Here is a 56,657-nt window from a genome sequence, read left to right as displayed (position 1 = left end):
TTCACCCTCTTGATGAAATCGTAGCGGATATGCTTAGAAAGAAAGGGAAAAAAACTATTCTTGTGCTTAATAAAGTGGATAATCCTGATCTTGAAATGGCTGTTACCGATTTTTACAAGCTCGGATTTGATAAAATATTTTGTATAAGTGCTACTCATGGACGCAATATTGATGAATTGCTTGATGAGATAACTTCTCTGATACCTGATGTTGAAGAGGGGATAGTTGACAATGATAGGATAAGGCTTGCAATAGTTGGAAAACCAAATGTAGGAAAATCAAGTCTTTTAAATGCTTGGCTTAAAGAGGAAAGGGTTATTGTGACAGAAGTGCCGGGGACAACGAGGGATTCTGTAAATGTAAATTTTGAGTTTAATGATGTTAAATATACACTGATAGATACTGCAGGTATCAGGAAAAAATCGGTTATGTTTAAAGATAAGATTGAAAAATACGGATACTTCAGAGGGATGGATACCATTGTAGAGTCTGATATATGTATTGCGGTTATAGACGCAACTCAAGGTATTTTAGACCGGGATATAAAGGTTATTGCCGAGGCTAACAGAGCTAACAGGCCTGTTGTCCTTGTTTTCAACAAATGGGACTTAGTGGAAAATCCAGGAGAATATTCAAGACAATTACGAAGGGATGTCCAAGACAAACTTAAATTTTTATATAACCCTCAAATAGTCTTTGTTTCTGCCCAGACAGGGAAAAACGTTTACAGGATATTTAAAAGTGTTGAAATTGTTTATGAAGAATACTCAAAAAGAGTTCAAACATCTAAGCTAAATGAAGTCCTTCAACTTGCACAGCAGCTTCATCAACCCCCTGTGGTAAAAAATAAGCGCCTTAAATTTTTCTATATGACGCAAGTGGGGATAAGACCACCCGAATTTGTTGTGTTTGTAAATTATCCCGAAGCAGTACACTTTTCTTATGAGAGATTTATACTTAATTTAATTAGGCAAAAGTTTGGCTTTGACGGGGTGCCGCTGCAAATTCACTTCAGGCAAAAAGGGGATAGAGGGGAGTAATCTCCCATTATTATTTTCTTTTTCTCATAGGTTATGTTAATCAGTTTATGTTTTCTTGAATCTATCTCCCGTTATCTGGTATAATAAGATACAAATTAACGGGAGGGCTTTATGGTAAAAGTCGAAATATTTTATAATAGCGGGGTTGATACAAAAACACCCGATGTGGCTGAAGATATTAAATATAAGTTTGGCAGCAAAGTGGATGTCAGATTAATAGATCTTTCCAGCGAAAAGGCACCCGAGGAATATGGGATAATTAATCCACCTGAGGCAGTTGTTGATGGCAAAAAGAAGGTTAAACTTGATGGTGAAGATAGTTTAAAAGAGATAATATCAAAAGTAATTTTTTAAGGGAGACATTATGCCTTATGTTAATATAAAAATTACCAAAGACGGAGTTAGCAAAGAGAAGAAAGCGGAGCTTATCAAAGGTGTTACAGAGCTTTTAAGAGATCTTCTTGGTAAAAATCCTGCGACAACTGTGGTTGTAATTGACGAAGTGGAAACTGATAATTGGGGAATCGGGGGAGAGCAGGTAACAGAAATTAGAAAAAAGAGCTAAAGTATTTAATTATATTGCCGATAATACTAAGGCAGGGACGCATAAAATACTACAGGGATGTACCTTAGGGGTACGTCATGGTATCGGTATACAATGCGTCTAATAATTATCTTATTAATAATCTCAACAGATTTTCCAAGGCGGTCAACAGCTCAATAGAAAAGATTTCAACTGGTCAACGTATCAACAGTGCCAAAGATTCTCCTTCCGAAATAAGTCTTGTCAGCAGGTTTGCAGCCAGAATAAATTCGGAAAAACAGCTTGCTTTCAATTTGCAGGATATGATGAGTCTTTATCAAACCGCTGATTACGCTATCACCGGCTCAGGGGGGATTTCCGATATATTAAACACCATCAGAGAAAGAATTGTATATGCTGGTAACTCAATTCTAACAAGTCAGGACGTACAAAATATCCAGTCTGAAATAGAAGATTTGATAGATGAGATTTCAAATATTACAAATTCAACGGAATTTAATACAAAAAAGCTTTTTAATGGTGATATGTTAGGGACCGTTACTACATCAAATAGTGATATTGCAGGTTATGTTACGTCCCCTATTTCCAATGGTACATTTACTTTGGAAAACATAAAAGGTGCTACTTACCATGAAATAAAGTCTTCTACCGCTGCAAATCCTACTGCTGCGGCACCTACTGATTATACAGACTCATTAGGCACCTTAGGGGCAGTTTCTGCTACAGGTACAGCCACAGCAACAAATAGTTATGAAGTTATATTTACAGATTCTAATACTTTTAATGTTTATGACAATGCTTCCGGCACTCTTGCCGTTACAAGTGACACTGATACACCGTTTACTTTGGATGGGTTAAATATCACCGTGTCTTCCGGGGGGACTTATGCACAAGGATTTAAATTTTACTTTGACACGACTAATGGTTCAGGGACAATAACAGCTGCAGAAGGCAATAGAGGGAGCAGTGAATCTGTTACCAACACTTATTTTAGTAGCGATGCAATGCTTAATTCATACTTTTATATCAAAACAGATTTTGATAGCGGGACATTAAAATACAACGTTTTTGACAAAGATAACAACCAAATGGGGGATTGGACAAATATTGGAAGCGAATTTACATCTTTTGCAGACTCAAAACTTTCCGGTAGCAGTTTTACATTCAATGTCACAAATCCCGGGAAAGGGGATGTATGGAAGGTTGATTTTGGTACATTCGGGTCGCTGTCAACATCAGGTGGGACATTTACGATAGAAGGGGTTAGTGATTCGATATCAATTTCCTGGCAAGGGGATAATACGCTAAAAGATGTTGCAGACAGTATTAATAAGGTTGGAGAGGGCTTAGTTACTGCAAGTGCTGACTCTGGTGTGCTAACCTTAACATCTGCTAATTTAGGCTCTAGTGGCAAACTGAGAGTTTATGACAATGAGGGCAACTTTGTTTCCACCCTTAACCTTTCTGAAACTTCAGGGACGGGCAGTGATGCAAGTCTTGATTACAACGGGAAAACATACACTTCCACAGACAATTACTTCGATAGTGTTTTGGATAATATAAAGATAGAAGTAGCAGAAGGGGCAGATATACCTTCTGCGACAGTTTCGATTACAAAAAAAAGTCAAACTGTCCCTTTAAATATTGATGGTGGGACGTTGTTTGACTTGTATATCAAAAATCTTACTCCTGAGGTATTAGGTCTGAAAAATATAAACGGCGATTATAAGTTAGATGTAACGTCATCTACAGGGAGGTCTTTTGGTATCAGCCTGATAGATAAGGCTATTGAACAGGTGACAAGTGAGGCTTCACGGGTAGGTGCAAATATTAATACATTAGATTATCATTTATCCTCTTTGCAAAACAGCAGTATTGCAAAGAGTGAACTGCTATCAAATCATTTGAGCACTGATTTAGCCGAAGAGACTTCAAAGCTTGCTTCTGAGCAGTTAAAGGTGCAGCTTAGCACATCTATGCTTGCTCAATCAAATCTTACAACGCAGAGAGTACTGGAGCTTTTAGGGCTTGTAAAAAGTAATAATTAGGAGGTAATTATGGCAATTAGCAGATTAGACAGCAGTTATAATGATTATACGAGGCAGTTAAGGATAGAAGAAGCAAGAAAGTCGGATGAACGCAAACAGGCAATAATAGAAGAGCAAAAAAGAATGGAAGAGAAAAGGCTTGAAAGGGTGAGACAGGAGTCCAGACAAAGGGGAAACAGTGTAGATACCTATGCTTAATAAAACAGGGTCGCTGCTTTGGTAAATATTTTAGTGATTAGCAGCGGTTTTATTTGTTATAAAAAAGCTGAAAGGTTAATTGTGAACAGTGATTCGTGTACAAGAAATAAAATGTGTAAAATTAATATGAGTTATTAAAGGTTATAAAGGTGTTAGATACTGAGTATTAGAACTTAGCGCTTAGTACTAACGCTGAACATTCAAACACTTAATACCTGACACTTTAGCACTAACCTCTGTGCTTTTAAAAAAGCACCAAAGTCAAATTGTGGTTTAGATGTACAAAAAAACTGGGCAAAAACAGAAAAATATCTCTTTGAAAATATATTTATTATGCATATAATACCACTTTAATGTGGAGGTTACTTATGTATAGTGTTAAGGAGATATTGAGGATGGAAGTTGCTCCGGCTTTAGGATGTACAGAGCCGGTTGCCATAGCTCTTTGCTCTGCAGCCGCAGCAAGTCTGCTGTCGGATACAGAAAATATAAAGTCTATAGAGGTTGGTTTAGATCCAAATTTATATAAAAATGCCCTTGCAGTAGCGATACCTGGGACAAATGGAAAAAGCGGACTTAATCTTGCGGTAGCACTTGGTATAATTATCAAAAATCCTGAATTAAAGCTTGAGATTTTGTCTCTTGCAGATGACAAGGTATTAAAGGCAGCAGAGGAATTGGTTAAAAAGGGGATTATAAAAGTAAATCTCTTGAATGATAAAAAAGGTATATACATCGACACAAAAATTATAACTGATGTGGAGAGCAGCCGGGCTATAATTGAAAATTATCATAATAATATAACCGCTTTGTACAAAAATGGGGAAAAGATTGTCAACGACTCTTTGCTTAGTGAAGTAAAAGAGAACAAAAAATCTATAGCTGAAATGGAAAAATGGCTTTCCTCTCTGGACCTCGATGATCTGATTGATTTGTTGGATGATTTGGATGAGGAGGACTATACATTTATTAAAGAGGGTGTAGATACTAATATGGCTTTGGCTGAATACGGTCTTAAGCATGGGCCGGGGCTTGGTGTTGGTCTTGCGATTGAAAGGATGGTAAGACAAAAACTCATTTCAAAAGATATGGAAACTGATGCAAGAATATATACTTCTTCTGCTGCTGATGCAAGAATGTCGGGGGTGAGTCTTCCTGCAATGAGTTCAGCAGGTAGTGGAAATCATGGTTTGACTGCCATACTGCCTATTTGGATTGTAAAAAAATATGTGCAGGTAAATGAAAAGGAAGTTTATAAAGCGATTGCTTTAAGTCATATAGTAACTGCCTATATAAAATCGTTTACAGGGAGACTTTCTGCTGTATGTGGTTGCTCTATTGCGGCTGGCGCCGGGGCATCAGCCGGGATTGCATATCTTTTGGGTGGTAGTCAAAAACATATTGGCGGTGCCATAAAAAATGTTGTTCAAGATTTAGCGGGTGTGATATGTGATGGTGCAAAAGCCGGGTGCTCACTAAAACTTGCTACTGCCGGTGGCTCTGCAGTAAGGTCTGCGCTTTTGTCATTGCAAGGGATTATAGCTCAATCATCTGATGGTATTATTGGCGGCACGGCAGAAGATACTATGAAAAATATGGGGAAGATAAGCACTGAAGGTATGATAGATACTGACAGGACTATTTTAAATATAATGATAGAAAAGCAGTTTAATGTTTAACATATTTGTACTAATAAAAATATACAAAGTGTATTATACCTCGTATAATCATTCCGATTATTGAGGCAATTAATACTGGCTTGAGGACTTTTTGAAATTTGAGTCCTACGGATAGAAATACCATTATCCCTACGGGGTCAATTGGGTTTATCATAAATCCTGCAAGCATATTCAAGTCTTTCTGTGTCATTAATCCTTTTTCAATCATATCGATTACTACAGCCATCATTGCGGTGCCACCTGCCAAAAATTTTGTAATAATTGGTATAACAGAAATTGATGAAATCCCCGCAATATTAAATAAAGGGGCTGCAATCTGCTCTATCAGAGTAAGTACGTGAAGTTTTTTTAAGATATTTACAAAAAATATAGCAATTGTCAGTGCCGGAAGAGATTTGTAAACAACTAATACCCCTTTTTCGCCCCCTTCAAATAAAAGCGGCAAAATTCTTTTAGCAGAGGGGAAAAAATTATCAGTATGAATCTTGTGGGCGGTCTTTTTAACAAATAGCCCTACAATGAGAGAAGCAGCAATCCCTCCTATTAGGGATGAGATTATTGTGACGGGTAAATTTAGCCCAACTGCAATAAGGGGCATTGTGGCATTTGCCTGAGACATTACAATTGTTGCCGCAAATGTGGCAGCTATTTCTCTATCTGTATAGCTGTTATTATCCTGCATTATCTTGAATGTCGCAATTGGAGCCGCAAAACTAATAAGAAGAATTTGAAGGATTGCAAAAGCTCCTATACCGGGTATACCGAAGATTGATAAAAATGGGGAAAAGATATGAGCAATCTTTCTTAAAAAACCTTTTTCTTCAAGGGTATGCATAATTGCCATCATTATAACCATGATTGGCAAAAGGATATAAAGAGCAAGGTTTACGGCGGATTTGCCAGAATCCAGAATTAAAGATATAAATGTTTCCAACTAATCCTCAGAGGTTATTGATTTCGTCTAAAATCTTTTTTTGTTCACTCTCGGTGAATCCTTTTTCTGTTAGTACATCTTTGAGTTTGTCCCATATAGGTTCACCGCACCTGATACACCTAATCCCTTTTTCCATAAAGTATTTTACGGCATCCTTTTTTTCTAATACAATATCCTCAATTGTATTATCTAGAGTAAACTTTTTCATATAGTTATTATATTGTATATTTTTGATAATTTCAAAGATTACTTTACAGGATTACCTAAAGAGTTTGGTATGGAATAAATTTTTGTTGTAGAAAAAAAATTGTCTTTATACTAAATTAGAATCTGTAATAAAAAATCTAATAAGGGTATAAGTATGGCTGGAATAATTTTCAGAGGGATTAAGTTACAAGATTTGGCTGAGATATATAGCCTTGGGGAAAAGGTGTTTACTTTACAAAAATACCCGAATCTTTATAGAATTTGGGATGAGAGTGAGGTTACTGAGTTTTTTGTAAACAACAGAGAAAGTTGTTTTGTGGCCGAATGTGAAGGTAAGATTGTTGGCTTTATATTGTCTTATGTGGTTAACAAAGCCCGTATAAGATATGGCTATCTTGTCTGGCTTTGCGTTGACAGTGACTATGAGGCCAAAGGGGTTGCTTCGCAGCTTTTTGACGAATTTAAGACATATATGAAAGATAAAGGTATTAAAAACTTATTTGTAGACGTGGAAAAGAGTAATCAAAGGGCTCTTAATTTTTTCAGACGCAAGGGCTTTTGTGAGCCGAAAGAGCAAATTTATCTTACACTATATTTAGACAAAGAGGGGAAAGATGAAAATAAATGAAAAAAGATTAAAAGAGCTTTTAGTGGAAATGATTAATATTTACAGCCCTTCCGGCAAAGAGGAAGATGTAATACTTTTTTTAAAGGATTTTTTGAAAAAAAATAAGATTGGTTTTGAATATCAAGAGGTTGAGGAAGGTAGAGGGAATATCTTAATTTTGCCTGAAAATGGGGAAGCGGATATTGTCTTTGTAGGCCATATCGATACAGTCCCTGCATTTGATTATGAAAACTACGAAGCTAATATTGTAGATGATAAAATTTTGGGACTTGGAGCTGCAGACATGAAAAGTGGCTGTGCTGCAATGATAGAAGCTTTTTTGAGCTATAAAGAGAATGAAAAAAAAGATTTTCCATGTGCTCTTGCACTTGTTGTAGGTGAAGAGGAGTCCGGGGATGGAGCCTTTGAATTAGCCAGGGAGTATTCATTTGATTGGGCATTAATAGGGGAGCCTACAAACCTTAAGCCGTGTTTTGGACACTACGGATATGTAGAAATTTCTCTGGTAGCTTATGGACAGAAATTACATGCCTCTTTATCAAAACCTGAAAAAAATGCCGTTAAGTTAATGATGGATTGTATCAATCTTGTTATCGATCACGTTGATAAAAAAGAGGATATCTTTTACAACATTAGAGATTTTAATAGTTCTCAGGCAGGGTTTGCAAGCCCCGGAAGGTGTGAGTCTTTTTTAGACCTGCATCTGCCTTCAAAATATTCAATTGGAGCATTAACATTTGAAATAGAAGAATTGATTTACAGCGTATTTAACGAGAATGAGATAAAATTTTCACTAAAAACAATCCATCACGGTTATGAATTGTCTGATAAGGCTTATTTGCCTAAGGTATTGAAAAATATATACGCTGAACAAAATCACGAATTTGTATTGAGTTTTTTTAAAAGTGATTCAGATGCACCAATTTTATGGCAGTCAGGAATAAAGCCTATAATATTGGGGCCTGGAGATTTGTCAGTAGCTCATACATGTGATGAATTTGTGGACTTTAATGAGGTGGTTAAGGCGACTGAAATATATTATGCAGTTATGAAAAATATTAAATAGTTTATGTAAAAAGTAGAAAAGGCGGGTTAATTAATGAGTACATACAAAGAGATGGCAGCTATTTATGATGAGATTTTTCCATTTAGTCAGGATACATTTAATCTATTAAAACTAATGGCTAATGACAACGATAAAATTTTGGATGTAGGATCAGCGACAGGTAGTTATGTTAAGGCATTTATAGAGCAGGGTTATGATGCTATGGGGGTAGAATATACGGCGGAGTTTTCTAAGTATAATTATCCCTTACTAATTGGTGATATGAATAATCTCCCTTTTAAGGAAAACTCATTCGATTTTATTTTTAGCATTGGCAATACTGTGTGTCATTTACCTTCCAGGAGGGATTTTTTGGAGTTTCTAAAAAAAGTGCATGCACTTTTGAGGCCAAAGGGGCGGTTTTTGATGCAGATTATCAATTATGACCGGATATTTGCCCATTCATTAAAGGAGCTCCCTGAGATTAAAACCGAGAATTACTCTTTTACAAGGGGATATGCATATGAAAATCCATCATCTTTGGACTTTATAGGTGAAATAAAAAATAAAAACGGGGAGACTGTCCATAAATTTAATCAAAAACTTACACCGTTCATGTATCAAGATATTATTTGGGCGGTTAATTCCAGCGGATTCGCATTTGTTCAATTTTTTGGAAGCTTCCAGATGGAAAAATTTATAAAGAATGAGAGCTTTGTAAATATCGCTTGTTTTACAAAATTTTAAACACTGCTCCGAAAAAGCCATCCATATTTGATAATAATGGGTTAGTCTTGTAGTAAGTTTTGGCTTGTAGTGACTTTTTCATATGGTTGTCAAAGAGGGTGCTTACCTCTACCAATTTTATATTATAATTGTTTAAGAAGTATTCTACTTGCTTTTCATTCTCCTCTTTGAAAAAACTGCAGGTGACATAAATAACAAATCCACCCTTTTCGGTCAAATGGTAAGCCTTATCAAAGAGTTCACGTTGGTTGGCTATGAAATTATTCAGCTTTTCTTCATTAAGTCTTAAGAGCACATCTACATCTCGCCTGATTGAACCTGACCCAGAACAAGGTGCATCTATAAGGACTTTATTATATCGGCCGGAAAGCTTTTTAAGAAGCTTTATGTTAAATTTATTAAGCCTGACCCTTTTTTCCAATACTTTTAATCTGTTAAAGCTAATATCGTATGCATAGATATCGGGACTTAGACCTGTTGACAAAAGGGATAGTGTTTTGCCGCCAGTGCCGGCGCACATATCCAGAATCTTTTCTGAATGCTTAGGATTAACAAGAAAATATATCAATTGACTTGCTTCATCCTGTATTTCAAAAAAGCCTTTTTTAAATTCGTCAAGCTGCCTTAGATTGGTGTGTTTGGTAGTATATAAGCCGAAAGGGGATATCCCGGTATTTTCAAAAAAAGGATACTTTACTTTTAAATATTCTCTTGTAGTCTTCAATGAGTTGACCCTGATAGTCAAAGGTGCCCTTTGCAAAAAAGATAGAAATGTATCTTTGTCAAGATTTTCAAATATTTTTTTTGATACAAAATTGTTTACACCAATTATTTTTGATGGGAAGTTTTCATTATATTTTGTCTTGGCAATAAGTTCCGTAATGGTTTCATCATTTTCTATATCATGACCAGATGAAAATAATCCGTAAAACCTAAGAGCCTTGAAAAAGTAATCTGTTAGAGCATTTCTAATGGTTGAGTTAAAACGTTTTTCTCTTATATAATCATCAAGCACATTCTTGGCTATAAGATTTTCAGTGACAGTTTTACAAATAAGAGTATTAACTTGAGTGTAAATATTATCAGGTAGTTTCATAAAGGTTATTGTAGTAAAATTTTTTAAAAATGGAATTCAAAAATAACTTATGAAAATAAAAAAGCGGGGATTGTCCCCGCTTGTTGTTAGAAGTTACTGTGCTAAAAAAGGTCCTCTTACATTTCCAAAAGGGTTTACATGAAATGTAAACAGATTGCCGCCTGCATCTTTAACTTCAACCTGATACATTGTGCCTCTTGGCATATTAAATTTTTCAGTTTTTACAATTTCGTACCCTTTGTAGTTTTGAGATATAACATCTTGTACAGCTTTAACGGCTTCTTCCTCAGTAAGCTGTTTTACCTGAACATTTTGGTTATACCCGCCGTAGCAACCACCAGGTCCAAATCCTTTCCCTCTCATTCCGTAACCGGGTCCCATACCTTGTCCACCCCAGCCACCTTGGGCAAATGCAAGGGCTGTTGTTATTGCGAGTGTTCCTAAAACTAAAGCTAACTTTTTCATAGCTACCTCCATATATTGTGATGATAATCTAAAAGCAGTAAGCGTGCCAAAGTTTTGCTAAGCGGTAAATATATGTTATGCTTGAATAATTTTTATGAGTCTTAACCCTTAACTGTGTAATAATGAAACTATTTGTTACTTTTTTACACAATATGGTTTTTATTTTTTAAAAAAATGGATTGCAAAGTTTAGTTGAATTTTAACTTCTTAAGTGATATACCAAAACAATGCTTAAGCTGAATGTATTGTCGTCCGGAAGCTGTGGTAATTGCTACATAATGGAATCTGCAGATAAATATATCGTCGTTGATGTGGGGTTGCCACTTTATCGCGTAAAAGAGTTTATCCAATTTAATGAAGATAAGGGGATAGATTTATATCTCACTCATGAGCATACAGACCATATAGCCGGGATAAAACCTTTCTTGAATAAGTTTAAACCTAATGTTTATACAAGTGAAGGGACCGCGGTTGAGCTTCATTCTAAAGGGATTAGTTGTGAACATTTTTATATATTAGACCCAAGTAAAATTTATTCAATGAAAGAGTATGAGGTATACCCCTTCAAGATTGCACACGACGGCAGACAGCCATTTGGATACAGGTTTAATTTTAATAAGATTTCAGTGGGGTTTGCCACAGATTTGGGTTTTGTATCAAAAGATGTGTTAGGCGGTATAACAGGTTGTGATTGTGTTATCTTGGAATCAAATTATGAAGATGAGCTTCTTATAAATGGTTCATACCCTTATCATCTGAAAAAGAGGGTGATGTCTTCAAAGGGGCATCTTTCCAATAAAGAAGCGCTTAATGTGGTAAGTCAGATATTTTCGAAAGGTCTAAAAAAACTGTTTTTTGGACATATCAGTGAGGAAAATAATAGCTACGACCTTATTGAAAAATATGTAGATTTTTGTAAAAACAACTTTGCAATTGAGGCAGGTTATTTTAAACAAATGACTCCTGTCAAGGGATTAGAGTTAGATGCTTAGTGTGTTATTTTTTTTGTTACTTATTTTACAGCTTTTATTAGTTGTTTTAAATCTTGTTGGTCTTCCGGGCAACATTGTATCTCTTATATTTCCATTGATATATTTTTTTTCGTCTAAGATTAACTTTTGGCAGCTACTATTTTTAATTTGCCTTATTGCAGCAGGTGAAGTGATAGAATTCTTACTTGGCTATTATACAGGGAAAAAGGTTGGCGCTGTAAAGGGGAGCTTTTTTGTATCAGTAATATTTTCAATAGTACTTGGAATAGTAATGGCACCGCTATTTTTTGGGGTAGGAGCAATTATTGGGACATTTTTAGGTGCATTTATTGGAACATTTCTTTATGAATATCTTGTCACAAGGGATAAAAATCTTGCCTTTGAAAGAGGGGTCGCATCTTTTAAAGGGAGATTTATGGGGACTTTTCTAAAAGTCTCAATCGGTATTTCAACTGTTATTCTGTCTGGATTTTATATATTCTAATCTTCTTATTTGCCACTATTAAGATAAATCAAAATATGAGTTATAGGCATCCGGGATAAAAGCTATTTCATTACTATCAGTTAAAATGTTATCTATTTCATTAGGAGCGTTCAACTTTTTAAATCCCATCCTATCAAGGTCATCTTTACTAAAGTCCGAGTAAATATATACTTCATATTTCTCCAAAATAGATTTTAAATTAAAAGCTGTCTGCCTGTTGATTTGATAATCTCTTAGCAATATATCAAACATCTCTTCTGATGACTTAATATCAAAAAACTCTTCAAAGTATTTATTGCCGTAGCCATCTTGGCATTTAGCAAAAAATATAATTTTCCCGCCATCCTTTACAATTTTACAACCTCTATCAAGAGATTTTTGGGCTTGTACAAGGTTAATATCTTTGGGGAATCCACCACAAGAGATGATCGCTGCATCATATTTCTTTGATATTTTAATGGATGTGAGCTCTTTAAGTTTTTCAGTAGCAGTTATGTGTGACATAAAGAGGTCGCCTCCGGAAACATAGACGACTTCAGATGCTTCATTAAGTATAGTATTGATAAGAAAAAAAGTTTTGCCTCGTCTGGCAACCATAAGACAGTAAACTAGGTCATCATGGATAGGGTTTTGCTTAAGATTACCGGTGATAGCATACTTATGCTTAGTTTTATTTGCAGGGTCTAAAACGAGGCTATGGTTTGCCATAATCGTCTTTTTAGCAGCGATACCCGGCACTATCATCTTCCTCCCACCACCAAAACCAGCAAAATAATGGTAGCTTACTGAAGCAATAGGTATTATCGTATCATGCTCCAAATAAGCCCTGTTTATAAGGATAGGCGTATTGTTTTTTGTCTTTCCATAATATTCAAAAAGTTCCATATCTTCGCAGTCATGTTTGAGAATTTTGTGTCTGTACTTATTATACAGCTCTTCAGTAAGAATAGATTTTTGCTCATCCTCTGTTAATTGCCTGTGAGTGCCAATGGCAAAGATAATGCTAAAATCCTTTTTGTTTTCTTCAATTTTTTTTATGATTTCATCTAAAAATATTTCAGCTCCTGACTTTCTTGTAACATCCGGAAGGATGATCAGTATGCGTTTTGCCTGAGCGATAACGCTATCTAAGCCTTCACTATAAATGGGGTTTATATTTAAAATATCAATAATCTCATCTTTTGAAAGTGTGGGGAGTGAAGAATTATTATACAATTCTTCAACATTTTTGCTTAATTGTATATCAAGGATGTCTTTAGAATATTTTATTTTCAACATTATCCTCCGATTTTTGACATTGTTCTTTTGAATTGGGTATCACAACCCTCATTTGTTATATTGTGATCCAGCTCTTTCAGTTTGAGAGATTCGCGAATTTTTTCTTTAAATTTATCAAAATCCCTATTTTTGATTTCATCAAAAAGATTTATCTCCTTATCGGAAAGTAGACATGGTCTTAATTTACCGTCGGCGGTAAGTCTCAGTTTGTCACATTCTGAGCAAAAGTGATTTGAAATAGGGGTTATTATTCCTATTTTTGCACCGTTAGACAACATATAGTTTACTGCAGGTCCTTCAAATTTAGCTTTTTTAACAGGCTCATATGAGTATTTTTTTGAGATAATTTTAAGTATTTCTTCCCCTGTAATAATATGCTCTTTTCGCCACTCAATTTTATTCCCAATTGGCATAAATTCTATAAAGCGCACATTCAGTTTGTTTTTAGCTGCAAAGTCACAAAAATCTAAAATCTCATCATCGTTGAAAGTTTTAATCGCAACAACATTGATTTTGATAGGACTTAACCCTACATTTATCGCCTGATTTATACCTTCGATAATGTCATCTAACTTAAACCCACCTGTAATATATTCATACCTGTCCTGTTTAAGGGAATCGAGGCTTATATTTATTCTTCTGATACCTGCATCAAAAATATCTGTGGCAAACTTGCCAAGTAGTGAGCCGTTTGTAGTGAGAGTTGTTTCCTTAATCCCCTTGATTTTACCTATTTCACTGATTAGAAAAGATATATTTTTTCTTACCAAAGGCTCACCGCCGGTAAGCCTAATCTTTTCAATCCCAAGTTTTGAGAATGAATCCACGGCAAATATAATATCTTCATACTTGAGTATTTTTGAATGAGGAATAAACTCAAAATCGTGAGTGGGGATACAATACTTGCATCTAAAATTACATCTGTCAGTTACCGATACCCTCAAATATTTATATGTTCTGCTATACTTATCTTTTAATTTATCACTCATAAATATCTTCGTCTTTTAATTTTTTTTTGCCGAATATTTTTGCTACATAAATACTTATTTCATATAATATCAAAAGTGGGACAGCCATCATACACTGTGTAAATACATCTGGTGGAGTAAAAATAGCAGCCACTATAAAAATACCAACAATGGCATATTTTCTATGCTTTTTCATCATATCAGCGGTAACAATCCCCATTTTTGAAAGAAATAGAGTGAAAACAGGTAGCTCAAAGATAATGCCGAATCCTAATATTAACCTTGTTACAAATGATAGATACCATTGCAGCGACAGGCTGGCGATTACGTCCCCCTGGGCATAATTTAAAAAGAATCTGAAACCAAATGGGAATACAATGTAATAGGCAAATGCTGCACCTGAAAAAAATAGTATTGAAGATACAAGTACAAATGATACTACGTATTTTTTCTCATGAGCATAAAGACCCGGTGCTACAAACTTCCATAACTGATACAAGATAAAAGGCATAGAGAAAAAAACCGCTGCCATAAGGGAAAGTTTTAATTCGGTAAAAAATCCTTCGGTAAGTTTTAACATAGCCAAAGAAGATTTCGCCGGTAGCAATGGCACTAATGGTGCAGTTACAAAGTCCATAAAAAATTTACTGTTGTAATAACAAACTCCAAAGACAACGATTAAGACTATAAAAATTTTTATGAGCCTTTGTCTAAGCTCTTCAAGATGTTTGGTTAAAGGGAGTTTTTCATCCATCTCTTTTTTCATGCGTCTTCCCTTTTATCTTCCTTTGTAATAGATTCATCTTTTTTATCAAATTTTTCGGTATGTATCTCTTTTAAATCATCACGCGTTTTGGATGAATAGGTGTTTTTGGGTGGTGTGTCATCTTCAATATTAACGGCATCTTTAAAATCGTTTAAAACTTTTTTGAATTCCGCATACCCTTTCCCGAGTGCCTTTGCAACTTCCGGCAGCTTATTGGGACCAATTACAATCAAAGCAAGTGCAAGTATCAAAATTATTTCAGACATCCCTAAGCCAAACATATCATACCTCAAAAGTTTGTTTTCTTGGATAATAATTATTTAAGTTATAAAAATCAAGGAATTAAAGTTTTAGTTTGTAAAACTTCCATTGTTGCTTATTAAAACTTGAGTAGTAAGCAGATTGTAATTTTAAAAAATTAATGGTACTGATTAGGCATGGTTGAGTTATTGGGTTTTTTCTCTTTAGGTTTTTTTGGAGGGTTTGGGCATTGTATATTTATGTGTAACCCTTTTGTAATATATGTAGCGAGTAAGTTTGCGCCAAATTCTCCCGGGTATGTAAGATTTTTTCTTCCCCAAATAAAGTACAATCTTGGAAGAATTATAACTTATGGTAGTTTAGGTTTAGTTTTTGGAAGTGCAAGCAGTGCGGGGGAGCTTTTTGGGAATATTGTATATTTTCAAAAAATACTCGCCATTTTTGCAGGGGTATTTCTCATAGCGTATGCTACTTTTGATATTTTGGGGCTAAAAATCATTTCTAAGTTGGAAAATAATATTATCACAAAAAAAATAAGCAAAATTATTTCATTGTTTAGGTTTAATTCACCTTTCCTTGCCGGACTAGTTTTAGGTTTTCTCCCTTGCGGTTTGTTATATGGAGCATTAATAGGGGTTACATCATTGAATAATCCATTAAAATCTATGATTTCTATGGTACTTTTCGGGGTAGGGACATCTGCCTCACTACTTTTGGTTTCGGTATTTGGAAGTATAGTTTTAAAACATAGAATGCTATTTAGAATTATAAGTTTTTTAATAATGATAATACTTGGAATATTTTTTATTATCAGCGGGATAAGGTTTTGATTCGAAGTGAGTTAAAAACAACAATAAGTGAACTAATGCTCATTAAGACTGCTGAGAAAACCGGATGAATTTTTCCGGATATTGCCAGAGGGATAGTTACAAAATTATATGAAAAAGCCCAAAATAGATTTTCAATAATAATACCTCTTGTTTTTTTTGAAAGATTAAGAAAATCTTTGAGTAGCAGAAGATTGCTGTTAACAAAGACAGCATCGGAGCTTTCAAGGGCAATCTCTGTCCCTTTGCCCATACCTATCCCTATAAATGCTTGTTTGAGTGAAGGTGCATCGTTTATCCCATCCCCAACCATTATGGGGAATTTATGCAAGTTATTTTTTATTACCTCAACCTTTTCTATGGGGCTTAAAGAGCTAAATATGTTAATATCAGTATAATCTTTCAGAACTTTTTCAGCTGTTTCTTTGGTATCCCCTGTTAATACATTAATCTCAATATGTTTTTTGGTTAGAAAATTGTAAATTTCCCCAAAAGACTCTCTAACATTGTCAAACAATGAAATGACGCCGATAATTTTTTTATTGTAAGCAACCATTATATTTGTGTACCCTTGTGAAGCAAGAGACTCCAAGTCGTTTTTGACGATTGTATCAATGTCTATCCCTAATCTGTTAAATAAAAGCATATTTCCTGCAGCAATTTGAATGTTGTTATTTGTATTTCCTACCATCCCTTGCCCCGGTATCTCCTTTATATCAGTCACCTCTTCAAACCCTTCAGTATATTGTGAGACTATACTTATGGCGAGGATATGCTTTGAAAATCTTTCTAAGGATGCGGCAATTTTTAGTGTATTAAAATTATTATCATAAGACTTTATACCTACAATCTTTGGCACCCCTTCTGTAATAGTGCCTGTTTTATCGAAAAAGACAGCTTTTACCTTTGATGCATTTTCCAATATAAAGCCTTCTTTGATAAGAATACCTTTTTTAAATGCCGTTGATGTAGCAACTAAAATTGCAAGTGGTGTGGCAAGCCCCATTGCGCAAGGGCAGGCAATAACCAATACGGACACTGCATTCATAAAAGATGTGACAAAACTGTTACTGTGGTTAAACCAGTATAAAAACGTAGCAAAGGCAATTGCTATTATCGTAGGAACAAAGTAAATGGTTATTTTATCGGCAAGTTTTTGAAAGTAAAACTTACTTTCCTGAGCAGATTTTATAGCTTCAGCTATTTTATTTAATGAAGATTCTTTACTACTTTTTGTCGCTTCAATTACAAGTGTCCCGTTTAAATTGTTTGTACCGCTAATTACAGTACAACCCTGTTTCTTTAAAACAGGAACACTTTCTCCGGTAAACATTGATTCATTTACTTCACTTTTACCATAGATAACTTTGCCGTCAACGGGGATATTCTCCCCTGGCAATACTTCCAAAATATCCCCTTTTCTTATTGATGCCACTTTTACAATCAGAGGCTTTAATTTCCCTTGTATATAATCATTTTTGGTGAAAGACTTTAACAGCTTAGCTTGTTTGGGCTGAAGATTAAACAGTAAAGTAATCTCTTTGGATGCCTTTATCTTTGCTTCAGTTTCGATATATCTGCCGAGCAAGATTAGTGTTATTATCATTGAGGATGTATCAAAGTATATTTCTCCCCCGGTAAAGACTCCAAAAACACTGTAAAAGTAAGCGGAATAAGATCCCAAAAATACGAGCGTATCCATATTTAGAGTTTTTGTTTTCAGAGATTTTATGGAATTAATTGCAAAGGGGAGACCTGAGTAAAAAACTACAGGGGTGGCAAGAATCATAGCAATCAACTTAAACATCTCTTTTAAATTTTCATCTATACCTTGAAAATATCCTGCATAAAGAGCGACAGAATAAATCATAATTTGCATCGTAAAAAATGCACCTATACTGAATTTATAGAAGTAAGATTTTTTCAACTTTTGAAAATAATCGGATGATGACATTGCGGATAAAGGCACAGGTGTGTAACCAAGATTTGCAATACCGTTTAATATTTCATTAAGGGGTATTGTTGAGTTATCCCACTGAATTTTTACTTTATGGGTGGCGTAATTAGCCCTCACATATTTAATCCCATTTAGTTTGGAAAGGTAGTTCTCTATAAGCCAGATACATGCAGCGCATCTGATATTTGTAGCAATAAATTCTATTTCGGAGTAATTTTCGTGCTCAATTATATCATCTACAAATAGCTCATCACTTATAAAAGCAAGCTCAGGCGGGCCTGGCTTGTAATCACGCCTTTTTTTATAAAAGCTATCAAACCCTCCGTCTTTGATAATATGGTAAACACTTTGGCATCCGGGGCAACAGAAATGAAGCTCTTTGTCCCCTTCTTTTTCAACAATTGCAGTATTTTTATTAAACTTTAATAAGCAGTGGCTGCATTGAGTGGTATTATTCGTCGTCGTCATCTAGCATTCTGTATTTTGGTCCCTCAACATCATCAAATTGCTTACCTTTAACTGCCCAGAAAAATAGTAGCAGAGCAATAATTCCTAAAATAAGGCTTATTGGCACTAAAAAGAATAACGAACTCATTTTATATACATTGCAAGTAAAAGTGGGATAAGGAGCATCGCTATAAGCGATAAAATCATAATTATTGTACCTTTTTTCATAAAAACCTCCTACTTTATATAAAGTGTCTTTTCCAGCTCGACGACTTGCTGCATTTTCAAAAGTACCTTTAAGATATAATATCCTTTATTCAGAGGGACATTTACAGTGCAGGCTCTGTTTTTAATATTAACTTCAGGTCTGATTATTTCGCCGCCAGCGGGTCTGAATATTTCAACCCTTTCAATGGGAAAAGGTCTTTTTATTTCACCGTTTATTGTAAAACAGATTTTGTATTTATCTTCAACCTTTTCTATATTTAAAATTTCCAAACTTAATGAGCAATCATTTACAATTTTTTTCTTTTGGTCGTATAGAGATGCCTCAACATACGGTTTATCCACAACTTTTCCATCAAAATATCTGTTTCCAAAATAAAATGAAGACCCAAGCAGTAGAAATCCGGCAATTAGTAAAGCTATCATCATTTTCATTTTTTGCTTCTCCTTGATGTGATGGGTCTCCTAAAACTTATATTTTTTATCTCCGATGTTTTATCTTCTTTGTTAACTATTTTTAATTTTAGATTAAGAATAGGGGTGTTTTCAAGTAAATCCCTCTTTAATTTGACGAAAAAGGTAAAGTCCTCTTTCGACTTTGGCTTGACTTTAAAGATGCTATTCGGCGTTATTTCGTATCCGCTTAAATCTTCTATTTCAATAGCAATAGTTTTATCTTTGTTGTCCCCGTTTTCAATCACAAGGACATATCCGTTAGCAGCAAAATCATGAATATATCTAGGTAAAAACTTTTGATAGGGTATAACTTCTACCTGCACTTTCTTTGTGGAAACTGCGATTAAAATGAATATTATAAAAGAGATTACCGTGAGAAAAAGTGAAACGGTTGATGAGAATCTTGTAAATCTTTTTTTGTTTTCTTCGCCAAATCTGTAGGCAAAGAGAGATTTTTTCCCTAATTTCCCCATTACGTTGGCACAAGCATCTATACATTTTGCACAGTTTATACATGCAGAATTTTGCCCCTGCCTGATATCTATTTTTGTGGAGCATACCTTGACACAGCTGAGGCAGTTAATACACTCATCCCTTCTTTCAGGGATCATCCAGACTGCCAAAGTATGTTTATCAAACAATATTGATTGGAGCATTGAATACGGACAAACCGTTGCGCAAAATTTATATCTTACAAGCCAGAAGTTTAAAAAAAGAAGTGTGCCCAGCGTTATAAGTGCAGTAAAAATCCCTTTACTAAACTCATTGCCGAATAAACGGTCAAAAAATATTTCATACGGGATAAAGTAGAGTAAGATATTTGCTGCTATCATTACAGATAAAGCGTATAAGAGTATAATTTTGAAAGTTTTTACCGGTAAGTTACCTTTGTTAAAACTTTGTATAAACGAGGTCAGCTCCATAGAAACGGACTGAGGGCAAAGCCAACCGCACCATATTCTTCCAAAAGTTACGGTAATGTATAAAAATAGAAAGGTAAAAAATAGAAATAGTGCCAGAAGGGGTAAAAACTGATTTATCTGCAGTGAAAGCCCAAATAAATGAAACTCAAATGTGTAGATATTGAAAATCAGAAGGTGATTACCGTTTATTTTAATAAAAGGTAATGTTACCCCCAAAATTACCAATATCGCTCTAACTATCCGTCTGTAAAATTGAAAATTATTCGTCATCATCTTCAAGCATCTTATATTTTGCTTCTTCTATTTTGTCGTGTCTTTTTTTTGAATAGTAGTAAATTACTATACAAATAAATAGGACTACAAGTCCTATTCCAAAGATTAGATATGCTAACAGGTCACCCGGCATGTTTTACTCCTTTAAGCAATATGAGGGGATTAAATTTCCCCTCATATTAGAGATTTACTTATTTAAAGTTTCCTCAATAGCCTTGTTTTGTGTCCACCCGGTAAATGCAGGCGTGTACATATATGTGTAAAAGATACCAAACACTATAAGCCCTATATAAAGTATAAGCCACCCTAAAGGTAATTTATGCTTTGTATCTTCCCTTTCAAATTTTTCAAGATCATCAAATTCTTCTTTGTACATTTAAGCCCCCTATTTTTTTAAACTTTTAATGTACTCTACCAATGACCAAATCTCTTCTTTGTCATATATTGCAGCAAATCCCGGCATTGCACCTTCAAAGCCGTTTGCAATTATCAAGTAAGTGTCTCTGTCAGGACTTTCAGCAGATGCGTAATCTACAAGCGAGCCACCAATATTTCCTTCAGCATTTTGTCCATGGCATCCGGCACATTCAGCTTTGTAGAGTTTTTCCCCCTTTAAAATAGCGTCTTTATTGCCGGCTAATGGGCTTGTCTCTTCTACCATTGTCTCATCGATAGTGAGGACAGCTTTTCTTTCTACAGCTGTTCCAAGTACTTGTAAGTAAGCAACTATTGCGTCCATTTCAGTACTGTTTTTAAGTGTATTGACATCATCTTCAGTATAGGGAAAACCTAATGCTTTCATATGAGCAATTGTTTTTTCAACAGCAACCTTTCTGTCGTTTAAAAAGGCATATTTTGGCATATTTGATTTTTCATAAAACGCTTGTGGGTTTGTCATATGCTGATAATGCCAATCATCCGGATATTTGCCACCGATTCTTGCCAAATCTGGACCTGTTCTTTTGGAGCCCCACAAGAATGGTTGATCATAAGCAAATTCACCCGCTTTTGAATAATCTCCATACATCAAAACATCAGATTTTAAAGGTCTCACAGTCTGAGTATGGCAGTTTACACACCCTTCACGCTGATAGATGTCCCTTCCAGCAAGTTGGATGGCAGTATACGGTTTTAAATTTTCAAGTTTAGGGTGCATCCCTTTTGTAAACATAGGGATAAACACTGTAGCAATAGTACCGATCAAAACGGTTATTGCCGCTGCAAGAGAAAATATAAGAGCATTTGAATAGAGTTTTTTATTTTCTGACATATTCCCCCCCTTTAAGCTGTGGCAGAAGCAGCTTGTAATTTTGCTTCAAGCTCTGCTTTCCCTTTTTTGATTGTCATCATTACATTATAAATAAAGAGCAACATTCCGATTACAAATACTATTCCCGCAAGGGTTCTAAGCTGCCAGTAAGGGTAATTTCTGAGTAGTCCTTCCATAAAAGTATATTTTAGTGTTCCGTCAGGGTTTGTCATTTTCCACATTGCACCCTGTTGAACACCTGTAACCCACATTGTGATTGAAAATGCAAGTTGACCTATTAACACAAGCCAGAAGTGTGCATTTGCAATTTTTACACTGTAAATTTCAGTTTTATATATGTGTGGGATTATATAATACACTGCGGCACAAATTGTCATTGTTACCCAACCCATTGTACCCATATGGACATGCCCTGGTACCCAGTCAGTATAGTGAATAAGAGAGCTTATTACTCTTATACCTTGAGATGGACCCTGTATGGTCTGAAGTCCGTAAAATGTTATCCCAGCAATGAAAAATTTGGTTAAATAATTATTTTTCATCACTGACCAATCAGACTCAACAGTAAAATATCCGTTTACAACGCTACCCCAGGATGGTGCTATTAAAAAGAGTGTGAAAGCTATGCCAAGAGTTTGAATCCAATCAGGAAGAGGTGTGTAAACAAGGTGATGAGCACCAGTCCAAAGATAGGCAAAGATTAAAGACCAAAATGATATGATAGATAATCTGTGACTGTAAATAGGAAGCCCTGTTGACTTTGGTAAAAAATAATAAAACATAGCAAGAATAGGTGTCGTGAAAAGAAAACCTACAGCGTTGTGACCATACCACCACTGAACATTTGCACTATTGACCCCGGCAAATATGTGGTATGATTTGTCAAATCCAGCAGGAATAGATAGGTTATTAACGATATATAAAATTGCAACTGTAATAATAGTAGCAATTATATACCATAATGAGATATACATCTGCTCTTCTTTTCTTTTGATAATAGTGCCTAAAATATTGACAGCAAATATCACCCATAAAATAACAATTGCGATGTCTATAGGCCACTCAAATTCTGCATATTCCAGTGACTGATTCCAGCCTAAAAGAAGCGTAATCCCGGCTATGGCAACACCGACATTAAAAAGCCATAAATGGAATCTAGCAAGCTTTGGAAAGAGCAGCGGACGCTTTGCAAGCCTTATTACTAAGTAATAAAATACACCAAATTCAGCTCCAATCCCAAGCCCGTATGTTAATACATTTGTGTGGAATGTCCTAAGCCTACCAAAACTAAAATACGGTGGAATATTAAGACTTGCATCCCACATCTGAGCCGAAATCCATAGTCCAACCACAAGGCCAACTACACCCCAAAAAATTGCAGATAAAATAAAACCTTTTACCGTTTCATAGTCATAACGGTAGTCATTCATAACTATACCTCCTACAAGATATTTAATCTATCTTCAGTAAAAACAAAATCTTTTAGCTTGGCAGAGTGTAATTTTTTCTCCACATCGTCCTGAAGTTGCTTAAAAAAAACAGTAATATTGCATATAGGGTTAAGTAAGCACTTTTCAGGTTGGTCTACACAAATATTAATCGAATTGACAAATTCCATACACTTTAAAATATCCAATAAACTTAAATCAACCGCATCAGGGGATAAGGCTACCCCACCATGTCTACCCGTCTCAGAAACTATTATACCACACTTTGAGAGTTTATGTATTATTTTTATAACAATAGGTTTATTCAAAAAAAGTTTTTCACAAATATAGTCAATTTTGACCAGTCCTTTTTGACCGGCTAAAAAAGCTGCAATCCTTATGGCATAGTCAGCTTCACGTTTTATGAGTGACATTGTTTACCTCTCTGGTAAACAATAATATGTGTTTTTTTTCTTGTCAATATTTTTTATATCGATAGCTAATTTTTCAAATCTTACGACAGTGTTAAAAAGATGACCTTATTTTTCCATATCAAAGAGTAAAATTTTATTGCAGATATATTCTTTGTCCTGAATGGTAAATTTTATAAACCACCTTTTATCCCCCCAAATACATTTTGGCAGCATAAAATCAAGTGTGTAAGCATCTTTTTTAAAAAATAAATTATATTGAAAATTTCCCATATCCATCTTCATATTTATCTTAGCTTGTATATTTAAGTATTCTACAGGTATATTATCTTTTTTTGCGTTAACACTTAAAGTAAGTTTTTTGAAAGGGGTAATAGGTCTTGTAATATCAACGTAATAATTGATATTTCCACATTCAAATGTGACGTATTTTTTTGTTAAGTCGATATTAGGTCGATATGGCACGGGAAACCTTTCCCCTGCATGTGTGTCGATATTAAGTGCAATGGCAAAAATAAAAAAAAAGATTAATCTGTTAACCATACGCCGTTGCCTATATAGTATTTCAACACATAGAAAGATACGATGAGTATGTAAATTAGACACATTGCATAAGATATATTTATCCAAACTCTTTTTGTTTTCTCACTTGTGATATTTGATAGGACTAAGAGGTTTGAGCCGTAAAATGTGCCAAAAAACAGCAAAAAATATAGAACATAACCAATATGGTTGTAATCTCTTTGTAGGATACAAAATGGACATCTATGTGTAGGCAATTCATATATATATGTGCTGAAAAAATCTATTAATGAGTAAATTGCCGTTAAAAGAAAGAAAAAAACAGTGAAACCATATAAGCGATATTTTTTAAACATAAATGCAAGTGTCATAACAACAAAGACAACTATAATTGCAAGCACGGATAAAGAATTTTCTATGTTTATTAAGAAAGTAGAAAATTGTCTTAGCTCTCCGCCAAAGACTGAGCCGCAGCAGCTAACAATCTTTTCCGGAGAAATATTGTTGAAAAGATTTATTTCCAGCAAAAACTCCAAAATAATCAGTAAAGTTATAAATATTAGGAGCCTATATTTTAATTTGGTATATTTAAACCCATATGTTTGCAAATCAAATTTATTTATATAAAACCAATAGCCGAGGACGAATAATATTGTGACTTTTAAGATTATAAGGTAAGCCCCGTAAGGTGTCGAGTTTAATACCCCCACAGCACACATTGCTCCGGGGATTGAAGATGACAGTGAATCAAGTAGATACAGAAAGAAAAAAATTAATGGTAATTTTAGTAATATCAAAAATGACACGATTGCGGATATAAGTGTGTTTTTCTTTTCCAGTGTGTATTGAAAAGTAGTCGAACTGTTAAAGTCAAACCTTCTTATCATTGTGATGGAAGTTTTTAAGAAAATTACGGAAAAAAATATAAATATTAAATCGATAAAGTATATGATTATCTGCTCTGGAGCCACAATATTCATTTTAGTACCGACAGTATGCCGTTATCAAGTTTTGCGACTTTTGCATTTGGGATACTTAAGAAAATATCATCATGGGTTGCAATAATTATAGTTTTCCCCTCCTTGTTTTCCTGAAGAAAGATCTTAATCGCATTCATCTTAAGATTATAGTCCAAATTTGCCGTAGGCTCATCCGCCAGTAATATGTCAGGTTTATTTACAAGGGCTCTTGCAAGTGCGACCCTTTGTTGCTCACCGCCTGATAGCTTTGATACTTTCGTATTTATAAATTCCAGTAGCTCTAATTTCTTAAGCACATCTTCTATTTTTTTTCTATCAATTTTCTCTTTTCTCACTACAAGAGGTGGTAAAATATTTTCATAAACAGTCAGATTCTCAAGCAGATTAAACTTTTGAAAAATAAACCCTATCTTTTCATTTCTGTATCTTCCAAGCTCAATTTCGGGAAGCTTTGAAATATTCATATCATTGTAATAAACGGCTCCGGAAGTAGGCCTTGCAAGGCCTGATATAAGTGATAACAACGTGCTTTTGCCACTGCCGCTTGGCCCCTTTATTATTAATATATCCCCTTTTGAAATATCGATATTTATGTTACTCAAAATAGGTTTGCCATCAAATACTTTGCATAACCCTTTTATCTTAATCATCTGAATACCTCATAGGTATCCGTAGTGGCAATTTTGTAACTCGGTATTATTACTGATGCTACATAAAATGGGACGACGCTGATAAATACAAAAAAAAGAACTTTAAAATTTGTAGCAAAAATAAGTGAATAGTTTATTTTCAAGCTTGCATACCCGCTGAAAATATCCAGCATCAAAGGGGCTTTTAAAATAAAAACATACACTAAGGCCAGGAAGATGCCGACTACATATGCTTGAAAGGAAACAAATCCTGCTTCGTAAAATTTAAGTTTTAATACATCGCTTGTCGTCCAACCGGTGGCTTTCAAGACCCCAATTTCAGTTTTTTCAAGCTGGGATAATCCGCTTAGCTTATCCACTACTATTAAAATCATAGTGAAAATTAGCATTCCAAATAATGTGATGAAAAATCCTGATTTATAGCTGAATACATTTTGGTAAGAATTTAATACATCTTTTTTTGAAACAGTCCTTACATCCTTTAGTCTATCCCGTATTTTAGATGCAACAGTGACAGCTTCATTTTTATTATAAACGGTTATTGCTACATCTGTGTACATATCCTCTTGCATTCCTAAAATCTTTTGTGCAGTGCTTTTAGAAACCATAACGATATCATTGGTAAAAATAGCACTGTCTTTATCCAGCGTTTTTATAGGCTCAAGTTTTAAGTATTCACCATCCGGCAACCTAAAGTATGCTTCCTTGGAATATGAGATTTCTTCAAAAAGTTTCCCAATACCATAGCCCATTATAAGCCAATCATCTTTTTGCAACAAATATTTTATGTCAAGTCCATTGAGAGCATTCTCCAATGATTTTTTGTAAATAGGCTCAAGGGGGTCAATCCCTACCAGTGCAAAGTTTACCGATGCATAGTCAAAATAATAATACCCCCAAATTCGTGGGTAAATAGATTGAATGCCCGGGATATCTACAATTTTTTCAATATAATCCGAGCTAATGTACTGCTGCCTGCCCCCTACAATTTTTTGAATCACTATGTCAGGCAACTCATCATGGGTAAGAATAAGCTCTTTTTTTATGGATTCAGTTACAAAGCTTGCCGAGGCAATAATGAAAATTAAAGTAGTAAGGATTAAAAATATGAAATATGAAGTTTTTCTCTTGAGTAGAAGACTTAAGCTAAAGAGAAAAATTTTAAATTCTTTGTTCATTTTTGAAGTGCCTTTTCGCTGTTATATGATGTGGATGGCATATATAAAAAAGACATTGGGAAGACCTCTCTGACTTCAGGGGAAAAGTCAAAAATCGAATAGATGTCAGACAGGCTTCTGTGCCTTATAAATCTTGCTTCTGTAACCAACGCACTGTCAGGCAAAGTTGTAAGCCTTACTCCTGTCTTAAGCCTATCTATCGCATCAGAGTTATTTTTTAATAAAAGTGCACAAAAAACAACTATAACACCAATATTGAAGCAAACAGCAAAGTATAAGAATACAGTTACTTTTTTATTCATCTAAACTTTTTACAATATCAGCAGTTATTTCATCAAAACGTAAAATTTTACTTCCTCCATAATCTTCCATGAAAGCTTTTGCATCATTGTGGGTAGCAAAAGGGATTAGCTCTTTACCCATTGGTCCGTAGATACGGCTGCCAAGTACATAAAAAGCATTTTTCCCATTTATACTTTTCAATGTGTAATAGTCTGTTACGGCAATTTTTATAAAATCACTTTGCTTGAGACCTTCTTTATATTTTTGTGGAGTAAAATAAAACTTCATCATATCTTTTACGCCATCAAACACAAAATGTCCATTTTCAACTTCAATTTCAGCAGCCCAATTAGGGTATTTGTAGACAAACATCCCGCATACAGGGCACTTTTCATCGTTTTTTATTACTATTTGAGCTTCCTTGTTATTTTCAAATCTTTTTACTTCCCAAAGATATAGCGCAACAGCCTGAGCTTTTTTTTCATCTATATCTCCGCATAGCTTTTCAAATTTAATAGCTGCCTTAAGTTTGTTTATCCTTTTGTATTTTGTAAAATCTATCGGTTTACATACAGAATTATATACTTTTTCTCCAACGGGATACATCATCGTCTCTTTTTTCTTTATAAAAAAGACTATGTCATTGTTTAATGATTCACGAGAAAGCTTAAATGTATCGTTGAAGCTCTTTATTTCACCGCCATATGTTTTAACAAATTCTTCCGCATCCTCTTTTTTTTCAAACCCAAGTTTGCTGACAGTTGACATTGTGCCCGGAATTTTGCTCCCCACAACATAATAAGCTTTATAGGCATCTATAAATTTGTCAGATTTTATGTCTACTACCTTTATACTTTCGATGTTGTCTTTAATAGTTTCATAGTCGAAGGCAAGACACCTGATAGAGCAATACTGCTTATAATTACCATCTTTTAACTTTACTGCATGGTTAGTTTTATAAAAACCCTTCAAACTCATTCCGCATATTGGACACCAGTGCTTTTCTTCCCCTTGCTGTAAAAGGGTAGGGTTATTGGTAGGAGATTTTGAAAATTCCGCAAATGAAACAGTAAAAAAGGATAAAACAAGACAAATGATTAAACCAATTATTTTCATGCTTTTGCTCCAACATTAAAATAAAAAGAGCCTTTTTAAAATGCTCTATAATGCTAAATCTGTTGGTGTTACAAAAGTCCTTTGACCAAGCTCTTTATCAATCATAAAGATTCCGTTGCCGTTTTCACCGATTAGCTCAAGCTGGTCTAATATTTCACCTACCGAAGCTTCTTCTTCAACCTGCTCAGATATAAACCACTGTAAAAATGCATTTGTGGCATGATCTTTTTCGCTTAATGCTACATCGACTAGTTCGTTTATGGATTTAGTAATAAACTGTTCATGCTGCAAAGTTTCCCTCATTGCTTCAAGTGGTGAAGAAAATTCGCTTTTTGGCTTTGCTACTGCCGGTAACTCCACCTTTTCCCCTTGATCAAGCAGATAATGGTAAAATTTGAAGAAGTGGTACATCTCTTCCTTTGCCTGTACATAAAACCAATTTGAAAACCCTTTCAAGCCCTTCCCTGCGGCCCAAGCTGACATTGAAAGGTAAAGGTATGAAGATTCCAATTCGTTTTTTAGCTGATTTCTAAGTGCATCTGCAACTTTTTTTGTAATCATTTGCTCCTCCTATTTTATATTAATTCTAATTTACACCAAATTAAAGATCCAGTCAACTTAATTGAATTATAACACAGAATTCAAATTTTTTTAAAAAAAGTTTCGCCGTTATATTTAAAAATTTCAAGAGAAGTATTTTGACTCAAATTTTTTAGAAAAGCTTCGCCGAAGAGTTCTACTATGTCATTTTCGCTTAATGGCCTCATATTTAACATTTTATTAAATATATCATTCATGATATTTTTCGGAATATTTTTGGAAATAAAATTTTTGACGGGCTCTACCTTTACCCCTTTTTCGTTGAAAAAAAGCGCTATATCCAAAAGCTGGATATCATCTAATCTTTTGACATTTTTATATGCAGTAGGCCTAAAAGCTGTATTTAGCTGCACAATATCATATTTCATATTTTTTATAATTTCGACTAATTGATCTAAATGTTCTTGATGCTCATTGACCCCTTCAAGCAGCAGTATTTCCAGAATAAGCTTCCCTCGATACTCATTTGAGAAGGTAATTAAGCCTTCAATCATCCTGCTGAAATTGATTTCTTTTGACGGTTTGTTTATCTTTTTAAAAATTTTCTCGTTGGCGGCATCAAGGCTTGGGACAATAATGTCAAAAATTTTTACCTTTTGCCTAACTTCCTCATCATAAAAAAGGGTTGAGTTGGTTAAAAGGGCAATAGGATGTGTGACAAATGTTTTGAGTTTTTTGACAATTACATCAATTGATTTGTTGAGTGTCGGCTCTCCGGAGCCTGTGATTGTTACTACATCAAGACTATCCTTTAACGGCAAATATTTTTCTTTAACCTCGTTTATAATTTCATTGATATCGTAATAATCTTCCTGCTCTATGGTAAGATTATCTGTTTTGCAGACCTCGCAATAGATGCAGTCAAGTGTGCAGTATTTTCTGGGGACAATGTCAATGCCAAGTGATACCCCCAATCTTCTTGATGGTACAGGGCCAAAAACAAAACTCATTTCAGTACTCTTCCAAGATTTCTGCTTCTTTTAAAAGCTCGACATTTTTCATCAATTCACTCATCTCACCGTCAAATATAACTTTTCCTCGTTTTAAAACAACCCCTCTTTTACAAACTGCAGTAGCAAACTTTAAATTATGTGTAGAGATAACTTTTGTGTGGCTAAAGCTATTCAAAAGGGTCACGATATCTTTTAAACCTTTAGGGTCAACTTCGGCTGTAGGTTCATCAAGCACCAATATTTCGGGATTGCACGCCAAAACAGAAGCTATACATACCTTTCTTTTTTCCCCTCCGGAAAGCCTGAAAGGGTGTTTGTTTGAAAGATGAATGGCACCCACGTCCGTCAGCGCCTTTTCCACTGTCTCTTTGAGATGCTCCCCCTCCAGTCCAAAATTTCTCGGGCCGAATGCAACATTTTCAAATACAGTTGGCATAAAAAGCTGATTGTCAGTATTTTGGAAAACTATCCCTACCGCGGAGCGTATTTTCTGTAATGTTTTTTTTGTGGCAGTTATCCCTCCGATATTAACCTCTCCGTTTGTCGGCAATAGGGTTCCGTTTAAATGCTTGAGAAGTGTTGATTTTCCTGCACCGTTTGAGCCCAAGATTGCAATCGACTCTCCGTGAGTAACATAAAGATTGATATGCTCAAGCGCCTTTGTTCCGTCAGAATACTCAAAATTTAAATCCTGTATTTTGATAAAATGGTGGCTCATCTAAATTAACCTCAGCAATATAATATATCCTAATGAAATTGTGATAAAAAGAAAATCCTTTGGCGTAAATGGATTTTCACTGTTAATTTTTTCCGGTTCAAATCCTTTGGAGAGCATAGATGTATAAACATCCTCACTTCGATAAACCGCTCTTACAAAAAATGTGGCAAATATCCTTTTTAGGTCACTCCACCTGACTGCCTGTATAGTGAATGACCTGCTTTTTATAGACTCTATCGTATTTATTACGTCACTTATAAAAAGAAAAATAAATCTGTACATAAGAATAAGTTGAAGAGTGATAAATCTTGGTATTTTTAGCTTGTAAAGGGCATTTGCAAGTTCAAAAAACTTGGTGCTACTGACAATTAAAAGTGAAACGGAAGTTGTGTTAAAAAATTTTATGAAGGTAGTTGTTGCCGAAATATAGCCAGCATTAATTTTGTGTCCTAAAAATAAAGTTTTATTTGTATCAAAAATAGGGTTAAATATTATGAAAAAAAAGATTATCGGGCTCAATACCAGGCAAAATTTGATTACGGTTGAAAATTTTAATGGCGAAGTATTTATGAGGGCTATTACAAAAGAAGTAAAAAGTATTGTTTTTATAAAGTCGTATTTATTTATACTTATCAAGGAAATTATGAAAATTGCAAATACAATCAGTTTCGCAAGCGGATTGATTTTGTTTAAAAAATAATTGGCACCGGAGAGGTTGTCAAACTTAATAAGGTTATGTAGTTTGCTTTCTATGGTTGTCAATGTTTTATTTGCTCATTTTATTGACCGCATATCCGATTGATGCGGCGACAATTAATGTTAATACCGCCCCTGTAATTCCTGCAATTGAAGTCCCTAAAAATGATTCTCCGCCACCAAAATTATAATCCGGCAGTATGGATATTTTATTCTGAACAACTGATGCCATCTCGTGAAAGATACCTTTTACCGATTCAGGTTCTGACTCTCTTCCTAATATTCTGTAAATGGACCATTCCAAACCGTCCGGTTTTGAAGAAGCAAAAAGTGAGAAGATGCTTGCAATTATGACAGTTACAATGCCTAAGCCAAAGTAAGGTTTTACAGTGTTATTGTTGTTAACAGTTTGAAGTTTATAAGAATTTATTAATTGATAAGCCCCAATGGTGATAAGCCCTTCAAATATACCTATTAAAATGTGTATTCCTACCATAAGCATTAACATTTTTGAAAATGGTAACTCAGATATCCCTGACAATACTGTCTGCATTGAAACCATAACAGAGCCTAATAAAAGGCTTAACGCTCCGCCAAGCCATATGAAGAATTTATTTTTTTCAGTTAACGCTTTAAATAAAGGGTATATGACATAAGCCGGGATAAATCCCATGTTAAATATGTTGCACCCCAAAGCAAGCAAGCCTCCGTCGGCAAAAAATAGAGCTTGGACAAACAGGACTGAAGCCATTACCAAAAATGCCGCATTTGGGCCAAGTAACATCGCCAGCAAAAAACCGCCTGCAAAATGTCCGCTTGAGCCGGTGGCGGGGATTGCAAAATTTACCATTTGCAAAGCAAATACAAAGGCTCCCATAACCCCCATGAATGGTATCGATTTATCTTCATGATACTCTTGCTTTATTTTAGAAGATGCATAAGCAGATGTAACCGCAGTAATACCCCAAAAACTTAATGCCGTAGGTACAGAAACCAAAGCATCTGACATGTGCATAGATTGCTCCTTATGAAATGTTACACTAATTATCACACAATCATTCGAATTTTTCAACATGCTTGTATGCTATCCCTTTAATTTTTTAAATAACATAGAGTTGTCGTTTTATAGGTCAAAAATGTGTTAAAAATTGAATAAACGCTAAATTATCAAAGATTGTTGTGGCGCAAATTGGTTTAGTATGTCTAAACATTAAAAATGAATGTTAAAACGCTTTTTTGTTATTGCACTTTTATGGTAAGTCGGTTATATTAAAAACACTATAAACAGTGGAGGTTTCGATGCCTAAAGTAGAAATAAATATCGAAAAGTGTAAAGGATGCGGTCTGTGTGTTCATGTTTGTCCTAAACATATTTTAGAATTTTCAGGGAAATTTAACTCTGCCGGTTATGATTATGTTCAGTGTATTGATGAAAGTAAGTGTATTGTGTGCAAAAGCTGTGCATTGATGTGTCCGGATTTGGTTTTTACCCTGTATAAAGAAGAAAAGAAGTAGATAAGGAGTAATAAAATGGCTGAAAAAGTATTGATGAAAGGGAATGAGGCAATAGCTGAGGCTGCTGTGAGAGCGGGGGTAAAAGGTTATTTTGGATATCCTATTACTCCTCAAAATGAGGTAACTGCATATATGTCATACAGAATGCCTGAGCTTGGGCGTGCATTTGTCCAGGCCGAGAGTGAGGTAGCTGCCATTAATATGGTTTACGGGGCTGCTGCTACAGGGGAAAGGATAATGACCACTTCTTCAAGTCCCGGTATTGCTCTTATGCAGGAAGGGATATCTTATATGTGCGGTGCCGAAGTACCTGCTGTTATTGTTAATATAGTAAGAGGCGGTCCGGGGCTTGGAAATATAGGCCCGAGTCAGTGCGACTACAATCAATCTACAAGAGGGGGCGGTAACGGAGATTACCATTTGATAGTATATGCACCTCATACTGTGCAAGAAGCGGTTGACCTTACATATGAAGCGTTTGAAGTGGCGGAAAAATATAGAAACCCTGTGCTTATTTTAGGTGACGGTGCGATTGGCCAGATGGCTGAGACTGTTACATTGCCTGAATTTAAAGAGAAGCCTCAAAAGGATGAAGGGTGGGAGCTTAACGGCGCAAAAGGGAGAGACGGAAGGTCAGTTAAATCCCTAAGACTTGCCGAAGGGGAGCTTAAAAAACATAACTGGCATCTTCATGAAAAGTTTCTCGAGATAGCCAAAAATGAAACAAAATACGAAATATTTAGCGAAGACTATGATTTTCTCATAGTTGCATTTGGCACTGCGGCAAGGGTTTCAAAGTCAGTTGTAAAAGAGCTTGCCAAGCAGAATATCAAGGCCGGTCTTTTTAGGCCGATTACAGTTTCACCTTTCCCTTATGAAGCATTAAAAGAGGCATCAAAAAAGGCCAAGAAGATTTTGGTAGCTGAGATGAATACGGGGCAGATGCTTTTTGACGTAAGGCTTGCTGTTCAAAATGATGAAAAGATAGAGTTTTTGGGCAAACCTGGCGGGGAAGTATTTTCTCCGAAAGATATCTATGAAAAAGCAATTGAAATATTTAAAAAGTGAGGAACGTTATGAAAGTAATGTTTGAAAAAACTGAAAGTTTAACCAGCAATAAATCTATTTATTGCCCTGGCTGTAATCATGGTCTTATCCATAGACTCGTGGCCGAAGCAATAGATAATCTTGGCGTGAGGGAAAAAGCATATGGAGTAGCTCCGGTGGGGTGTTCTGTTCTATTATACGATTACTTTAATATTGATGTAGTGGAAGCTCCTCATGGCAGGGCACCGGCACTTGCAACGGGAGCCAAAAGGGTCAGACCCGATATGGTTGTTTTTACATATCAAGGGGATGGAGATTTGGCCTCAATCGGTATGAGCGAAATAATACATGCTGCAGGTCGCGGGGAAAATATAACGGTAATATTTGTAAATAATGCCAATTACGGGATGACCGGCGGGCAGATGGCACCTACAACATTGCCGGGTCAAAAGACGACCACCACCCCTATGGGGAGGGATACACATTCTCACGGTTTCCCATTTAGAATGGCTGAACTTATAGGCAGCCTCCCTGCTGTCGCATACTCAGCAAGGGTAAAGGTGACCGATCCTAAAAATGTAATGAAGGCATCAAAAGCGATTTTAAAGGCTTTTAAAAATCAGGTTGATAATGTTGGATTTTCCTTTGTGGAAGTATTATCTACATGCCCTACAAACTGGGGGATGACTCCTGTGGATGCTTTGAAATTTGTGGATGAGCAAATGGAGTCATACTATCCGCTTGGGACTTTTAAAGATATTCAGGAGGAAGAATAATGTATTTTGACTGTGTAATGGCAGGATTTGGTGGTCAGGGTATCTTAAGTGCGGGGATGATATTAGCTCATATGGCAGTGAGTCAGGATTTAAACGTTACATGGTTCCCATCTTACGGTGCCGAGCAAAGGGGTGGGACTGCAAACTGTGCGGTGGTTATTTCCGATGAAGAAATCGGCTCTCCGGTAATCCCTAATCCAAAATATGGGTTTATAATGAATTATCCTTCTATGGTTAAATTTAAGCCAAGGTTTGAAAAAGGAGCAATTGTAGTAGTAGATACTTCCCTTGTAGATAAAAACGAGTGCGATAGAAGTGATGTCACGTTCTATGGGATAAATGCATCTGAGATAGCGCAAAAAATCGGTAATACAAAGATTGCAAATATGGTGATGATAGGAGCATTATTAAAAGTATCAGGACTTTTTACCCTTGAAACTGCAAATGAGGCTTTGGTACATGCGATTCCAAAAAAATATCACAACATGCTTGACGTTAACAGGCAAGCATTGAGAGAGGGATTTGAAGCAGTAGAAAAAATATGAAATATAAAAGAGTCTTAGTTAAAGGTATAGTTCAAGGGGTAGGTTTTAGGGCGTTTATTTATAGAAACGCTCTTTCACTTACCTCATTAAAAGGGTATGTAAGAAACTTGCTTGATGGTTCTGTGGAGATAGTTTGCAGAGGGGATGAAAGGGATATTGAAAAGATTATTGACGCAGCAAAAAAGGGGCCTTATGGAAGCAGGGTGGATGGTGTAGAAATAACTGAAATAGATTTAGAAGAGGATTATAGAGATTTTTCTGTCAGACGTTAATTTTTTAATTACAACATTTGGATGTGAGTGTAAGTTATAAAAAATGGATACATTTTTAAAAATCATAAAAAATACTTGATTTTGTGTATAGTTCTATTTATACATACATTCCTGGCTTTATAAAAGATTTAAGTGGCCTGATGGGTGCTCTGCAATAGGAGTTGTGTGAACCCCGCCAGGTCCGGAAGGAAGCAACGGTAGCATGATTTCCTATGTGCCGGAGTTTACCTGTCGGGCCTCTTATGTCTTTTATAATAAATTTATTACATTCTGAGGTAAAACTATGTTGACAATGATGAGAAATCAAAAAAAAGTATTGAGCTTTTTCCTTTGGTTGGTAATTGTAGCTTTCATTGGCACCATATTTCTTGTATGGGGGATGGGAGGAAAAACAAGCTCTGCCAACTATGCCATAAAGGTCAATGATTATAAAATTTCCTATCGAGAATATCAAAATGCCTATGAGAATATGTCAAATACACTTAGACAGCTTTTTGGTGACCAGGTAAATGAAATCCCTGAGTTTAAAAATTTAAGTAAGGCTGTTGTAGACGATTTGGTTAATAAATACTTGCTTATAGAAGAAGCTAATAAACGTGGAGTATTTGTATCAGATACTGAGGTGTTACACGCAATTGCAACTACAAAGTCGTTTCAGGTCAATGGTAGATTTGATCAGCAAAGGTATATTCAAGTATTGAGCCTTAATGGGATTAATCCTGAAATATATGAAGCATCAATAAGGGAAGGGATGCTTGTTAATAAAATGGAATCCCTTATTAGAAATTCCGTAAATGTAACCGACCAAGAGATAGAAAAAGAATATATATACAGAAACAGCAGTGCGGTAATCAGATACCTGAGCCTTGAGCCTGAAAAATTTAGAAACCAAGTGACGGCAGCCGAAGAAGATGTTAAGGCATTTTATGAAGAGAACAAAGAGAATTATAGGGTGCCGGAAAAGATTAAGGTAAAATATGTGATATTTGATGAAAAAGATTACAACACTGAAGCTAAAGTTACCGATCAAGAGGCTGAAAATTATTTTCTACAAAATAAGGCAAACTTCCACCAAGATGAGCAGGTAGAAGCAAGGCATATACTTGTTAGAGTAAAAGATTTCAACGATAAAAAAGAAAATGATGCCGCCTTGAAGAAGATTAATGACGCCTTGAAAGAGATTAAAAAGGGTAAATCTTTTGCAGAAGTCGCCAAGAAATATTCGGAGGACACCACTGCAGCAAATGGCGGATATCTTGGCTTTTTTAAAAAAGGCGTAATGGTAAAAGAGTTTGAGGATGCTGCATTTAGTTTGAAGCCCGGAGAGGTCAGCAAGGCAGTAAAATCTCCATTTGGATATCATATTATCAAGGTTGAGAAAAAACTTGAAGAAAAAGATTTAAGTTTTGAAGAGGCAAAACCTCAAATCATTGAAAAGATAAAATCAGAAAAAGAGAAAGCTGGGTTTAAAGCATATGTGTTTGATACATATAGAGACATACTGAATGAATCAAATATTACTGCCTACTTGAAGAAATATCCGAACAAAATGCCGGTGTATGAGACAAATTACTTTAGCACTGATGAAAATGTAGCACCTTTTGGAAAAGACAATAAAGTTAAAAGCAATATTTTTAAGCTTGATATTGCAGAAATAAGTTCTGTGGTAGATTTAAACGGCAAAAAATATATTTTTGAACTTGTAGATAGAAAAGAGTCTTATATCCCTGCGTTTGATGAAATAAAAGATACTGTTAAGAGCGATTATATTGATAATAAAGCACTTGAAGTATCCAAAAAAGCCCTTGAGAATGAGTTAGATACAGCAAAGTCTGTGGAAGACGTCGCAAAGAAATTAAAAACAACGTACACAACTACACCTTCTTTCAAAAGACTTGAGCCAATCCCTTCATTGGGGGCAGATAGTGATTTGGTTAATGAAATTTACAAGACCAAGAAAGGTGTAATCAAAAAGGTATATGTTTTAGACGGCAGGCCATATCTCATAGAGGTAATTAGTGTTGAAAAACCCGATATGTCGGGGCTTGCTGATGAGAAGGAAAACTTAAAGGCATTTTTGCTAACATTAAAGCAGGATGAAGCCTTTAAATCGTACATTGAGAGTTTGAAGAATAAAGCTGAAATCTATATCGATCCGAATCTTGCCAATTAATAATAAAGACATAATAGGATAAAACAGTAAGGGGCGTATTAAAGCCCCTTTTTTTTATTAAAATTAAGACTGTTAAGATTTTTTTTACCCATATCTTCTACAAGTCGTTGTCGTGTATTTTTAGCTATCTGCATACTTTTATGCCCACTCGGGTCATATTTTACAAATTCTCCAAAGCCGTTTTCCACTGAGGTCGTGGCAAACTCAAGGGCTTTTTGCTGATAAGCCTCACACTTTGATATAAAATCCGGGTCATTTGATTGTCGAATACTTTTAGAAATTTTGCCGATGTTTAGAGTGTATTGATAGTTAAGTCCAAATTTAATATATTTTATTTGTTTGCTGAAATACTTTTTTTCAACATTCTTTGTTCTAAGAAAGAGGCTTCCAAGCTCTGAAGCATTGTCCAAGAGATAAAAAAGGGATGGTTTGAATTTTTTGTCAGTTAAGGCTTCTTCGGCATTTTCAGTCAGAAAGTGGGCAAAGAGCTTTTTATCGCTTCTTGATATGTAGTATTCAGGCACAAAATAATTATGAGCCACAATATCTGCAGACAGATGCGCAGCGTAGCCGTACGCAAAAGCTTTTTCGGCGTCAGTTGCCGCATTGGAAAATAATGCAGATACCGTATTCCAAGAATGTGTGTTAAGAGATTTTTTTAAAGTAGAAAAATTTTTAAAAAGGTTGAAGAGATCGGGAAATATATTACCCAGCAGAAAGTGAGCAGGGGAGTTGTTAATTATATGAAAAGACGAGTTTTCAAGTATTTTAATACCTATACTTATATGAGTCTCAAAACCCCATGCAAAAGCATCAGCAGACGTTACCAAACTTATCAAAACAGCCAAGGTAAATACTAACATATTTGATATGATAGTCATTTTGAAAATATTGAAAAGGGGTATTTGTATCAAAATATATTGTTGAAAATTAAGAGGGCGGGCTTGAAAGTCCTTGAATAAAATTCTAATTTATCTAAAAATACATAATTCAATTGTAAGGCTTAGAAATATAGGGAGTTTATTATGGCATACACACCGTTATTTTCATTTATTGGAAGCTCAGGAAGCGGGAAAACTACGTTTATTGAAAAGCTCATAGCTGAATTGAAAAACAGAGGGGTAAAGCTTGGGGTGATAAAGCACGATGCTCATAAATTTGAAATAGACAAACCAGGCAAAGACTCATATAGATTTAAACAAGCAGGAGCCGATATTGTTGCAATATCTTCTGCAGAAAAAATGGCGATAGTGAAATCATTTACATTAGCGGAAGAAACATTGGAGGAGATTGTTCTAAATTATTTCAAAGATGTAGATATGGTAATTACCGAAGGGTATAAGCAGAGCAGTATCCCTAAAATAGAAGTTTTTAGGGAGTGTGTAGGCAAACCGTTTTTGTCCGAAAACAAATCTGAGTTAATAGGTGTCATTACAGATACTGAGAATATTCCAAGAAAAGATGTAAGGATATTTGGGCTTGATGAAGTAAGCGATGTGGCAGAATATCTGGTTAAAAATGCTGATTTTAGTTTGCCTGAAATAGAAATTTCAGGTATAGATAGCAGCTTACTAGTAAAGAGTCTTGAGAGATTTTTAATGTCGTTCAGATTTTTAAAAAAGTTCAAAAAAATAAAGGTTAATATAGAGATAGAAGGGTAATGAAAGAGTTTGTTCATCTTCACCTGCACAGCCAATATTCACTTTTGGATGGTGCGATTTTAATTCCTGATTTGATAGATAAACTTAAAGAGCAAAAGGTTAAGTCTTGTGCAATAACTGACCACGGGACGATGCATGGAATAGTGGATTTTTATAAGCAGTGCCATAAAAATGAAATCAAGCCGATAATAGGGTGCGAGGTTTATGTGGCTCCGGATGACAGGAGAAATCGTGAATATGGTGCGGGAGAAGATAAAAATTATCACCTGATTTTGCTTGCAAAAAACAACAAAGGGCTTGAAAATCTTCAATATTTAGTATCGATGGCACAGCTTGAAGGTTTTTACTACAAACCGAGAATTGATAAACAGCTACTAAGTGAATATTCTGAAGGGCTTATTGGCCTATCTGCCTGCTTGGCGGGAGAGCCCCCAAGACATATTATGAGAGGTGATTATCAAAAAGCTGTGGCAGCAGCAAAAGAGTATGAAGCAATTCTTGGTAAAGGGAATTATTATCTTGAGTTACAAGACAATGGAATTGATGAGCAAAAAATAGTTAATAACCAGCTTATAAATATATCTAAAAATGAAAATATACCTCTAATAGCGACCAACGACTGCCATTATCTTAATGAAGGTGACCATACTTCCCATCAGGTTTTGATGTGTATACAGATGCAGGCCACCATTAACAGTAAAAATAAATTGGAATTTCATTCCGATAAGCTTTATGTAAAATCTCCCGAAGAGATGTGGAAATCTTTTGACAACTATCCTGAGGCATTGACGAATACTGTGAAAGTCGCCGAAATGTGTAATGTCACAATGGAGTTTGGGGCAGTCCATCTTCCTGTATTTGAAGTCCCAGAAGGTTATACGCCCGAAACATATTTTGAACATATTGCAAGGCAAGGGTTACATAGAAAAATATCCAATTTTCCGGTGGAAAAGCAAAAATTGTATATGGAGCGACTAAACTATGAAATTGAAATTATTAAGCTTAAGGGTTATGCCAGTTACTACTTAATTGTATGGGATTTTATAAACTATGCAAAAAGTAACAATATTCCGGTAGGTCCTGGTAGAGGGTCAGGTGCAGGTTCATTGGCTGCTTTTGCTATGGGGATTACTGATATAGACCCGATACGTTTTAATTTGCTCTTTGAAAGATTTTTAAATCCCGAGCGAAAAAGTATGCCCGATTTTGACATCGACTTTTGTAAAAACAAAAGGGAGCAGGTAATAAACTATGTAATAGATAAATATGGTAAAGATAAAGTAGCACAGATAGTTACGTTTGGACAGCTACTTGCCCGTGGTGTGATAAGGGATGTTGGAAGAGTTTTGGAAATCCCTTTGAAGACGGTTGATAAAATAGCAAAGCTTATTCCTGAAGCACCCGGGATGACATTGAAAAAAGCGTTAAAGGCTGACCCGAGCCTGGAGCAGGAGATAGAGAATGTGGAATCGGGTAAAGAGCTTTTGACTCACGCAAGGAAGCTTGAAGGGCTCTTAAGACAGACCGGTATGCATGCAGCGGGTGTCGTAATATCGGATAAGCCTATTATTCAATATGTACCACTTTGTAAAGGTCAAAATAATGAAGTTGTAACCCAATTTGAAAAAAACACTTTAGAGGAGATTGGGCTTGTTAAGTTTGACTTTTTAGGCCTTAAAAACCTTACAGTAATAGACTATGCGGTAAACAAAATAAGGGAAAAGGAAACAAATTTTGATATAAGCAGTATCCCTCTTGATGACAACCTGACATATGAGCTTTTATCAAACGGTTATACTACGGGTGTATTCCAGCTTGAAAGTCCCGGGATGAAAAACCTTCTCAAAAAATTAAAACCCACGACATTTGAAGACATTGTTGCCGTAGTTGCTCTTTATAGACCGGGGCCAATGGGTAGTGGGATGCTTGATGACTTTGTTAAAAGGAAGCACGGGGAGCAGGAGGTAACGTATTTTATTCCTGAATTAGAAGAAATATTAAAAGATACATATGGGATTATCGTATACCAAGAGCAGGTAATGCAAATAGCTCAGATAATTGCAGGATATTCTCTCGGTAACGCGGACTTATTGAGAAGGGCTATGGGTAAGAAAAAGCCGGAAGAGATGCAAAAACATAAAGAGATATTTCTTTACGGTGATGAAAAGCTTAATATCCCGGGAGCAAAGAAGAAAGGTTTTGACCTGAAAAAGTCTGAAGAGATATTTGATCTAATGGCAAAATTTGCCGAATATGGATTTAACAAAAGTCACTCTGCCGCGTATGCTATGGTAACTTATCAAACTGCCTTTTTGAAAGCACATTATCCTATGGAATATATGGCAGCCTTGTTGTCCAATGAGGTGGAAAAAGGGGATAAGGTTGTAGTTTTTATAGAAGAGTGTAAAAGGATGGGGATTAAAGTTTTAGCCCCTGATATAAATGAAAGTTTTAAAGATTTCACAATAGATAATGACTCGATAAGGTTTGGACTTGGAGCTATAAAAAATGTGGGCAGCGGAGCTATAGATATTATTGTAGAAGAGAGAGAAAAGAATGGTAAATATAAAAATATAACTGACCTGTGCAAAAGAATCGATTTGAGGCAGGTAAACAGAAAAGTTATAGAGTCATTAATAAAAGCAGGCGCACTTGATTGCTTTGGGAAAAAAAGGAGTCAACTATTAAATGTACTTGATACAGTTTTAAGTGAAGGGCAAAAGCATCAAAAGATGGCTTCTCAAGGGATAATGACCGTTTTTGATTTATTAAATGAGATACAAGATGAAGGGGGAAGTGATGATGACACCACTGAATATCCTGATATTGATGAGATTCCTGAAAATGAGCTGTTGAAAGGTGAAAAAGAGGTGTTAGGGTTTTATCTGTCAAGCCATCCTTTAATTAAGTATCAATATATGCTTAATATCTTAACAACAAGCACTTCCCAGTTGGAAGAGATGGAAAATGATACTCCGGTGATGGTTGGTGGGATTGTAAAGGATATAAAGATTTACAATACGAAGTCTCAGGAAAAGATGGCATTTGTCACTATTGAAGATATCGAGGGTGTTGCTGATGTAGTTGTCTTTCCCAAGCTATATTTGTCAAACATGCGATATATTGATGAGGATAAAATTTTAGTAATAAAAGGCAGATACAATACAAGCAATGACAGAAAGTCGGTTGTAGCAGAAGATATATACGAAATTACAGAAGCTATTGAAAAACTGACGGAGCATATTACAATAAAAATCAATCCGTTAGGAATGACAAAGGAAAAAATATCTCAAATAAAGGTTGTAGTAACAAGCAATAAAGGTTCAATCCCTCTAAAGTTTGTTATAAAAAGGGAAGGGAAGTATGAGGTTGCAATGAGTGTTGCCGAGGAATATTATGTAAAGCCTAAGGTTTCGCTTTTTAAACAGATAGAGGATTTGATTGGCGAAGATAGGATAGAATTCAGTATAAAAAAGGCAGAATAATGAATGTAGTAATGACAATAGGCGGCTCTGACCCCATTGCAGGGGCAGGTATTCAGGCTGATATTAAGACAATTTCCGCAGTTGGGTGTTACGGTTGCAGTGTAATCACTTCAGTAACAGCTCAAAATACTGCAAAAGTCTTGGGTGTATATGATTTGCCGGTTAATATAATTATAGACCAGTTTAGAGCTATTGTAGACGACTTGAAGGTTGATGCAGTAAAGATAGGAATGCTTTCTAGTTCTGATATCATTTATGCTGTAATAGAGTTATTGAAGGCGTACAAGTTGAAAAATATTGTGATTGATCCTGTTATGGTGTCAAGCAGTGGCAAAAAACTTTTGGAAGATAATGCAATAACTGCTTTGAAAGAGCTGATAAAGATAGCTGACTTGGTTACCCCAAACAAGAACGAGGCTGAAGTTATTTTTGGTATTAATTTAGAACAATCTGATATTTCTGATAAAACTAAAGAGCATATAATCAATTTCGGTGTGCCTAATATTCTGATAAAGGGTGGGCATTTTGAAGGTGAGCATTCAAAGGACATACTTTTTACGGGCGGAGTTACTATAGATTTTTCTTCTGAAAGATTAATCATCAAAGATGTTCACGGGACAGGCTGTACATTATCTTCAGCTATAGCTTCATTTATTGCTAAAGGTAACGATATAGTAACTTCCGTAAGATATGCAAAGGAATATATCACGGGGGCCATACAACATTCAATAAAATTTAGCGAAAATAACAAGCAAAGATTGATTGATCATTTTTATAATAAGAGTTTTTAGCAGGCAGCATATTAATGATCGATACCTTGGTATGAAAATTTTATTGATTTAAAAGAAATATACTGATAATAGCTCAAATGTAAGGCAGTTAACGGGGCGTAGCGCAGCTTGGTAGCGCATCGGTTTCGGGTACCGAGGGTCGGAGGTTCAAATCCTCTCGCCCCGATATTTAATCTAAATGCTTAAGCGACAATCGTCAGAAGAAAATTTTATTATTTTATAAGTGGAATGTTTTAAGATTGCATAGCTCGATTTTACTTGAAAAAGTATTGTCAATATTATATTACTGAAAGGATTTAGTTACCAAAGGAGAAAACAATGAGAATAGCTGTAGTTGGAACAGGATATGTTGGTCTTGTGACAGGTGCATGTTTGGCCGAATTTGGCATGTTTGTTACCTGTGTTGATGTTGATTCCGTAAAGATAGAAAATCTTAAAAAGGGTGTTATCCCTATTTATGAGCCCGGTCTTGATGAAATAGTTGAGAAAAATTACAAGGCAGGAAGATTAAATTTTACTACCGATATAGCTGAAGCGGTAAAAAATAATTTGGTAATTTTTATTGCAGTGGGCACTCCGCCGAAAGAGGACGGTAGTGCAGACCTTAAGTATGTAGAGCAGGTGGCAAAAGATATTGCCAAAAATATGAACGGTTATAAGGTGGTTGTCAACAAAAGTACCGTCCCTGTGGGCACGGGTCAAAGAGTTAAAAATATCATAAAGTCAGTGGTTGGGGAAAATACCCGTTTTGATGTTGTCAGTAACCCTGAGTTTTTGAGGGAAGGGGCAGCGGTAAACGATTTTATGAGACCTGACAGGATAGTTATCGGTGTGGAGAGTGATGAAGCTGCCGCTATTATGAAAGATATCTATAGTGCCCATTACTTAAATGAAGCACCTTTTGTGGTGACCAATATTGAAACTGCAGAAATGATTAAATATGCTTCAAATGCTTTTCTTGCCTTGAAGATTACGTATATTAATGAAATTGCAAACCTTTGTGATTTAGTCGGAGCTGATGTTCATAAGGTTGCCAAAGCTATGGGGATGGATGGCAGGATAAGTCCTAAATTTTTGCATCCGGGGCCCGGTTACGGCGGCTCATGTTTTCCTAAAGATACGAGCGCATTAGCCTATATAGCCAAAGAAAAAGGGTATGAGTTTAAGACAATTGATACTGTTATAAAGGTAAATGAAGAACAAAAGCTAAGGATGGTCAATAAAATTGCCAATCTTCTTGGTGTAGATTTGAATAAAGCAAAACCGTTTGAAGGGAAAACCATAGCTATTTTGGGATTATCTTTTAAACCAAATACGGATGATATGAGAGATTCTCCTTCCATTGTAATCGTGAATAAGCTTGTAGAGTTTGGAGCTCAGGTAAATGCTTTTGACCCAATTGCTATGGAAAACGCCAAAAGTATTTTTGGCGATAGTATTAGCTATTGTCAGGATGAGTATGAAGCTTGCAAAGGTTCTGATTGCCTTGTGATAGTAACTGAGTGGAATCAATTTAGAAAGCTTGATATGGAAAGAATTAAAACTTTACTGAGAGAGCATAACCTTGCTGATTTGCGAAATATATATGAACCAACAAAGATAAAAAATCTTGGATTCAACTATACTTGTGTGGGAAGGCCTTTGTAATTTATGGATAGAAAGCTAATAAGAAACTTTTCGATAATAGCTCATATTGACCACGGAAAATCAACTATTGCGGATAGATTGATAGAATATACCGGTGCAATCGACAAGAGGGAGATGAAATCTCAGCTTCTGGATTCTATGGATATAGAAAGGGAGCGGGGTATTACAATTAAAGCTCAGACAGTTAGGCTATATTACAAGGCTGATGATGGTAATACATATCAATTAAATTTAATTGATACTCCGGGGCATGTTGACTTTACGTATGAAGTTTCAAGAAGTCTCGCCGCCTGTGAAGGGGCTTTGCTTGTGGTTGACGCATCCCAAGGGGTCGAAGCTCAGACAATTGCAAACGTTTATATGGCAATTGAGCAAAATTTAGAGCTAATCCCTGTAATAAATAAAATAGATCTTCCAAGTGCTGACTTTGAGCGAGTGAAAAATGAGATTGAAGAGATAATAGGGATAGATGCGTCTAATGCTATTCCTGCGAGTGCTAAAGAAGGGATTGGGACTAAAGAAATTTTGGAAGGCATCGTAAAATATATTCCTCATCCCAAAGGGGATGAAAACAAACCATTAAAGGCAGTTATTTTTGATTCTTGGTATGACGCTTATCAGGGGGTTATCGTTTTGATAAGGGTTATTGAAGGGGCTATCAAGAATGGTGATAAGATAAAATTTATGGCTACCGATAAGGAGCACGATGTTGACAGTATTGGTATATTTACTCCAAAAGATACGAAAGTAGATTCCCTTTCGGCAGGAGAGGTAGGGTATATTATTGCCGGAATTAAAGAGCTGAAAGATGTAAAAATCGGGGATACTGTTACCCATGTTAAAAATCCTACCAAAGAACCTTTTCCGGGATTCAAAAATGTAAAACCAGTAGTATTTTGTGGTTTTTATCCGGTCGACCCTAAAGATTATGAAGATTTAAGGGATGCACTGGAAAAGTTGATGCTTAATGACTCATCCATTACATACGAGCCTGAAAATTCTATGGCTCTTGGCTTTGGTTTTAGATGCGGCTTTCTTGGGCTTTTGCATATGGAGATTATTCAGGAGAGACTTGAAAGGGAATTTGACCTTAATCTTATTACTACTGCCCCTACCGTAATCTATAAAGTGACTAAAACTGACGGTACTACTGTTGACGTTGATAATCCGGCTAAATTGCCACCGGTTGGTGAGATAGATATAATTGAAGAGCCTATAATAAATGCGACTATCGTTTTGCCAAATGAATATGTAGGCAATGTTATTCAGCTTTTGCAACAGAAAAGAGGGATACAGAAAAATATGCATTATGTTTCTCAGACAAGGGTGATATTAGAGTATGAAATTCCGCTTTCTGAAGTGGTTATTGATTTTTATGATAAACTAAAGTCAGCATCAAAAGGGTATGCATCTTTCGACTACGAACATGCGGGATACAAGGTATCTGCATTAACGAAGCTTGATATTTTGATAAACGGTGAACCGGTGGATGCTTTAAGTATCATTGTCCATAGAGATCAAGCATATTACAAAGGGCGTGAGCTTGTGGATAAGATGAAAGATGTTATTCCAAGACAGATGTTTGATATAGCGATTCAGGCAGCTCTTGGTAATAAGATTATTGCAAGGAGTACTGTTAAGGCATTTAGAAAAAATGTTACTGCGAAGTGTTATGGTGGAGATATTACTCGAAAGAAAAAGCTGCTTGAAAAACAGAAAGAAGGGAAAAAGCGAATGAGGAAGATTGGCAAAGTTGATGTCCCTCAAGAAGCTTTCCTTGCAATTTTAAAAATCGGAGAAGAGTAGAATGGATGACCAACAGATTAAAAAGAATAAGTTTAAAGATACGATAGACTCAATTATCGTTGCATTTGTTATAGCAATGATAATTAGAGCATTTTTTTTGCAGGCTTATAAAATACCATCAGGGTCTATGTTAAATACCCTTCTTATAGGGGATCATATTCTTGTAAATAAGGCTTCATATCTTTTTACTGAACCAAAAAGGGGAGATGTTATTGTCTTTGAATATCCTATTGAACCTGAAAAAGACTTTATTAAAAGAGTGATTGGCCTACCCGGCGATAAGATTAAAATGGAAAATAAGAAGATTTATATTAATTCAGAGCCTTTGAACGAAAGGTATGTCAGATATGAGACCGATTTTATATTTAAAGGGGATAACCCCCGAGATAACTTTGATGAATTTACGGTCCCTAAGGGGAAATACTTTGTTATGGGTGACAATAGGGATTCAAGCTTTGACAGTAGGTATTGGGGGTTTGTTTCAAAAGATATGATTAAAGGGAAAGCTCTTATAATTTACTGGTCATGGCAATTTAGTCCTAAATTTGAGCTTAGACTAAGCAGGGTATTAAAGTTTATTCATTGAAATATTGACTTTTTTAATGATATAATAATATCGGAGGAATAATATGGGGACATATATAAAGTTTATAATAACGCTCATAGTGATATATTGCCTCATACTGTTGGGTTTACCTTGGGCTAAATATACAATTTATAAGAGTGCTGCAGAGAGGATAATGTTAAATGAAGAAAAGCTTCCAAAATCAAAAGTTATCAGCTCATTACTTACAGAGGCGGAAGATTTAAAAATCCCTTTAAAAAAAGAAAATATTAAGTTTATTGAGGATTATGCTGATAAAATTACTACCGTGGTAGAATACACAGAGGTAGTTAATTTTCCTGTCATTAATAAAAAAGTAGAATATAAATTTAAAATTGAAAAAGAAAGACCTCTGAAAGGAGAGAATAGTGGATACTAAGTATAAGAGAATATTACTCAAACTAAGTGGCGAAGCTTTAATGGGGAAGCAACAGTTTGGTATTGACGGTGAAACAGTCAAGTATATTGCCGAAGAGATAAAAAAGGTACACGAATTGGGTGTGAATATCGGTGTAGTGGTTGGCGGTGGCAATATCTTCAGAGGTGTTTCTGAGTCTGCCAAAGGGATGGATAGAGTAAGTGCAGATTATATGGGGATGTTGGCTACGGTAATAAACTCTCTTGCCTTGCAAAATGCTCTTGAAAATATTGGAGTGCCTACCCGAGTTCAGACTGCAATAGAAATGAGGGAGATAGCAGAACCCTTTATCAGAAGGCGTGCAATGAGGCACTTTGAGAAGAATAGGGTCGTTATCTTTGGTGCAGGGACAGGCAATCCTTATTTTACGACCGACACGGCAGCAACGCTCAGAGCATCCGAGATTAATGCCGAAGTTGTTTTAAAAGCTACTAAGGTAGACGGCATCTATGATGCTGATCCAGTAAAAGATAAAGATGCCAAGAAATTTGATGAGATTACATATCTGGATGTCTTAAATAAGGGGCTAAAAGTTATGGACTCTACTGCAATCAGTATGTGTATGGACAATAAAATTCCAATAATTGTTTTTGACTTGTATGGGAAGGATAATATTTTAAATATAGTTTTAGGTAAACAAATTGGTACATTAGTGGAGGAAGAACATGCTTAATACTGTTATCGAAGAAGCAAAAGAAAAAATGTCAAAATCTTTGGAACATTACAAAAATGAGCTGAAAGGGATTAGAACTGGCAGGGCATCTGTTGCAATGTTTGAAGGGATAAAAGTAGACTATTATGGTACGCCGACCCCAATTAATCAGGTGGGGACACTTAGTGCACCAGAGCCAAGACTTATAACTATTCAACCATGGGAGCCATCCCTTATCCCTGCTATTGAAAAGGCTATTATGTCCAGTAATCTTGGGTTTAACCCTTCAAATGATGGAGTAATGATTAGAGTACCTATTCCTCAGCTTACAGAGGAAAGGAGAAAAGAGATTGTTAAGCTTATTAAAAAGATGGCTGAAGATGCAAAAGTTGTCATAAGAAATATTAGAAGGGATGCAAACGAAAATATAAAGCAGTTGGAAAAAGATAAAGAGATTTCTGAAGATGATGCAAAGAAAGGGACTGCAAAAGTTCAAGAGCTTACAGATGACTTTATCAAAAAGGTTGATGAAGTCACCGCATTGAAAGAAAAGGATGTAATGGAAATATAATGAGAAAAAAGTTGCCGAAGCACATCGGCATCATTATGGATGGAAATGGCAGGTGGGCTAAAAGGCGCGGCCTGCCAAGAGTTTTTGGTCACAAGGAAGGTGTTAAAGCGGTAAAAAGGATAGTCTCTTATGCAGCTGAAAGGGGTATAAAATATTTAAGCCTTTTTGCATTTTCCACTGAGAATTGGAACAGGCCCAAAGATGAAGTGTCCGCATTAATGAAATTATTAAACGAATACCTCCAGAAAGAGATTAATGAGCTAATTGAAAAGGGGGTAAGCCTTAGGGTTTCGGGCCGTGTAGATATGTTGCCTGACGAAACAAGACAGAAACTTCTTGATGCCATAGAGTTATCTAAAAATAATAACAAGTTAGTTTTAAATTTATGTTTAAGCTACGGTGGAAGGAGTGAGATTATAGATGCAGCAAAAAATGCTGCTATGGATGTGGCAAGTGGTAAGCTGACTTTGGAAGATTTTGAGTCAAAATTTGATAACTATCTCTATAATCCTGATATCCCCGATATCGACCTACTCATTCGCACAAGCGGAGAGCAAAGGATTAGTAATTTTATGCTTTACAGAATAGCTTACAGCGAGCTTTATTTTACACAGACTCTTTGGCCGGGGTTTTATGAGGATGAACTTGACCTGGCAATAGATGAGTATCAGACGAGACAAAGAAGATTTGGAAAAACTGATGAGCAGGTAAAGGGTAACTGATGACAAATCAATCGCAGCGAATTATTACGGCAATAGTGTTAATACCATCACTTATATTTTTTATTATATATTCTTCAGATTTGGTATTTTTTATAGGGTTACTTGCTTTGATACTTGTAGCGGCATATGAGTTTTCAAAGCTTATTGACAAAGCGGGTTACAAAAATCTCAAACTTCCCACAATTTTAGGTTCGGTTTTAATCCCTTTTAGCTTTTATATCGAAAGGGTAGATGTTTTTCTGTTTTCCGTATTTATAATTTCCTTTTTATCACTGGTTGTAAAACTTTTCGGTAGCAAACCGCTTGACGATACTTACAGGACGGTTGGTTTTACATTTTTAAACGTTTTTTACGTCCCTTTTTACTTTTCTTTCGTTCAATTGCTGAAAAATATAAATTATCACTATATATTTTACCTGCTTGTAATTATTTGGGCAAGCGACACTTTTGCGTATTTTTTTGGGATTAAGTTTGGAAAGCATAGGCTTTATGAAATCATAAGCCCCAAGAAAAGCATAGAAGGGCTTATAGCAGGTCTTGTTGGAGCATTGTTGGTAGGGCTTGCTTATTCCATAATATTTTTAAAATTAAGTATTGTTCATACATTAATATCATCGTTTTTAGTGGCAGGCGCAGGTGTAGTAGGCGACCTTGTAGAGTCAATGTTTAAGAGGAAGGCAAGTGTAAAGGATAGTGGTAATTTATTTCCTGGTCATGGCGGGATGCTTGACAGGATAGATTCACTTTTGTTTGGTGCACCTGTTTTATATTTTTATGTTGAGATGTTTATCTTATGATAAAAAAAGTAGGAATAGTTGGCTCCACAGGCTCTATCGGGAGGCAAGCTGTTGATGTTATTTTAAGAAACAAAGGTGCTTTTGAAGTTGTTTTTTTGTCTTGTAATTCTAATATTCAGGAGTTGCAAAAGCAGATAGCCTTATTAAAACCTAAGTTTGCTATAGTCCTTGATGGGAATAAAGGGATAAAGAAGATTGATAATACAAAAATCTTGCATACTATAAGTGATTTGCTTTCTTTAATTTCTACTCAAGAAATTGACCTTTTACTTTCCGCAGCTGTTGGTTTTTCAGGGATTAGACCGACCTATGAGGCTATTAAATCAGGGATCGATGTTGCGCTTGCAAATAAAGAGTCCATAGTTTCTGGGGGTAAGATACTGACTTACCTTGCTAAAAATACAGGGAGTAAGATTATCCCTGTAGACAGTGAACATTCGGCAATTTACCAGTGCTTAATGGGGAATGATAAGGATAAGGTGGCATCTATAACCCTTACGGCAAGTGGTGGCCCTTTTATAAAAAGGCCTGATGATTCCCTTTCATTTGTTAGTGTGGAGGAAACGTTAAAGCACCCGAATTGGAGTATGGGGGCAAAGATAACTGTTGATTCTGCAACAATGATGAACAAAGGGCTGGAGCTAATCGAAGCAAAATATCTGTTTGATGTGCCTGCAGAGATACTCAATGTAGTTATTCATCCGCAAAGCATAATTCATTCAGTGGTTTCATATATTGATGGTAGCACTATAGCCCAACTTGGCTACCCGGATATGCGGACGCCTATATCGTTTGCATTGGGTTTCCCGGAAAGGGTTAACTCAGGAGTAAACACAATAGATTTGGCTAAAATTTCTAACTTAACCTTTTATGAGCCTGATTTTAATAAGTACAAATGCCTTAAAATAGCTGTAGACGTTCTAAAAAGTGGGTCGAATGTTTTGATGATTGCCATGAATGCGGCAAATGAGATAGCGGTAGAACTTTTCTTAAAAAGAAAAATCAAATTTACAGATATTGCTGATATCGTAGAAAAAACGGTTTACAGCTTTGCCGAAAAAGAGGTTTCGGATATTGAAGAAATATTTGAAATGGATATATTGGCAAGACAGACATCTATAAAAATATGTAAAACCGAGTATGGAGTTTAGGTAAATGGGGATAATTGCAGCTGTTGTAGTTTTTGGTATATTGGTTTTTGTTCATGAATTGGGGCATTTTCTCTTTGCCAAATATTTTAAAGTTTATGTGGAAAAGTTTTCAATCGGCTTTGGTCCAAGTATTGTTTCAAAAAAATACGGGGAGACTGAATACTTGATTTCAGCTGTCCCTCTTGGTGGATATGTAAAAATGTATGGGGAAGATCCGAGTGCAGATATCCCCGAAGAGATGAAGAAAAAAGCATTTTCACACAAGCCCCTTTATCAAAGGTCATTAATAGTGTTTGCCGGGCCACTGTTTAATCTTATTTTGGCAGTATTTCTTTTTGCTATTATAAATATGTTTGGTATGCCGATGCTTTTACCTGTAATCGATAAGGTACAGGAGGGGATGCCGGCCTTTGAGGCGGGTATAAAAAGTGGGGATAAAATTGTCAGCATTGACGGTATAGATATAAAATATTGGGATGAGATGAGTGGCATAATCAAAAAAAATCCCGGGAAGACCCTTGAAATTAAGATTTTAAGGGGAAGTGAGCAGCTTACACTTCATATTGTCCCAAAGCTTTCAAAATCAAAAAATATTTTTGGAGAAGAAGTGCGTGTTGGGCTGATAGGTGTAACGCCGAAGGATGAGTTCGTGACTGTAAGATATAATCTTTTGGATGCGATAAGCAAAGGGTTTGAGAAAACATATGAAGTGACCAAACTTACAATTGTTGGTATCGTCAAGATTTTTCAAAAGGTAGTTCCGGCAGATAATATTGGCGGACCAATAATGATCTTTCAAATGGCAAAAGAGACTGCACAAATAGGGATAAACAGCCTTATAGCTTTTATGGCGGTCATAAGCATAAATCTTGCGATTTTGAATCTTTTGCCGGTGCCGGTATTGGATGGTGGACATCTTTTTTTCTATATGGTAGAGGCGGTAATAAGAAGGCCTGTCAGCATGAAGGTAAGAGAATACGCAAATATGGTAGGGCTTGCTTTACTGCTTGCATTAATGGCATTTGCGTTTTATAACGATATTGTTAGAATTTTACACAATTAGAGGTAAAAAACATGTTTAAAAATGAATTAATTATAGACGGTAGAAAATTTAAAAGCAGACTTATGATTGGTACAGGGAAATTTCAGTCCAATGAAGTTATGAAACAGGCTATTGAGGCAAGTGGTGCGGAGATAGTTACTGTTGCTTTAAGGCGTGTTGATATTGAAAATCCTGAAGATGACTTATTACGACATATAGATATGGAAAAATATTTACTCTTGCCAAATACTTCAGGAGCAAGAGATGCTACAGAAGCGGTGAGACTTGCAAGGCTTGCAAGGGCTGCAGGGTGTGAGCCCTGGGTAAAGCTTGAGGTTACTCCCGATCCGTATTATCTTCTTCCTGACCCCATAGAAACCTTTAAAGCTGCAGAAATACTTGTAAAAGAAGGGTTTAAGGTTTTGCCTTATATTAATGCCGATCCTATTTTGTGCAAAAGGCTTGAAGAGATTGGGACGGTTACCGTAATGCCTTTGGGAGCTCCCATAGGGACAAACAAAGGGCTTAAAACCGTAGAGAATCTTAAAATTATAATTGAGCAGTCAAATATTCCGGTGGTAGTAGATGCGGGTATTGGTGCTCCAAGCCATGCTGCTTATGCAATAGAGCTTGGTGCCGATGCAGTACTTGTTAATACTGCAATTGCTACAGCTGGTGACCCTGTAAAAATGGCTACTTCATTCAAGCTTGCCGTTGAAGCAGCGTGTGTTGCTCGAGATGCGGGTATGCCTACGGAAAAACAATATGCGGATGCTTCGAGCCCTCTAACGGGATTTTTGAGGGACTGATATGAGTTTTTACGATGAAATAAGTAAATATAACTGGTCAGAGGTTAAGGATTTTATATATTCTAGAAAGGAACCTGATGTTTTAAATGCTATAAATAAAAATGCGCTATCTTTGGAAGATTTTGCGGCACTTTTATCACCGGCTGCGGAAAAATTTCTTGAGCCAATGGCAAAAGAATCTCATAGGATTACCTTGCAACGATTTGGCAAGACGATCAAAATATATATCCCTATGTATGTTTCAAATGAGTGTGTAAATTCTTGCGTATATTGCGGATTTAATGTTCATAACAAGTTTAAGAGGAAGACCCTTACTCTTGATGAAGTCAAGTTAGAGCTTGATGTTATAAAAAAAACAGGGATTAAACATATATTAATATGCTCAGGGGAACACCCTAAGAAGGTATCCGTTGATTACTTAAATGAAGTTGTAAAACTTGCCAGAAAAGATTTTTCTTCAATCATTATAGAAGTTCAGCCGTTAGACGAAAATGAGTATCGTATTTTGTATAATTCCGGGGCCGACAGCCTCGCTCTTTATCAGGAAACCTATAATAAGGATACCTATAAAGAAGTACATCTTGGTGGTAAGAAAACTGATTATAGATATAGGCTTGAGGCACCTGAGAGGGCAGCGGCTGCAGGGCTCAGGACAATAGGAATAGGTGCTTTGATGGGGCTTGACGACTTTAGGGTAGAAGAATTTTTTGTCGGACTCCATGCAAGATATCTTATGAGAAAATTTTGGAAGACACATATAACCGTATCCTTTCCAAGGATACGGGATGCAGAGGGGCATTTCAAACCTACATATTTAATAAATGACAAAAATCTTGTTCAGTCTATGCTCTCACTTAGACTTTTTTTGCATGATGTGGGGCTTGTTATATCTACAAGAGAGCCAGCAGAACTAAGAGATAAGCTAATCTATCTCGGAGTTACTCAGATGAGTGCCGGATCAAAGACAAATCCCGGAGGATATGCTGCCGGTGAAGAAGAAGGGAAACAGTTTGAAGTTGAAGATACAAGAAGCGCAGAGGAATTTATAGAATCTGTTAGAAAAAAAGGGTTTGACCCGGTGCTAAAGGACTGGGATTCATCATTTATAAATGCAGTATAAAAATATTACAATTCACGACAATGCTTACGGCGGGTATGGGGTTGGCACCCTTGACTCTGGCAAAAAGGTTTTTATCCCTTTTGCAGTAAAAGGGGATATTGTCGACATCGAGATTACCGAGGATAAAAAAAGTTTTTCATACGGAATAATTAAGAGTCTTATCAAACCTTCAGAATTGAGAGACAATAAACCTTACTGCCCTTTCTTGAATGAATGTGGAGGCTGTCTTTTTGGCAACATTAAATATGAAGAACAGGTTAGGATAAAAGAAAATATATTAAAGTACAACTTTAACGAAATAGAAAATTTTCATATAGATAACGTTTTCTATGCCAACCCGTTAAGATATCGTATCAAATGTAGCATTAAATTTAAAGATGGCAGGTTTGGTTTTTACAAATTTAATACAAGAGAGCTTATAAGTATATCTGATTGCCCTGTAATATCTGAAAATATAATTGAAAAAGTAAAAGATATCGCAAAAGGTAGTGTTGGGTTTACGGAATTGAATTTTATTGAAAATAATGAAGGGAAAGTTGTTTGTGATATTGACAATATAGGATATACAAACTATACAACAAAATTTGGTGACTTGTTTGTTTCCCCTAAGGTTTTTTCCCAAAGTAACAGGTATTTAAATACTCAGTTACAGGAAACAGCGACAAGCTTATTACCGGAAAAAGGAAATATTCTTGAGCTTTATTGTGGGAATGGGTTTTTCACGATAACCCTTTCAAAAACGGCTAAATCGATACTTGCAGTAGATTTTGACAGAGAGGTTATTAAACTAGCGAAGAAAAGCAATATTGATAATTGTAAGTTTATTGCTTACGATTTAACAAGACCCTTTTCTCCTAATTTTCAGTTTGATTCGCTTTTTGTTGACCCTTCAAGGCAGGGGCTGTCAAAATCGGTTATAAGGCTTATAAAAAATAAACTGCCTAAAGAGATTGTATATGTTTCTTGCAATCCGACAACCATGAAAAGGGATATTAAAAATATTTCGGAATTTTATAAAATTGATAAATTTTATATGTTTGATATGTTTCCAAATACATATCATATAGAGTCCGTAGCAAAATTAGTATTGAAATGAATATATTTTACAATTTTTATGATATTGTGTTCTTAAAATTAAATTTTAACGAACAACATCTTCTTGAAAGCATAAATTTTGTTGAAAAATGCGAAGTTAAGAAGACAGATATCCGTCATGAAAATCATGAATATATTATAAAAATTCTTGATAATTATTTTGGCGTAAAAAAATATGGGTTAAATTTTGATTTACTTGAGACAAGTGGGTTAAGCAAATTCTATATTGATGTTTATAAAACACTTCTTGAGGTACCTATCGGTACAATGATTACATATAAAGAATTAGCTATAAATTCGGGACATTCAGGTGCATATCGTGCTGTTGGCAGTGCTATGGCAAGAAATAGATGGCCAATTTTAATCCCTTGTCACCGAGTGAAAGCTGTAAACTCTATAGGTGGATATTCATCAGGAGTAGAGCTTAAGAAAAAATTGATAGAGACAGAAGAAAAGTTTGTACAAAAGCTTTATTGATGGTATTTTGATTCGTGATTCGTATTTTCATCCTTACTTACACTCACACATCCACAGCCATTGTGGGCGCAGCGAAGCAATCCCCAAACGTTAAACGGTAAAAAAATAAACCTTACATAAGGCTTAAGGGAGTAACTTGTAGTGGACTATAATAATTTGCCTGGCACTTT

64 protein-coding genes, 1 tRNA gene and 1 other RNA gene (1 of these 66 running past the window's edge) are annotated in these 56,657 nt (G+C 35.6%); 37 read left to right on the top strand and 29 right to left on the bottom strand.

Features of this window, described 5'->3' with window-relative positions; all coding sequences use genetic code 11:
• The 6 genes from der to LF845_RS03290 form a co-directional block, all read left to right on the top strand.
• Positions 1–1,040 carry the 3' portion of a ribosome biogenesis GTPase Der gene (gene der / locus LF845_RS03315; protein WP_242819577.1) on the top strand. The gene continues 280 nt to the left of window position 1, outside the view, so only the last 1,040 of its 1,320 coding nucleotides appear in the window; its start codon lies beyond the left edge, outside the window; the stop codon is at positions 1,038–1,040.
• Positions 1,041–1,151: 111 nt separating this feature from the next.
• Positions 1,152–1,394 carry a hypothetical protein gene (locus LF845_RS03310; RefSeq protein ID WP_242819576.1) on the top strand — a complete coding sequence of 81 codons (243 nt, stop codon included), beginning with the start codon at positions 1,152–1,154 and terminating at the stop codon, positions 1,392–1,394.
• 10 nt (positions 1,395–1,404) lie between these two features.
• Positions 1,405–1,605: a 2-hydroxymuconate tautomerase family protein gene (locus LF845_RS03305; RefSeq protein ID WP_242819575.1), complete on the top strand. Its 201-nt coding sequence runs from the start codon at positions 1,405–1,407 to the stop codon at positions 1,603–1,605.
• A gap of 77 nt (positions 1,606–1,682) precedes the next feature.
• Positions 1,683–3,632 (top strand): flagellin, encoded by a 1,950-nt coding sequence (locus tag LF845_RS03300; RefSeq protein ID WP_242819574.1) that lies wholly within the window; start codon positions 1,683–1,685, stop codon positions 3,630–3,632.
• 9 nt (positions 3,633–3,641) lie between these two features.
• Positions 3,642–3,830, top strand: coding sequence for a hypothetical protein (locus LF845_RS03295; RefSeq protein WP_242819573.1), 189 nt, complete (start codon positions 3,642–3,644; stop codon positions 3,828–3,830).
• A 368-nt stretch (positions 3,831–4,198) separates the two neighbouring features.
• The gene (locus LF845_RS03290) at positions 4,199–5,509 is read left to right on the top strand and encodes an L-cysteine desulfidase family protein (protein WP_242819572.1); all 1,311 of its coding nucleotides are present in this window, start codon (positions 4,199–4,201) and stop codon (positions 5,507–5,509) included.
• Between the two features lie 10 nt (positions 5,510–5,519).
• Here the strand turns inward: LF845_RS03290 and LF845_RS03285 are convergent, their stop codons facing one another.
• Together LF845_RS03285 and LF845_RS03280 are read right to left on the bottom strand one after the other, a co-directional pair.
• Positions 5,520–6,443 carry a nucleoside recognition domain-containing protein gene (locus tag LF845_RS03285; protein WP_242819571.1) on the bottom strand — a complete coding sequence of 308 codons (924 nt, stop codon included), beginning with the start codon at positions 6,441–6,443 and terminating at the stop codon, positions 5,520–5,522.
• Positions 6,444–6,450: 7 nt separating this feature from the next.
• Positions 6,451–6,651: a DUF1858 domain-containing protein gene (locus LF845_RS03280; RefSeq protein WP_242819570.1), complete on the bottom strand. Its 201-nt coding sequence runs from the start codon at positions 6,649–6,651 to the stop codon at positions 6,451–6,453.
• 153 nt (positions 6,652–6,804) lie between these two features.
• On the opposite strand from LF845_RS03280, the gene LF845_RS03275 reads away from it, so the two are divergent.
• From LF845_RS03275 to LF845_RS03265, 3 genes are read left to right on the top strand one after another with little or no spacing between them, the layout of a single operon-like run.
• Entirely contained in the window at positions 6,805–7,278 is a 474-nt protein-coding gene (locus LF845_RS03275) for a GNAT family N-acetyltransferase (protein ID WP_242819569.1), read from the top strand.
• A complete protein-coding gene (locus LF845_RS03270) occupies positions 7,265–8,344 on the top strand; it encodes a M20/M25/M40 family metallo-hydrolase (protein ID WP_242819568.1) in 1,080 nt (359 codons plus the stop codon). The genes LF845_RS03275 and LF845_RS03270 overlap by 14 nt, the downstream gene beginning before the upstream one ends.
• Positions 8,345–8,377: 33 nt before the next feature.
• Positions 8,378–9,070 carry a class I SAM-dependent methyltransferase gene (locus LF845_RS03265; protein WP_242819567.1) on the top strand — a complete coding sequence of 231 codons (693 nt, stop codon included), beginning with the start codon at positions 8,378–8,380 and terminating at the stop codon, positions 9,068–9,070.
• Here the strand turns inward: LF845_RS03265 and LF845_RS03260 are convergent.
• On the bottom strand, positions 9,057–10,166 hold the full coding sequence (locus tag LF845_RS03260) for an RsmB/NOP family class I SAM-dependent RNA methyltransferase (protein ID WP_242819566.1): 1,110 nt from the start codon (positions 10,164–10,166) through the stop codon (positions 9,057–9,059). The two genes, LF845_RS03265 and LF845_RS03260, sit on opposite strands and share 14 nt — an antisense overlap.
• Before the next feature lie 93 nt (positions 10,167–10,259).
• On the bottom strand, positions 10,260–10,631 hold the full coding sequence (locus LF845_RS03255) for a PepSY domain-containing protein (RefSeq protein WP_242819565.1): 372 nt from the start codon (positions 10,629–10,631) through the stop codon (positions 10,260–10,262).
• A 227-nt stretch (positions 10,632–10,858) separates the two neighbouring features.
• Here LF845_RS03255 and LF845_RS03250 point away from each other — a divergent pair, with 227 nt between their 5' ends.
• Complete coding sequence (locus LF845_RS03250) at positions 10,859–11,623, top strand: MBL fold metallo-hydrolase (protein WP_242819564.1); 765 nt, start codon at positions 10,859–10,861, stop codon at positions 11,621–11,623.
• Between the two features lies 1 nt (position 11,624).
• Positions 11,625–12,107 (top strand): DUF456 domain-containing protein, encoded by a 483-nt coding sequence (locus tag LF845_RS03245; protein ID WP_242819563.1) that lies wholly within the window; start codon positions 11,625–11,627, stop codon positions 12,105–12,107.
• Positions 12,108–12,125: 18 nt separating this feature from the next.
• Here LF845_RS03245 and LF845_RS03240 read toward each other — a convergent pair whose 3' ends face one another.
• From LF845_RS03240 to LF845_RS11845, 4 genes are read right to left on the bottom strand one after another with little or no spacing between them, the layout of a single operon-like run.
• Entirely contained in the window at positions 12,126–13,385 is a 1,260-nt protein-coding gene (locus LF845_RS03240) for a nickel-dependent lactate racemase family protein (protein ID WP_242819562.1), read from the bottom strand.
• The gene (gene moaA, locus LF845_RS03235) at positions 13,385–14,374 is read right to left on the bottom strand and encodes a GTP 3',8-cyclase MoaA (protein WP_242819561.1); all 990 of its coding nucleotides are present in this window, start codon (positions 14,372–14,374) and stop codon (positions 13,385–13,387) included. Before moaA ends, LF845_RS03240 begins: the two co-directional genes overlap by 1 nt.
• Positions 14,367–15,119 (bottom strand): twin-arginine translocase subunit TatC, encoded by a 753-nt coding sequence (tatC, locus tag LF845_RS03230; RefSeq protein ID WP_242819560.1) that lies wholly within the window; start codon positions 15,117–15,119, stop codon positions 14,367–14,369. Before tatC ends, moaA begins: the two co-directional genes overlap by 8 nt.
• On the bottom strand, positions 15,116–15,400 hold the full coding sequence (locus LF845_RS11845) for a twin-arginine translocase TatA/TatE family subunit (protein ID WP_278252148.1): 285 nt from the start codon (positions 15,398–15,400) through the stop codon (positions 15,116–15,118). The genes tatC and LF845_RS11845 overlap by 4 nt, the downstream gene beginning before the upstream one ends.
• A 156-nt stretch (positions 15,401–15,556) precedes the next feature.
• Between LF845_RS11845 and LF845_RS03220 the strand changes: the two genes are divergently transcribed.
• Positions 15,557–16,210, top strand: coding sequence for a sulfite exporter TauE/SafE family protein (locus LF845_RS03220; RefSeq protein ID WP_242819559.1), 654 nt, complete (start codon positions 15,557–15,559; stop codon positions 16,208–16,210).
• Here the strand turns inward: LF845_RS03220 and LF845_RS03215 are convergent.
• The 20 genes from LF845_RS03215 to LF845_RS03120 all read right to left on the bottom strand — a co-directional run bounded on the left by LF845_RS03215 (position 16,191) and on the right by LF845_RS03120 (position 32,362).
• Positions 16,191–18,632, bottom strand: a complete 2,442-nt coding sequence (locus tag LF845_RS03215) for a heavy metal translocating P-type ATPase (RefSeq protein WP_242819558.1) — start codon at positions 18,630–18,632, stop codon at positions 16,191–16,193. The genes LF845_RS03220 and LF845_RS03215 overlap by 20 nt on opposite strands.
• Positions 18,616–18,759, bottom strand: a complete 144-nt coding sequence (gene ccoS, locus LF845_RS03210) for a cbb3-type cytochrome oxidase assembly protein CcoS (protein ID WP_242819557.1) — start codon at positions 18,757–18,759, stop codon at positions 18,616–18,618. Before ccoS ends, LF845_RS03215 begins: the two co-directional genes overlap by 17 nt.
• A gap of 89 nt (positions 18,760–18,848) precedes the next feature.
• Positions 18,849–19,271 carry a hypothetical protein gene (locus LF845_RS03205; protein ID WP_242819556.1) on the bottom strand — a complete coding sequence of 141 codons (423 nt, stop codon included), beginning with the start codon at positions 19,269–19,271 and terminating at the stop codon, positions 18,849–18,851.
• The gene (locus LF845_RS03200; protein ID WP_242819555.1) at positions 19,268–20,488 is read right to left on the bottom strand and encodes a 4Fe-4S dicluster domain-containing protein; all 1,221 of its coding nucleotides are present in this window, start codon (positions 20,486–20,488) and stop codon (positions 19,268–19,270) included. The genes LF845_RS03205 and LF845_RS03200 overlap by 4 nt, the downstream gene beginning before the upstream one ends.
• Complete coding sequence (locus LF845_RS03195; RefSeq protein ID WP_242819554.1) at positions 20,475–20,621, bottom strand: cbb3-type cytochrome c oxidase subunit 3; 147 nt, start codon at positions 20,619–20,621, stop codon at positions 20,475–20,477. Before LF845_RS03195 ends, LF845_RS03200 begins: the two co-directional genes overlap by 14 nt.
• A gap of 54 nt (positions 20,622–20,675) precedes the next feature.
• Positions 20,676–20,864: a hypothetical protein gene (locus LF845_RS03190; RefSeq protein ID WP_242819553.1), complete on the bottom strand. Its 189-nt coding sequence runs from the start codon at positions 20,862–20,864 to the stop codon at positions 20,676–20,678.
• A gap of 9 nt (positions 20,865–20,873) precedes the next feature.
• On the bottom strand, positions 20,874–21,758 hold the full coding sequence (locus LF845_RS03185; protein ID WP_242819552.1) for a cbb3-type cytochrome c oxidase subunit II: 885 nt from the start codon (positions 21,756–21,758) through the stop codon (positions 20,874–20,876).
• Between the two features lie 11 nt (positions 21,759–21,769).
• Entirely contained in the window at positions 21,770–23,188 is a 1,419-nt protein-coding gene (locus tag LF845_RS03180; RefSeq protein WP_242819551.1) for a cbb3-type cytochrome c oxidase subunit I, read from the bottom strand.
• Positions 23,189–23,199: 11 nt separating this feature from the next.
• On the bottom strand, positions 23,200–23,619 hold the full coding sequence (locus LF845_RS03175) for an RrF2 family transcriptional regulator (RefSeq protein WP_242819550.1): 420 nt from the start codon (positions 23,617–23,619) through the stop codon (positions 23,200–23,202).
• A gap of 105 nt (positions 23,620–23,724) precedes the next feature.
• Complete coding sequence (locus tag LF845_RS03170) at positions 23,725–24,159, bottom strand: hypothetical protein (protein WP_242819549.1); 435 nt, start codon at positions 24,157–24,159, stop codon at positions 23,725–23,727.
• Positions 24,144–25,118: a hypothetical protein gene (locus LF845_RS03165; protein WP_242819548.1), complete on the bottom strand. Its 975-nt coding sequence runs from the start codon at positions 25,116–25,118 to the stop codon at positions 24,144–24,146. The genes LF845_RS03170 and LF845_RS03165 overlap by 16 nt, the downstream gene beginning before the upstream one ends.
• Positions 25,115–25,768 (bottom strand): ABC transporter ATP-binding protein, encoded by a 654-nt coding sequence (locus tag LF845_RS03160; protein WP_242819547.1) that lies wholly within the window; start codon positions 25,766–25,768, stop codon positions 25,115–25,117. Before LF845_RS03160 ends, LF845_RS03165 begins: the two co-directional genes overlap by 4 nt.
• Positions 25,765–26,946: an ABC transporter permease gene (locus LF845_RS03155; RefSeq protein WP_242819546.1), complete on the bottom strand. Its 1,182-nt coding sequence runs from the start codon at positions 26,944–26,946 to the stop codon at positions 25,765–25,767. Before LF845_RS03155 ends, LF845_RS03160 begins: the two co-directional genes overlap by 4 nt.
• Positions 26,943–27,248, bottom strand: a complete 306-nt coding sequence (locus LF845_RS03150) for a hypothetical protein (RefSeq protein ID WP_242819545.1) — start codon at positions 27,246–27,248, stop codon at positions 26,943–26,945. The genes LF845_RS03155 and LF845_RS03150 overlap by 4 nt, the downstream gene beginning before the upstream one ends.
• Positions 27,241–28,344 carry a nitrous oxide reductase accessory protein NosL gene (locus tag LF845_RS03145; protein WP_242819544.1) on the bottom strand — a complete coding sequence of 368 codons (1,104 nt, stop codon included), beginning with the start codon at positions 28,342–28,344 and terminating at the stop codon, positions 27,241–27,243. Before LF845_RS03145 ends, LF845_RS03150 begins: the two co-directional genes overlap by 8 nt.
• A gap of 45 nt (positions 28,345–28,389) precedes the next feature.
• Positions 28,390–28,905, bottom strand: coding sequence for a ferritin (locus LF845_RS03140; RefSeq protein WP_242819543.1), 516 nt, complete (start codon positions 28,903–28,905; stop codon positions 28,390–28,392).
• Positions 28,906–28,985: 80 nt separating this feature from the next.
• Positions 28,986–29,894, bottom strand: coding sequence for a radical SAM protein (locus tag LF845_RS03135; protein WP_242819542.1), 909 nt, complete (start codon positions 29,892–29,894; stop codon positions 28,986–28,988).
• A gap of 1 nt (position 29,895) precedes the next feature.
• Positions 29,896–30,615, bottom strand: coding sequence for an energy-coupling factor ABC transporter ATP-binding protein (locus tag LF845_RS03130; protein WP_242819541.1), 720 nt, complete (start codon positions 30,613–30,615; stop codon positions 29,896–29,898).
• Entirely contained in the window at positions 30,616–31,377 is a 762-nt protein-coding gene (locus LF845_RS03125; protein ID WP_278252147.1) for an energy-coupling factor transporter transmembrane component T family protein, read from the bottom strand. It abuts the gene before it with no gap.
• Positions 31,378–31,381: 4 nt separating this feature from the next.
• Positions 31,382–32,362: an energy-coupling factor ABC transporter permease gene (locus LF845_RS03120; protein WP_242819539.1), complete on the bottom strand. Its 981-nt coding sequence runs from the start codon at positions 32,360–32,362 to the stop codon at positions 31,382–31,384.
• Between the two features lie 248 nt (positions 32,363–32,610).
• Between LF845_RS03120 and LF845_RS03115 the strand changes: the two genes are divergently transcribed.
• From LF845_RS03115 to LF845_RS03085, 7 genes are all read left to right on the top strand, one after another.
• Positions 32,611–32,826, top strand: a complete 216-nt coding sequence (locus LF845_RS03115) for an indolepyruvate ferredoxin oxidoreductase subunit alpha (protein WP_242819538.1) — start codon at positions 32,611–32,613, stop codon at positions 32,824–32,826.
• Between the two features lie 15 nt (positions 32,827–32,841).
• Positions 32,842–33,894, top strand: coding sequence for a 3-methyl-2-oxobutanoate dehydrogenase subunit VorB (locus LF845_RS03110; protein WP_242819537.1), 1,053 nt, complete (start codon positions 32,842–32,844; stop codon positions 33,892–33,894).
• 8 nt (positions 33,895–33,902) lie between these two features.
• Entirely contained in the window at positions 33,903–34,649 is a 747-nt protein-coding gene (locus LF845_RS03105; RefSeq protein WP_242819536.1) for a thiamine pyrophosphate-dependent enzyme, read from the top strand.
• A complete protein-coding gene (locus tag LF845_RS03100) occupies positions 34,649–35,194 on the top strand; it encodes a 2-oxoacid:acceptor oxidoreductase family protein (protein WP_242819535.1) in 546 nt (181 codons plus the stop codon). The genes LF845_RS03105 and LF845_RS03100 overlap by 1 nt, the downstream gene beginning before the upstream one ends.
• Positions 35,191–35,466, top strand: a complete 276-nt coding sequence (locus LF845_RS03095; protein ID WP_242819534.1) for an acylphosphatase — start codon at positions 35,191–35,193, stop codon at positions 35,464–35,466. The genes LF845_RS03100 and LF845_RS03095 overlap by 4 nt, the downstream gene beginning before the upstream one ends.
• 138 nt (positions 35,467–35,604) lie before the next feature.
• Positions 35,605–35,703, top strand: an RNA gene (gene ffs / locus LF845_RS03090) — signal recognition particle sRNA small type.
• A gap of 46 nt (positions 35,704–35,749) precedes the next feature.
• The gene (locus LF845_RS03085; RefSeq protein ID WP_242819533.1) at positions 35,750–37,639 is read left to right on the top strand and encodes a SurA N-terminal domain-containing protein; all 1,890 of its coding nucleotides are present in this window, start codon (positions 35,750–35,752) and stop codon (positions 37,637–37,639) included.
• Positions 37,640–37,677: 38 nt separating this feature from the next.
• Here the strand turns inward: LF845_RS03085 and LF845_RS03080 are convergent, their stop codons facing one another.
• Positions 37,678–38,502, bottom strand: a complete 825-nt coding sequence (locus tag LF845_RS03080) for a zinc dependent phospholipase C family protein (protein ID WP_242819532.1) — start codon at positions 38,500–38,502, stop codon at positions 37,678–37,680.
• 162 nt (positions 38,503–38,664) lie between these two features.
• Between LF845_RS03080 and mobB the strand changes: the two genes are divergently transcribed.
• The 18 genes from mobB to LF845_RS02990 all read left to right on the top strand — a co-directional run bounded on the left by mobB (position 38,665) and on the right by LF845_RS02990 (position 56,487).
• Positions 38,665–39,300 carry a molybdopterin-guanine dinucleotide biosynthesis protein B gene (mobB, locus tag LF845_RS03075; protein WP_242819531.1) on the top strand — a complete coding sequence of 212 codons (636 nt, stop codon included), beginning with the start codon at positions 38,665–38,667 and terminating at the stop codon, positions 39,298–39,300.
• On the top strand, positions 39,300–42,785 hold the full coding sequence (locus tag LF845_RS03070; protein WP_242819530.1) for a DNA polymerase III subunit alpha: 3,486 nt from the start codon (positions 39,300–39,302) through the stop codon (positions 42,783–42,785). Before mobB ends, LF845_RS03070 begins: the two co-directional genes overlap by 1 nt.
• A complete protein-coding gene (gene thiD / locus LF845_RS03065) occupies positions 42,785–43,576 on the top strand; it encodes a bifunctional hydroxymethylpyrimidine kinase/phosphomethylpyrimidine kinase (RefSeq protein WP_242819529.1) in 792 nt (263 codons plus the stop codon). The genes LF845_RS03070 and thiD overlap by 1 nt, the downstream gene beginning before the upstream one ends.
• A 92-nt stretch (positions 43,577–43,668) precedes the next feature.
• Positions 43,669–43,742, top strand: a tRNA-Pro gene (locus LF845_RS03060).
• A 152-nt stretch (positions 43,743–43,894) separates the two neighbouring features.
• Complete coding sequence (locus LF845_RS03055) at positions 43,895–45,223, top strand: UDP-glucose dehydrogenase family protein (protein WP_242819528.1); 1,329 nt, start codon at positions 43,895–43,897, stop codon at positions 45,221–45,223.
• 3 nt (positions 45,224–45,226) lie between these two features.
• Positions 45,227–47,029, top strand: a complete 1,803-nt coding sequence (gene lepA / locus LF845_RS03050) for a translation elongation factor 4 (protein ID WP_242819527.1) — start codon at positions 45,227–45,229, stop codon at positions 47,027–47,029.
• Between the two features lies 1 nt (position 47,030).
• Entirely contained in the window at positions 47,031–47,615 is a 585-nt protein-coding gene (lepB, locus tag LF845_RS03045) for a signal peptidase I (RefSeq protein WP_242819526.1), read from the top strand.
• 43 nt (positions 47,616–47,658) lie between these two features.
• Entirely contained in the window at positions 47,659–48,012 is a 354-nt protein-coding gene (locus LF845_RS03040; protein WP_242819525.1) for a hypothetical protein, read from the top strand.
• A complete protein-coding gene (gene pyrH, locus LF845_RS03035; RefSeq protein ID WP_423220568.1) occupies positions 47,999–48,724 on the top strand; it encodes a UMP kinase in 726 nt (241 codons plus the stop codon). The genes LF845_RS03040 and pyrH overlap by 14 nt, the downstream gene beginning before the upstream one ends.
• Positions 48,717–49,274, top strand: a complete 558-nt coding sequence (gene frr / locus LF845_RS03030) for a ribosome recycling factor (RefSeq protein ID WP_242819523.1) — start codon at positions 48,717–48,719, stop codon at positions 49,272–49,274. Before pyrH ends, frr begins: the two co-directional genes overlap by 8 nt.
• Positions 49,274–49,996 (top strand): isoprenyl transferase, encoded by a 723-nt coding sequence (locus LF845_RS03025; protein ID WP_242819522.1) that lies wholly within the window; start codon positions 49,274–49,276, stop codon positions 49,994–49,996. Before frr ends, LF845_RS03025 begins: the two co-directional genes overlap by 1 nt.
• Positions 49,996–50,793, top strand: coding sequence for a phosphatidate cytidylyltransferase (locus LF845_RS03020; protein WP_242819521.1), 798 nt, complete (start codon positions 49,996–49,998; stop codon positions 50,791–50,793). Before LF845_RS03025 ends, LF845_RS03020 begins: the two co-directional genes overlap by 1 nt.
• On the top strand, positions 50,790–51,944 hold the full coding sequence (gene dxr, locus LF845_RS03015; protein ID WP_242819520.1) for a 1-deoxy-D-xylulose-5-phosphate reductoisomerase: 1,155 nt from the start codon (positions 50,790–50,792) through the stop codon (positions 51,942–51,944). The genes LF845_RS03020 and dxr overlap by 4 nt, the downstream gene beginning before the upstream one ends.
• Before the next feature lie 4 nt (positions 51,945–51,948).
• Positions 51,949–53,007, top strand: a complete 1,059-nt coding sequence (gene rseP / locus LF845_RS03010) for an RIP metalloprotease RseP (protein ID WP_242819519.1) — start codon at positions 51,949–51,951, stop codon at positions 53,005–53,007.
• 11 nt (positions 53,008–53,018) lie between these two features.
• Positions 53,019–53,795 (top strand): thiazole synthase, encoded by a 777-nt coding sequence (locus LF845_RS03005; protein ID WP_242819518.1) that lies wholly within the window; start codon positions 53,019–53,021, stop codon positions 53,793–53,795.
• A 1-nt stretch (position 53,796) separates the two neighbouring features.
• A complete protein-coding gene (gene thiH / locus LF845_RS03000) occupies positions 53,797–54,915 on the top strand; it encodes a 2-iminoacetate synthase ThiH (RefSeq protein WP_242819517.1) in 1,119 nt (372 codons plus the stop codon).
• Positions 54,905–56,011, top strand: a complete 1,107-nt coding sequence (locus LF845_RS02995; protein ID WP_242819516.1) for a class I SAM-dependent RNA methyltransferase — start codon at positions 54,905–54,907, stop codon at positions 56,009–56,011. Before thiH ends, LF845_RS02995 begins: the two co-directional genes overlap by 11 nt.
• Positions 56,012–56,037: 26 nt before the next feature.
• Positions 56,038–56,487, top strand: coding sequence for a methylated-DNA--[protein]-cysteine S-methyltransferase (locus LF845_RS02990; RefSeq protein WP_242819515.1), 450 nt, complete (start codon positions 56,038–56,040; stop codon positions 56,485–56,487).
• Positions 56,488–56,657: the final 170 nt, after the last annotated feature.

This window comes from Deferrivibrio essentukiensis, from assembly GCF_020480685.1.
Taxonomy (GTDB): domain Bacteria; phylum Chrysiogenota; class Deferribacteres; order Deferribacterales; family Deferrivibrionaceae; genus Deferrivibrio; species Deferrivibrio essentukiensis.
The sequence above is the reverse complement of the archived record's forward strand: the minus strand, read 5'-3'. Positions and strand labels throughout refer to the sequence as shown.

What these genes read in the sequence shown, in the direction of transcription:
- LF845_RS11845 (WP_278252148.1), bottom strand. Translation starts at nt 15,400, where the DNA reads ATGTTTGGCTTAGGGATGTCTGAAATAATTTTGATACTTGCACTTGCT.
- LF845_RS03205 (WP_242819556.1), bottom strand. Translation starts at nt 19,271, where the DNA reads ATGAAAATGATGATAGCTTTACTAATTGCCGGATTTCTACTGCTTGGG.
- LF845_RS03025 (WP_242819522.1), top strand. Translation starts at nt 49,274, where the DNA reads ATGAGAAAAAAGTTGCCGAAGCACATCGGCATCATTATGGATGGAAAT.
- LF845_RS03135 (WP_242819542.1), bottom strand. Translation starts at nt 29,894, where the DNA reads ATGAGTTTTGTTTTTGGCCCTGTACCATCAAGAAGATTGGGGGTATCA.
- mobB (WP_242819531.1), top strand. Translation starts at nt 38,665, where the DNA reads ATGGCATACACACCGTTATTTTCATTTATTGGAAGCTCAGGAAGCGGG.
- LF845_RS03265 (WP_242819567.1), top strand. Translation starts at nt 8,378, where the DNA reads ATGAGTACATACAAAGAGATGGCAGCTATTTATGATGAGATTTTTCCA.
- LF845_RS03220 (WP_242819559.1), top strand. Translation starts at nt 15,557, where the DNA reads ATGGTTGAGTTATTGGGTTTTTTCTCTTTAGGTTTTTTTGGAGGGTTT.
- LF845_RS03165 (WP_242819548.1), bottom strand. Translation starts at nt 25,118, where the DNA reads ATGAATATTGTGGCTCCAGAGCAGATAATCATATACTTTATCGATTTA.
- LF845_RS03250 (WP_242819564.1), top strand. Translation starts at nt 10,859, where the DNA reads ATGCTTAAGCTGAATGTATTGTCGTCCGGAAGCTGTGGTAATTGCTAC.
- LF845_RS03310 (WP_242819576.1), top strand. Translation starts at nt 1,152, where the DNA reads ATGGTAAAAGTCGAAATATTTTATAATAGCGGGGTTGATACAAAAACA.
- LF845_RS03130 (WP_242819541.1), bottom strand. Translation starts at nt 30,615, where the DNA reads ATGAGCCACCATTTTATCAAAATACAGGATTTAAATTTTGAGTATTCT.
- LF845_RS03215 (WP_242819558.1), bottom strand. Translation starts at nt 18,632, where the DNA reads ATGACGACGACGAATAATACCACTCAATGCAGCCACTGCTTATTAAAG.
- tatC (WP_242819560.1), bottom strand. Translation starts at nt 15,119, where the DNA reads ATGAAAAAAGAGATGGATGAAAAACTCCCTTTAACCAAACATCTTGAA.
- LF845_RS03240 (WP_242819562.1), bottom strand. Translation starts at nt 13,385, where the DNA reads ATGTTGAAAATAAAATATTCTAAAGACATCCTTGATATACAATTAAGC.
- dxr (WP_242819520.1), top strand. Translation starts at nt 50,790, where the DNA reads ATGATAAAAAAAGTAGGAATAGTTGGCTCCACAGGCTCTATCGGGAGG.
- LF845_RS03070 (WP_242819530.1), top strand. Translation starts at nt 39,300, where the DNA reads ATGAAAGAGTTTGTTCATCTTCACCTGCACAGCCAATATTCACTTTTG.
- LF845_RS03170 (WP_242819549.1), bottom strand. Translation starts at nt 24,159, where the DNA reads ATGGTTAACAGATTAATCTTTTTTTTTATTTTTGCCATTGCACTTAAT.
- LF845_RS03160 (WP_242819547.1), bottom strand. Translation starts at nt 25,768, where the DNA reads ATGATTAAGATAAAAGGGTTATGCAAAGTATTTGATGGCAAACCTATT.
- LF845_RS03105 (WP_242819536.1), top strand. Translation starts at nt 33,903, where the DNA reads ATGAAAGTAATGTTTGAAAAAACTGAAAGTTTAACCAGCAATAAATCT.
- thiD (WP_242819529.1), top strand. Translation starts at nt 42,785, where the DNA reads ATGAATGTAGTAATGACAATAGGCGGCTCTGACCCCATTGCAGGGGCA.
- LF845_RS03100 (WP_242819535.1), top strand. Translation starts at nt 34,649, where the DNA reads ATGTATTTTGACTGTGTAATGGCAGGATTTGGTGGTCAGGGTATCTTA.
- LF845_RS03200 (WP_242819555.1), bottom strand. Translation starts at nt 20,488, where the DNA reads ATGATGACGAATAATTTTCAATTTTACAGACGGATAGTTAGAGCGATA.
- LF845_RS03020 (WP_242819521.1), top strand. Translation starts at nt 49,996, where the DNA reads ATGACAAATCAATCGCAGCGAATTATTACGGCAATAGTGTTAATACCA.
- LF845_RS03180 (WP_242819551.1), bottom strand. Translation starts at nt 23,188, where the DNA reads ATGAATGACTACCGTTATGACTATGAAACGGTAAAAGGTTTTATTTTA.
- thiH (WP_242819517.1), top strand. Translation starts at nt 53,797, where the DNA reads ATGAGTTTTTACGATGAAATAAGTAAATATAACTGGTCAGAGGTTAAG.
- LF845_RS03300 (WP_242819574.1), top strand. Translation starts at nt 1,683, where the DNA reads ATGGTATCGGTATACAATGCGTCTAATAATTATCTTATTAATAATCTC.
- rseP (WP_242819519.1), top strand. Translation starts at nt 51,949, where the DNA reads ATGGGGATAATTGCAGCTGTTGTAGTTTTTGGTATATTGGTTTTTGTT.
- moaA (WP_242819561.1), bottom strand. Translation starts at nt 14,374, where the DNA reads ATGAGTGATAAATTAAAAGATAAGTATAGCAGAACATATAAATATTTG.
- LF845_RS03295 (WP_242819573.1), top strand. Translation starts at nt 3,642, where the DNA reads ATGGCAATTAGCAGATTAGACAGCAGTTATAATGATTATACGAGGCAG.
- LF845_RS03255 (WP_242819565.1), bottom strand. Translation starts at nt 10,631, where the DNA reads ATGAAAAAGTTAGCTTTAGTTTTAGGAACACTCGCAATAACAACAGCC.
- LF845_RS03195 (WP_242819554.1), bottom strand. Translation starts at nt 20,621, where the DNA reads ATGCCGGGTGACCTGTTAGCATATCTAATCTTTGGAATAGGACTTGTA.
- lepB (WP_242819526.1), top strand. Translation starts at nt 47,031, where the DNA reads ATGGATGACCAACAGATTAAAAAGAATAAGTTTAAAGATACGATAGAC.
- LF845_RS03280 (WP_242819570.1), bottom strand. Translation starts at nt 6,651, where the DNA reads ATGAAAAAGTTTACTCTAGATAATACAATTGAGGATATTGTATTAGAA.
- LF845_RS03270 (WP_242819568.1), top strand. Translation starts at nt 7,265, where the DNA reads ATGAAAATAAATGAAAAAAGATTAAAAGAGCTTTTAGTGGAAATGATT.
- lepA (WP_242819527.1), top strand. Translation starts at nt 45,227, where the DNA reads ATGGATAGAAAGCTAATAAGAAACTTTTCGATAATAGCTCATATTGAC.
- LF845_RS03005 (WP_242819518.1), top strand. Translation starts at nt 53,019, where the DNA reads ATGTTTAAAAATGAATTAATTATAGACGGTAGAAAATTTAAAAGCAGA.
- LF845_RS03055 (WP_242819528.1), top strand. Translation starts at nt 43,895, where the DNA reads ATGAGAATAGCTGTAGTTGGAACAGGATATGTTGGTCTTGTGACAGGT.
- LF845_RS03115 (WP_242819538.1), top strand. Translation starts at nt 32,611, where the DNA reads ATGCCTAAAGTAGAAATAAATATCGAAAAGTGTAAAGGATGCGGTCTG.
- LF845_RS03275 (WP_242819569.1), top strand. Translation starts at nt 6,805, where the DNA reads ATGGCTGGAATAATTTTCAGAGGGATTAAGTTACAAGATTTGGCTGAG.
- LF845_RS03040 (WP_242819525.1), top strand. Translation starts at nt 47,659, where the DNA reads ATGGGGACATATATAAAGTTTATAATAACGCTCATAGTGATATATTGC.
- LF845_RS03260 (WP_242819566.1), bottom strand. Translation starts at nt 10,166, where the DNA reads ATGAAACTACCTGATAATATTTACACTCAAGTTAATACTCTTATTTGT.
- LF845_RS03145 (WP_242819544.1), bottom strand. Translation starts at nt 28,344, where the DNA reads ATGAAAATAATTGGTTTAATCATTTGTCTTGTTTTATCCTTTTTTACT.
- ccoS (WP_242819557.1), bottom strand. Translation starts at nt 18,759, where the DNA reads ATGAGTTCGTTATTCTTTTTAGTGCCAATAAGCCTTATTTTAGGAATT.
- LF845_RS02995 (WP_242819516.1), top strand. Translation starts at nt 54,905, where the DNA reads ATGCAGTATAAAAATATTACAATTCACGACAATGCTTACGGCGGGTAT.
- LF845_RS03190 (WP_242819553.1), bottom strand. Translation starts at nt 20,864, where the DNA reads ATGTACAAAGAAGAATTTGATGATCTTGAAAAATTTGAAAGGGAAGAT.
- LF845_RS03095 (WP_242819534.1), top strand. Translation starts at nt 35,191, where the DNA reads ATGAAATATAAAAGAGTCTTAGTTAAAGGTATAGTTCAAGGGGTAGGT.
- LF845_RS03085 (WP_242819533.1), top strand. Translation starts at nt 35,750, where the DNA reads ATGTTGACAATGATGAGAAATCAAAAAAAAGTATTGAGCTTTTTCCTT.
- LF845_RS03175 (WP_242819550.1), bottom strand. Translation starts at nt 23,619, where the DNA reads ATGTCACTCATAAAACGTGAAGCTGACTATGCCATAAGGATTGCAGCT.
- LF845_RS03305 (WP_242819575.1), top strand. Translation starts at nt 1,405, where the DNA reads ATGCCTTATGTTAATATAAAAATTACCAAAGACGGAGTTAGCAAAGAG.
- LF845_RS03155 (WP_242819546.1), bottom strand. Translation starts at nt 26,946, where the DNA reads ATGAACAAAGAATTTAAAATTTTTCTCTTTAGCTTAAGTCTTCTACTC.
- LF845_RS03080 (WP_242819532.1), bottom strand. Translation starts at nt 38,502, where the DNA reads ATGTTAGTATTTACCTTGGCTGTTTTGATAAGTTTGGTAACGTCTGCT.
- LF845_RS03290 (WP_242819572.1), top strand. Translation starts at nt 4,199, where the DNA reads ATGTATAGTGTTAAGGAGATATTGAGGATGGAAGTTGCTCCGGCTTTA.
- LF845_RS03185 (WP_242819552.1), bottom strand. Translation starts at nt 21,758, where the DNA reads ATGTCAGAAAATAAAAAACTCTATTCAAATGCTCTTATATTTTCTCTT.
- LF845_RS03140 (WP_242819543.1), bottom strand. Translation starts at nt 28,905, where the DNA reads ATGATTACAAAAAAAGTTGCAGATGCACTTAGAAATCAGCTAAAAAAC.
- LF845_RS03150 (WP_242819545.1), bottom strand. Translation starts at nt 27,248, where the DNA reads ATGAATAAAAAAGTAACTGTATTCTTATACTTTGCTGTTTGCTTCAAT.
- LF845_RS03110 (WP_242819537.1), top strand. Translation starts at nt 32,842, where the DNA reads ATGGCTGAAAAAGTATTGATGAAAGGGAATGAGGCAATAGCTGAGGCT.
- frr (WP_242819523.1), top strand. Translation starts at nt 48,717, where the DNA reads ATGCTTAATACTGTTATCGAAGAAGCAAAAGAAAAAATGTCAAAATCT.